This is a genomic window from Anaerolineae bacterium (genome assembly GCA_013178015.1).
Lineage (GTDB): Bacteria > Chloroflexota > Anaerolineae > DRVO01 > DRVO01 > Ch71.
Genome location: JABLXR010000036.1, coordinates 1 through 43,001 on the forward strand (window position 1 = coordinate 1; position 43,001 = coordinate 43,001).

34 protein-coding genes are annotated in these 43,001 nt (G+C 66.1%); 23 read left to right on the forward strand and 11 right to left on the reverse strand.

Annotated elements, in window-relative coordinates; translation table 11 throughout:
* Nucleotides 1-255: 255 nt before the first annotated feature.
* From HPY83_13930 to HPY83_13945, 4 genes are all read right to left on the reverse strand, one after another.
* Entirely contained in the window at nucleotides 256-1,611 is a 1,356-nt protein-coding gene (locus tag HPY83_13930) for an NADP-dependent malic enzyme (protein NPV09049.1), read from the reverse strand.
* Between the two features lie 38 nt (nucleotides 1,612-1,649).
* Nucleotides 1,650-3,521 carry a phosphoenolpyruvate carboxykinase (GTP) gene (locus HPY83_13935; GenBank protein NPV09050.1) on the reverse strand — a complete coding sequence of 624 codons (1,872 nt, stop codon included), beginning with the start codon at nucleotides 3,519-3,521 and terminating at the stop codon, nucleotides 1,650-1,652.
* Between the two features lie 46 nt (nucleotides 3,522-3,567).
* Complete coding sequence (gene larA, locus HPY83_13940; protein ID NPV09051.1) at nucleotides 3,568-4,863, reverse strand: nickel-dependent lactate racemase; 1,296 nt, start codon at nucleotides 4,861-4,863, stop codon at nucleotides 3,568-3,570.
* A 174-nt stretch (nucleotides 4,864-5,037) separates the two neighbouring features.
* Nucleotides 5,038-5,886 (reverse strand): DegV family protein, encoded by an 849-nt coding sequence (locus tag HPY83_13945; GenBank protein NPV09052.1) that lies wholly within the window; start codon nucleotides 5,884-5,886, stop codon nucleotides 5,038-5,040.
* 243 nt (nucleotides 5,887-6,129) lie between these two features.
* Between HPY83_13945 and fabF the strand changes: the two genes are divergently transcribed.
* From fabF to HPY83_14015, 14 genes are all read left to right on the forward strand, one after another.
* Complete coding sequence (gene fabF, locus HPY83_13950) at nucleotides 6,130-7,386, forward strand: beta-ketoacyl-ACP synthase II (protein ID NPV09053.1); 1,257 nt, start codon at nucleotides 6,130-6,132, stop codon at nucleotides 7,384-7,386.
* A gap of 42 nt (nucleotides 7,387-7,428) precedes the next feature.
* Nucleotides 7,429-8,244, forward strand: coding sequence for a hypothetical protein (locus HPY83_13955; protein NPV09054.1), 816 nt, complete (start codon nucleotides 7,429-7,431; stop codon nucleotides 8,242-8,244).
* 734 nt (nucleotides 8,245-8,978) lie between these two features.
* Nucleotides 8,979-9,563 carry an aminoacyl-tRNA hydrolase gene (locus HPY83_13960; GenBank protein ID NPV09055.1) on the forward strand — a complete coding sequence of 195 codons (585 nt, stop codon included), beginning with the start codon at nucleotides 8,979-8,981 and terminating at the stop codon, nucleotides 9,561-9,563.
* Complete coding sequence (mfd, locus tag HPY83_13965) at nucleotides 9,544-13,128, forward strand: transcription-repair coupling factor (GenBank protein ID NPV09056.1); 3,585 nt, start codon at nucleotides 9,544-9,546, stop codon at nucleotides 13,126-13,128. The genes HPY83_13960 and mfd overlap by 20 nt, the downstream gene beginning before the upstream one ends.
* A 2-nt stretch (nucleotides 13,129-13,130) precedes the next feature.
* Complete coding sequence (locus HPY83_13970) at nucleotides 13,131-13,883, forward strand: ABC transporter ATP-binding protein (protein NPV09057.1); 753 nt, start codon at nucleotides 13,131-13,133, stop codon at nucleotides 13,881-13,883.
* Nucleotides 13,870-14,847 carry a SufBD protein gene (locus tag HPY83_13975; protein ID NPV09058.1) on the forward strand — a complete coding sequence of 326 codons (978 nt, stop codon included), beginning with the start codon at nucleotides 13,870-13,872 and terminating at the stop codon, nucleotides 14,845-14,847. Before HPY83_13970 ends, HPY83_13975 begins: the two co-directional genes overlap by 14 nt.
* 82 nt (nucleotides 14,848-14,929) lie before the next feature.
* Entirely contained in the window at nucleotides 14,930-16,129 is a 1,200-nt protein-coding gene (locus tag HPY83_13980; protein NPV09059.1) for a PDZ domain-containing protein, read from the forward strand.
* Nucleotides 16,126-17,313, forward strand: coding sequence for a S41 family peptidase (locus HPY83_13985; GenBank protein ID NPV09060.1), 1,188 nt, complete (start codon nucleotides 16,126-16,128; stop codon nucleotides 17,311-17,313). Before HPY83_13980 ends, HPY83_13985 begins: the two co-directional genes overlap by 4 nt.
* Complete coding sequence (smpB, locus tag HPY83_13990) at nucleotides 17,310-17,768, forward strand: SsrA-binding protein SmpB (protein ID NPV09061.1); 459 nt, start codon at nucleotides 17,310-17,312, stop codon at nucleotides 17,766-17,768. Before HPY83_13985 ends, smpB begins: the two co-directional genes overlap by 4 nt.
* Nucleotides 17,769-17,915: 147 nt before the next feature.
* A complete protein-coding gene (gene alr / locus HPY83_13995; protein ID NPV09062.1) occupies nucleotides 17,916-20,411 on the forward strand; it encodes an alanine racemase in 2,496 nt (831 codons plus the stop codon).
* Nucleotides 20,412-20,425: 14 nt separating this feature from the next.
* Nucleotides 20,426-21,451 (forward strand): hypothetical protein, encoded by a 1,026-nt coding sequence (locus HPY83_14000; GenBank protein ID NPV09063.1) that lies wholly within the window; start codon nucleotides 20,426-20,428, stop codon nucleotides 21,449-21,451.
* Nucleotides 21,452-21,523: 72 nt separating this feature from the next.
* A complete protein-coding gene (locus HPY83_14005; protein ID NPV09064.1) occupies nucleotides 21,524-22,624 on the forward strand; it encodes a SpoIID/LytB domain-containing protein in 1,101 nt (366 codons plus the stop codon).
* 57 nt (nucleotides 22,625-22,681) lie between these two features.
* Entirely contained in the window at nucleotides 22,682-23,812 is a 1,131-nt protein-coding gene (locus HPY83_14010) for a hypothetical protein (protein ID NPV09065.1), read from the forward strand.
* A complete protein-coding gene (locus tag HPY83_14015) occupies nucleotides 23,809-24,348 on the forward strand; it encodes a flavin reductase family protein (protein NPV09066.1) in 540 nt (179 codons plus the stop codon). The genes HPY83_14010 and HPY83_14015 overlap by 4 nt, the downstream gene beginning before the upstream one ends.
* Here HPY83_14015 and HPY83_14020 read toward each other — a convergent pair.
* Entirely contained in the window at nucleotides 24,345-25,034 is a 690-nt protein-coding gene (locus tag HPY83_14020) for a hypothetical protein (GenBank protein ID NPV09067.1), read from the reverse strand. The genes HPY83_14015 and HPY83_14020 overlap by 4 nt on opposite strands.
* A 117-nt stretch (nucleotides 25,035-25,151) precedes the next feature.
* Between HPY83_14020 and HPY83_14025 the strand changes: the two genes are divergently transcribed.
* Nucleotides 25,152-26,060, forward strand: a complete 909-nt coding sequence (locus HPY83_14025) for a nucleoside hydrolase (GenBank protein ID NPV09068.1) — start codon at nucleotides 25,152-25,154, stop codon at nucleotides 26,058-26,060.
* Here HPY83_14025 and HPY83_14030 read toward each other — a convergent pair.
* Genes HPY83_14030 through HPY83_14040 form a run of 3 tightly spaced genes read right to left on the reverse strand, consistent with a single transcriptional unit; the run spans nucleotide 26,050 to nucleotide 29,250 of the window.
* Nucleotides 26,050-27,081 carry a Gfo/Idh/MocA family oxidoreductase gene (locus HPY83_14030; protein NPV09069.1) on the reverse strand — a complete coding sequence of 344 codons (1,032 nt, stop codon included), beginning with the start codon at nucleotides 27,079-27,081 and terminating at the stop codon, nucleotides 26,050-26,052. The two genes, HPY83_14025 and HPY83_14030, sit on opposite strands and share 11 nt — an antisense overlap.
* Complete coding sequence (locus HPY83_14035) at nucleotides 27,078-27,923, reverse strand: sugar phosphate isomerase/epimerase (GenBank protein NPV09070.1); 846 nt, start codon at nucleotides 27,921-27,923, stop codon at nucleotides 27,078-27,080. Before HPY83_14035 ends, HPY83_14030 begins: the two co-directional genes overlap by 4 nt.
* Nucleotides 27,916-29,250 (reverse strand): MFS transporter, encoded by a 1,335-nt coding sequence (locus HPY83_14040; protein ID NPV09071.1) that lies wholly within the window; start codon nucleotides 29,248-29,250, stop codon nucleotides 27,916-27,918. Before HPY83_14040 ends, HPY83_14035 begins: the two co-directional genes overlap by 8 nt.
* Before the next feature lie 313 nt (nucleotides 29,251-29,563).
* On the opposite strand from HPY83_14040, the gene HPY83_14045 reads away from it, so the two are divergent.
* From HPY83_14045 to HPY83_14070, 6 genes are all read left to right on the forward strand, one after another.
* Nucleotides 29,564-31,069, forward strand: a complete 1,506-nt coding sequence (locus HPY83_14045; GenBank protein ID NPV09072.1) for a hypothetical protein — start codon at nucleotides 29,564-29,566, stop codon at nucleotides 31,067-31,069.
* Complete coding sequence (locus HPY83_14050) at nucleotides 31,041-31,634, forward strand: response regulator (GenBank protein NPV09073.1); 594 nt, start codon at nucleotides 31,041-31,043, stop codon at nucleotides 31,632-31,634. Before HPY83_14045 ends, HPY83_14050 begins: the two co-directional genes overlap by 29 nt.
* A gap of 50 nt (nucleotides 31,635-31,684) precedes the next feature.
* On the forward strand, nucleotides 31,685-32,377 hold the full coding sequence (locus HPY83_14055) for a glycosyltransferase family 2 protein (protein NPV09074.1): 693 nt from the start codon (nucleotides 31,685-31,687) through the stop codon (nucleotides 32,375-32,377).
* Nucleotides 32,378-32,480: 103 nt separating this feature from the next.
* On the forward strand, nucleotides 32,481-33,872 hold the full coding sequence (locus HPY83_14060) for a hypothetical protein (protein NPV09075.1): 1,392 nt from the start codon (nucleotides 32,481-32,483) through the stop codon (nucleotides 33,870-33,872).
* Nucleotides 33,862-36,684 carry a YfhO family protein gene (locus HPY83_14065; protein NPV09076.1) on the forward strand — a complete coding sequence of 941 codons (2,823 nt, stop codon included), beginning with the start codon at nucleotides 33,862-33,864 and terminating at the stop codon, nucleotides 36,682-36,684. The genes HPY83_14060 and HPY83_14065 overlap by 11 nt, the downstream gene beginning before the upstream one ends.
* A gap of 98 nt (nucleotides 36,685-36,782) precedes the next feature.
* Nucleotides 36,783-37,670 (forward strand): hypothetical protein, encoded by an 888-nt coding sequence (locus HPY83_14070; GenBank protein ID NPV09077.1) that lies wholly within the window; start codon nucleotides 36,783-36,785, stop codon nucleotides 37,668-37,670.
* A gap of 13 nt (nucleotides 37,671-37,683) precedes the next feature.
* Here HPY83_14070 and HPY83_14075 read toward each other — a convergent pair whose 3' ends face one another.
* Nucleotides 37,684-38,250: a hypothetical protein gene (locus HPY83_14075; GenBank protein ID NPV09078.1), complete on the reverse strand. Its 567-nt coding sequence runs from the start codon at nucleotides 38,248-38,250 to the stop codon at nucleotides 37,684-37,686.
* Between HPY83_14075 and scpB the strand changes: the two genes are divergently transcribed.
* Nucleotides 38,224-38,745: an SMC-Scp complex subunit ScpB gene (gene scpB / locus HPY83_14080; GenBank protein NPV09079.1), complete on the forward strand. Its 522-nt coding sequence runs from the start codon at nucleotides 38,224-38,226 to the stop codon at nucleotides 38,743-38,745. The genes HPY83_14075 and scpB overlap by 27 nt on opposite strands.
* 7 nt (nucleotides 38,746-38,752) lie before the next feature.
* Here the strand turns inward: scpB and HPY83_14085 are convergent, their stop codons facing one another.
* Together HPY83_14085 and HPY83_14090 are read right to left on the reverse strand one after the other, a co-directional pair.
* On the reverse strand, nucleotides 38,753-39,790 hold the full coding sequence (locus HPY83_14085; GenBank protein ID NPV09080.1) for a GHMP kinase: 1,038 nt from the start codon (nucleotides 39,788-39,790) through the stop codon (nucleotides 38,753-38,755).
* Between the two features lie 84 nt (nucleotides 39,791-39,874).
* Nucleotides 39,875-41,047 carry a phosphoglycerate kinase gene (locus tag HPY83_14090; protein NPV09081.1) on the reverse strand — a complete coding sequence of 391 codons (1,173 nt, stop codon included), beginning with the start codon at nucleotides 41,045-41,047 and terminating at the stop codon, nucleotides 39,875-39,877.
* 250 nt (nucleotides 41,048-41,297) lie between these two features.
* Here HPY83_14090 and HPY83_14095 point away from each other — a divergent pair.
* Nucleotides 41,298-43,001 (forward strand): hypothetical protein (locus tag HPY83_14095; GenBank protein NPV09082.1); only part of this gene is annotated, 1,704 nt, incomplete at its 3' end.

The following is a 43,001-nucleotide window of genomic DNA, read 5'->3' on the forward strand; positions in this document are numbered from 1 at the left end:
GGGACAGCGCGCGTGGGCGCGCGCACTCCTCCAAGGAAGGTGTACCTGCGGTGCAGTCGGGGCTGGCTCGCCTAATCCGAGCGCAGCGACGGCGCTGGTCGGCATGTGTCCCCCCGATCCTGAGCTGTTACAGCCCGACCTGCGTCGGTCGGGGCGGGGAAATCGAGGGCTCACTGGGCAGGCGAGGCGGTGTCCTGGCAGGCGGGACCGAGGGCGGGGTGCCGGGACCCCGGCCCCCGGTATGGCATGCCGGCCCTAGAGCTCCTGGGGAGGAGTGGGTATCACGCCCGAGTCCATGAGCACCTGCGTCATTCGCTGGGCGTCGCCGATGGCCCGGTTTGCCGCTTGCCAGAGGTCATCGCGGGAGAGGGAGAGCCGGGCTATGCCCTCCTCTTGGGCTCGCATTCCGACGGCCACCGCTTCGTGGAGGAACACTTCGCCTTCGGTCATGGAGGGGACGATGCGATCGTCGGCGAGACCGGCTTCGGTGGCGTAGTCGGCGATGGCCTGGGCGGCAGCCAGGCACATGCCGTCGCTGATAGTCCTGGCCCGCACGTCCAAGGCGCCCCGGAATATGGCGGGAAAGCCGAGGGAGTTGTTGAGCTGGTTGGGGAAGTCCGACCTGCCCGTGCCCACCACGCGGGCGCCCGCGTCCTTGGCCTCCCAGGGCCAGATCTCTGGGACGGGGTTGGCGCAGGGGAAGACGATGGGATCAGGCGCCATTCGGCGGATCCATTCCGGCTTGATCACCCCGGGGCCGGGACGGGAGAAGCCAATGCAGACATCCGCGCCTTCGAGCGCCTCCGCGGCCCCCCCTCGGACACCGGCGCGATTGCTCTCCAGCGCCACCCGCCACTTGTCCCGAAATTCATGCTTCTGGGCCTCGAGATCGGATCGCCCGGAGTGGATGACGCCGCGGCTGTCCACCGCCACCAGGTTGCCGATGTCGAAGCCGCTGGCCTCCATGAGTCGAAGGGTGGCCACGTTGGCGGCGCCGAATCCGATCATAGTCACTCGAATGTCGCCCATCGTCTTGCCCACCAGCCGCAGGGCATTGATGAGCCCGGCGAGGAGGACCGTTGCCGTCCCCTGCTGATCATCGTGCCAGACGGGGATAGTCACCTCGGGGTCGGCGCGGAGCTCATCCAGAATGCGGAAACACTTGGGCTGGGCGAAGTCCTCCAGGTTGACGCCGCCGAAGGCAGGTTGCAGTAGCTTGACAGTACGGATGATCTCATCCGGATCCTTGGTCTGGAGACAGATGGGCACGGCGTCCACGCCGCCCAGGTACTTGAACAAGAGGGCCTTGCCCTCCATCACCGGTAGGCCGGCCTCGGGCCCTATGTCGCCCAGGCCGAGCACGCGAGTGCCGTCGCTGATCACGGCGACGCGGTTGGCCTTGTTGGTGAACTCGAATACCAGTTCCGGGTCCTTCTCGATGGCACGGCAGGGCGCAGCCACGCCGGGCGTGTACCATATACTGAAGTCGTCCAGATCCCGTACCACACACTTGGGTGCCGTCTGAGTCTTGCCCCGGTAGAAGGGGTGAAGGCGCATGGCGTCTTCGCTGGGCTTCTGAGCCTTGCTCAGGAGTTCTTGTACGTCATTCATGTTGTGTCACCTCCGGCGGCTAGCTCTCGGCCACGGGGTTAGCTGCACGCCATCTCATAGGGCCGGATCTGGTCACCCAATGCGGCGCACGCCTCCTCAAGCCGGCGCCTCTGCTCCTCAAGGACTTCCAGAAGCACGGGCGGGGTCTCGCGCACCTGCTGGCGGTAGATGGCCGAGATGCGCTCTATCTTGGCCAGGTTCTGGGGCACCCGCAAGGTGAACTGCCTGTCGTATTCCTCGCGGGCATAGTCCCGACCCAGCACCTCCTGGAACAGGCGAACCAGGTCCTCATAGAGCGGGATGAAGCCGGTGGGAGTGCGGATGGCTTCGACTTCGTCGTGGACCCTCAGTTCCATCCACTTCAGCCACACTCGCTTGTCCAGCTTGCTGTTGAGCCAGCGGCCTTCCTCGTCCTGAAGGAAGTAGTTGACCGAGAAGATGCGCGGAGGCCGGGCCAGGCTCTGCCCCAGGCGCAGGTTGTCGGCGACGTAGCGGCCGATCGGGATAGAGAGGAAGTCCAGGTTCGACATGGGGTTGAACTCCCTCACGCCCTCGGCCCCCAGCGTGGCGGCCGTGGTCTGGGACTCGAGCGCTGCTCCCTTGGTCACGATGCCGTGGACCCAGTCGAAGGCTTCCTCGACTGGGACCCAGGTGTCATAGTCGCGGCCGCCGTAGATGATGCCTGCCACCTCGACCCCCTGCGGGTCGTCGAGCGCCGGGTCGGTGTTCTCGAGCAGCTGCAGGGAGAGGGTAAAGCGGGCGTTCGGGTGCGAAGGAGGAATCTCCTTGCCGCCTTTGTCCAGCTTGCCCGGGAACCAGGGCCCCGTGTGGTTGATCCCTCGATCGGGCACAGGCGTCCCCTTGTCCAGCCAGTAGGGGTAACCATCCTCGGTGACGAGGACGTTGGAGAAGATCACCTCTCCGGGGGAGTGAAGCGCCTTCCAGAGGATGGGGTCGTCTTGCTCGTTGACTCCCTGAATGATGCCGAAGATGCCCTTCTCCACGTTGACGGCCCGGAGCACGCCATCCACGTTGCGTAGGTAGGCGATGTCGTCTCCCACTATGGTCTCGCCGGCCAGCATAGAGGTCGAGGTCTTGCCGCACAGAGAGGGGTAGGCGCCGGTAAAGTAGCTTACTCGCCCCCCCGGGCCGCGCACACCCATCACGAACATGTGCTCGCAGAGCCAGCCCTCTGCGGAGGCCTTCTTAATGGCCAGGCGCATGGCCAGTTTCTTCAGGCCGATAGTGTTGCCGCCATACTGGGTGTTGGCGCTGTAGACGGTATTGTCCTCGATGTCGATGAACACCCGCCGCTGTTCTATGTTCCTGCTGACGTTGTTCTCCAGCTCGCCGGCCGAATGCACGAAGCGGAAGAAGGTCGCATCCTTGCCCAGGCGGACGAACTCGTTGTAGGCCTGGCGGTACAGAAGGTCTTCGTTGTGTGCTACGTAGGCGGAGTCGGTCAGTTGCACGGCCAGGATGCTGAAAGGCGACCGCACCGGTCCCAAGGAAAAGAAGCGAACGTAGAGCGTGTGTCCACGCATGATCCCGGCCAAGCGTTCCATGATGTCGGCCAGGCCTTCGTCCCGATCCAGTGTCTCGAACTGAGGTCCCAGTTCTAGGCCTCGGGGCAGCAGAAGCCGGGTGTTCTTGCGATCGCGGGCCTGGTCCAGAGGGCTGTCGAAGTGGTAGGTATGGCCGGGGGTGGCCAGGGGGGCCTCCTCACCGTCGCGCAGCGCAGCTTGACGAATGTACTCGATATCCGCCGGGTCGTCGGTGGCGACGAAGACGGTGTCGGGGCGGCACAGCTCGACGAAGCGAGCCACGAAGTGGTTGACTTCGTCGTTGCCGATGCGCTGCAGCTTGGCGAACTGCTCTGGATCCAGGTTGGATCGGAGGAACTCGGTCATATCACCGGCCATCTGAACTCGACTCCTGCAGGTCTTGCTCCCGCGCTCAAGGGCCGTCGGGGCCTCGCAGCACGGTCAGAAGAGAGTGCGGAGCTACCAGCACGTCAGCGTCCGGTCGCGTCCACTGCCGGGCGAGGTGGAAGGCCTCTTCCATCGAGGGTGCCGCCGTCATGTGGCACGCCTCAACCTCCTCACCCGCCTCGGTACCCACGAATATCACTCTGCACCCCTGTAAGGCTCTAGCCAGCAGGTAGGAGCGCTGCTCCCCTGCCAGGGTGACTCGGTGGCGGAGCGCGCTCACGACCTGGTCGGGGCCGGGGTGTGCGCGCATGGCGGCAGCGAACCGCTGTTCGCCGACGCCCTGACCGACCCCCTCGGCACAGGGGGCGGGAATGATGATGACGCCCCCGGGGGCCAGGACCGGGCTAGGGGCGAAGTAGGTGTAGGTGACGGCGCGCGACGCCTGGTAGATGTTGGCATCCTTGGGGTGACCCACGCCGGCCACAACGATGTCGTAACGCCGGTCGAGCTGGACCTCGTATAGCTGGCGCGCCCGGGCCGCCAGGTGCTCCAAGGTCGCCTGAGGCTCACCGGCGGCTACCTCAACTACATTGCCGGCGCCATCCCTGACTACGTTGATCACGAACCGAAGCCCAGCTCTTCGAGCGGATTCGACGAGCGCTAGGTGGAAGGGGTTGTCCGCCAGGTTCCCTAACCTGACACCGTCGCGCTCGATCATCGAGGGCGAGTGGGTGGCGGCTATGGTGGGCTCGCCCCCAGCGCCGATGGCCACCGTCTTACGCCCGCCCGAGAAGCCGGCGTACTGATGCGGCTCCACGATGCCCGTGGCTAGAAGCAAGTCAGCCTCAGCGGCAGGCCGGCTAACCCACAGGGGGATGCCGTCGTGGTCGCCCAGATGGACCAGGTCGCTCACCGACCGAGGCTCCGAGTCGAGGATACGGTAAGACGACGCGACGTCGGCGCCGAGCTTAGCAGCCTTCTCCTCCGGTGTGCTCGGGCGATGCATGCCGACGCCGCAGAGGAGAACCACGTCCTGGCGCCGTATGCCGGCTTCATGAAGCTGCGCCAGCAGCGCCGAGACCAGAATCTGGTCGGGAACGTCCCGGGTGGCGTCAGTGAAGACGATGCAGACCCGCTGCCCGGGACGGGCGAGCTCCGCCAGCGAGGGGCCTGACACCGGCTGCATAAGGGCAGCCTGGGCCGCACTGGGCAAGTCCACCGCGTTCCCCAGCCTGGGCCGAACCACGTCGGCTCTCATCCCGGGGGGGAGAGTGAACTCCATCTTGCCGGTGCCACAAGCCACCGCGAATCGTTCCTGCATCAGGGGACCTCGCGCGCTGAGTACAGGTGCCTGCTGCCCATTAAGAAGTGAGGGGAGCGGGCTCAAGCCGCTCCCCTCGTCGGGAACTCTGCCGTAACAGGGCCCATTATAGATAGACTCGAGACTCTGAGCAAAGGCGCCCGCCACACCGGCGGCGCCTCTGCCTGCCGCTGCCTATAGCCAGTCCCGGTGGTAGTAGCCCAGGCCGATAGCTCCTGGCCCCACATGAGTACCGATCACCGGGCTAATCTGCATCAGCTCCGGCCGGGGGCACTGGAGCTGCCGAGTGACATCGTCAGCCATCTCTGCTGCCACGTCCGGCGCCGAGGCGTGAACGACGGCGACTCTGAGCCCCTCGCCCGTACCTCCGCGTTCGCGTGCTGTTTCCATCATGACCTGAAGCGCTCTGCGCTTACCGCGGACTTTGCCCCAGACATCCACCACCCCTTGGTTGAGGGTGAGGATGGGCTGGATGCGGAGAACGGAGGCCGCCAGGGCGCTGGCGTTCCCGATCCGGCCTCCCTTCTGCAAGTACCTGAACGTTTCTATGGTGAAGAGTATCTGCGAACGAGCTTTCAGGACCTCGAGGTCCTGGACCACCTCCTGCATGGTCGCTCCCTGCGCGGCCTTCTCGGCGGCGTGCTCTACCATGAAAGCCTGTAGGGCCGAGGTAGTCCAGGAGTCGAAGACGGTAACGGGCAAGTCAGGCAGGGCTCGCTGGGCAGCCGTCGCCGAGGCCACTGTGCCGCTAAGCTTGCTGGAGATGAGGATGGCGATCACCTGGCTACCATCCTGGCTCAGGCGGCGAAAGGCATCCTCGAACTCGCTGGCGGGTGGCTGAGAGGTGGTGGGGAGGGTCTCGCAGTGTGGAAGCAGCCGGTAGAACTCCTCCGCGGTGATGTCCACCTGATCCCGGTAGGTGATGTCGGGGAAGATGACGCGAAGCGGCACGACCTCGATGCCGTAGCGCTCCACTACGGCGGTAGGGACGTTCGCGGTGCTGTCTGTCACTATCCGAATCACTGTATCCCCCCAATGTGCTCCGAGCAGCGCTCTGGCACCGTCTGCGGCCCCTCCCGGCGGAAAGCCGCGGCCCGGACCGGCGTATAGTGCCCGGCGGACTGACCCAAGCATCGCGCCAAGGAGAATACACCATCCTAGCCCGGCAGGCGCACCTTTGTCAACGGAGTTGAGCCCATGATAGACTAGCGGCGCTCCGAGGCGGCTCGACTGGCCGGCTCAATTCTGTTGGAGTACGCCTTGCATATGCCTTCCCCTCGCAACGAGAGGCACCGGGTCGTGGTCACGGGCATGGGCGTAGTGTCGCCCCTGGGCAATGCCGTGGGGGAGCTGTGGCGCCGCCTACTGGCCGGCGAGTGTGGCATACAGCCTATCCGCGACTGGGATACGGACGGTTACCCCGCCCGGGTAGCCGGGATAGTGGAGGGGTTCGACGCAACGCGCTACATGGACCGCCAGCAGTCGCGGCGGATGGAGCGCTTCGCTCAGTTTGCGCTGGCCGCCTCAACTGACGCGGTGAGCGATGCTGGCCTGGACCTGGAGGACGTGGACCGGGACCGCATGGGGATCATCATCGGATCCGCCATCGCCGGCGTGCCTGTGATTGAGCGCGAGTCCCAGACGCTGGCAGCGTCGGGCCCGCGCAAGGTCAGCCCTATGCTGATCCCTTCGGTGATCGGCAACATGGCAGGGTGCCTGGTCTCGATAGCCCTGGGGGTGCAGGGACCGGTTCTCTGTCCCGTGGGTGCGTGCGCCACTGGGTGTATCGCGGTGGGGGATGCCTTTGACAGGATCTCGGCCGGGGCTCTCGATCTGGCGCTAGCGGGTGGCTCCGAGTCGGTCACCACTCCTCTCGCGGTGGCGTCGTTCGGGCGGCTTGGTGCTCTCTCTCGGCGCTACGATGACATGAGCCTGACCTGTCGGCCGTTCGATGTGGACCGGGATGGGACGGTGCTGGCGGAGGGGGCGGCAGTATTGCTGCTGGAGAGCGAGGAGCATGCTCGGGCCCGAGGGGCCCGCATCCTGGCGGAGCTGCTGGGCTATGGTGTCACTGCGGATGCCTACCACGTGGCAGCGCCAGACCCGGACGGGACAGGGGCGGCCAAAGCCATGCGAGCGGCGCTAGCACGTGGTGAGGTCTCGCCGGAGGCCGTCTCTTACGTGTGCGCTCACGGAACCGGCACGCCGCTCAATGACATCTCGGAGAGCCGAGCCATCGCCGCTGTATTCGGGGAGGCGGCCCCGAACGTGCCTGTGTCTTCGAACAAGCACGCGCTTGGTCACACGCTGGGGGCGGCAGGCGCCATCTCCTCTGTGGTGGCCGTGCAGGCTCTTCGGGAGGGGATCATCCCCGGTACGTTGAATCTGCGCCAGAAGGACCCTGAGTGTATCGTCAACGCGGTGCACGAGAACGTGAAGACTGAGGTCAAGACGGTGCTGGTGAACGCGTTTGGCTTTGGAGGGCAGAACGCCTCGCTCGTCTACCGCCGCTGGCGCGACTGAAGTGGGGCCAGTCGGAGTCTCGCTGGGGGTAGTCCGGTGCGGATGAAGGCCAGTTGGGGCCGGGTGGTCTTCTGCCTGGCCTGGATGATAGTGTGCCTACTTCTCTGGCCCTTGGGGGCGCTGGCGCAGGAGTCGGTAGCCGACATCAGCTCACCGCAGCCGGGCGCCACCGTGCGGGAGATCGTGGTGGTCACGGGCACGGCACTGCATCCCCGCTTCAGCTTCTATAAGGTGGAATACGCTGTAGAGCCCGGGTCCAACTGGGTGGTCATCGGCGATACCCGACCCACCCAGGTGCGGGACGGGGTGCTGGTGGAATGGAACACCCGCGCGGTTCCGGATGGAAGCTACAGCTTGCGGCTCGTGGTGGTGGACGAGACCGGCAACTACATCGAGGACGTGGTGCGCCAGGTGGTGGTAGCCAACACCGCACCGGCCGAGACTGAGACCCCGACGGTTACCGGGACGCCGCCGGAGGTGCTGACGGCTACGGCGGAGGCAGGGCCCACGCTCACCCCCACGCCAGTGCCGCCCACGCCGACGGTGGTCATCGAGCTGCCTTCAGTGGGCAGTCCTACCGTCGCCGCCACCAGCACCAGCTCTCTCACTGCTGGGCCCACCGCATTGCCAACAACGGCTGACCCGCGGCAGGGCACTGGCGACGCGGTGGTGGAACTGGTGACGGGCGCGATCTCAGAGGTGGTGGAAGCCACGGGGATCTCCAGTGCCTTCCGCGGAGTGGGATCGGCAGTGGTCAACGGGGCGCTCGTGGCGGTAGGTGCCTTCGCGGTGGTCGGGGTGCTGGCCCTGGTTCGGCAATTGGCGTTGACTCTGTACCACATGATGGTGCGCCGTTGACGGGAGGCGGCTCACAATCGAGAGGGGCTTAGCCCCCACGGCCGCCCGCTCTGCCGTGACTAGCCAGTCTGCAGCAGGCCAATTCCGCCTAGGCTCGCCGCAAAGGTCTCCCGGCGAGGACCCAGCCCTCTAGGCGCCAAGCGAGCTGCCACAGCCAGCTCCTACGTCCTACTGCCCGTGGGTTCGGCAAGCCCAGAGCAGTCTGGACGGCCAGCCGCCACAGAGCCATGGCGGGAGACACTCCGTGCCGTTGCTGCTCTGCCTGAAGCTCCGCCCGAGGCCGCGTTCCTGCGACGCTCAGCTGCGGCGCCGTCATGGGTACGAGCTCGGGATTGGGAGGACGAGCGGATTCGGGCAACGCTCGCACGGGGCCGACCCACATGCTGAGGATGCCCGATCCCCCTTGAGGAGCGAGCGCCACCAGGCGTGGTGGGCACTTGAGGACAGGGAGCGCGTGGGCGCACGCACTGCTCGAAGGAAGGCGGGCGTAGGATGCAGTCGGGCCTTGCTTTCGTGATCTGAGGGCACGAAGGGCCTGAGCGGCAGTGCCGGGGGAATTCCGTGCTCCCGACTCTGACCTGCTACACTGTCAGGCTGACGGGCCAATAATCCTGGGCGATGGTATACTTGCTAGAGGGGCCGGATCGAGACGACCGGCCCCTCTAGGTGTTTGAGGGCGTGCAAGGACCGAGCCGATGCGCGAAGTGCTGCAGCGAGTGAGGCGAGTGCAGGGGATGGCAGGCTCACCCGAGCCCGTTACTGCGCTGGTGGTGGGGCTGGGGAACCCGGGCCCGGAGTATCGCTGCACTCGACATAACGTGGGATTCATGGTGGTAGAGAGGCTAGCGGCGCGGTGGCGGCTCCAGTGGAATCGCCCGCGCGATCAGTCGCGCCGCGCCGTTGGTCGGGTGGCCGAGCGGCGAATTGAGCTGATGGAGCCGCTGACCTACATGAACCTCAGCGGCAGGCCGGTGGCTCGGGCTCTGGCACGGCATGGGCTCAGTCCAAGCGATCTGCTTCTGGTGCATGACGATGTTGACCTGCCCTTCGGGCGGCTGCGACTACGGCCATCGGGGAGCGCCGCCGGCCACCGGGGGGTGCAATCGGTGATAGATGCTCTGGGCACCAATGAGTTCCCCCGCCTGAGGGTGGGCATCGGGCGGCCGAATGACGAAGGCGTGCGCGACTTTGTGCTCAGCACCTTCGGCCCCGACGAGCGAGCGCAGTTGGAGGCGCTGCTGGACCGGGCGGTGGCGGCCGTGGAGACGGCGCTGGGGCGAGGTCTGGAAGCAGCCATGAATGAGTTCAACAGGTTCTAGGGTAATGCACAACTTCGGAGCGTTGGCGCGGCTGCTGCGGCAAGTGCCGGAGTACCGTGAGTTGGTGGCCGAGTTGGCTAGGGGCCAGAGCGGCGGATCAACGGGCACGATACAGCCCGCCAGGGCGTTGGTGGTCTCGGCTCTGGCGGAAGACCTGGACCGTCCGCTGCTGGTGCTCACGGACTCGGTAGAGAGAGCTCGTCAGTTAGCGGAGGAGATCGGCTGCTGGCTGCCCGAGAGGACGGCGCTATTCCCCGCCCCGGAGGCCCTGCCCTTTGAGAAGGTCCCTTGGAGCCCGGCCACCGTAGGAGGGCGCCTGCGAGTGCTGGTCTCCCTGCTTGGGGCCACCCGCGAGCGTGTGGTGGTGGTATCATCGGTGCAGGCTCTGCTCACGCCGCTTCCTCACCCTTCGGCTCTGCGGGACCGAATGCGGACGCTGCGCCCGGGCTCTCCGCAGTCCCTGACCGACCTAGCTGCCTATTTGGGTTCGGGCGGATATCGCCAGGAGGCGGTGGCCGAAGTGCCCGGCACCTTCAGCCGCCGAGGCGGCATCCTTGACGTGTACCCCGTCACCGAGCCGAGGCCGCTCAGGCTGGACTTCTTTGGTGACATGGTGGACACCATCCGCTGGTTCGACCCCGAGACCCAGCGCACCGTGGAAGCCTGCGAGCGAGTGGTGCTGACCCCAGCCGGCGAAGCTCAAGCGGAACTAGACATGGCAGGGGTGGCTGCGCTGGAGGCGATTCGGTGCGACGGTTGTCACGCGGCGGCGGTGGCCGATTGGGAGCGTGACCTGGAGCATCTGCGGATGGGCCAGCTGCCGCGGGCCTTCGGCCTCTACCTGGGCTATCTGTACCGCGAGAGGCATTCGCTGCTGGACTACCTGCCCGACGAGACGCTAGTAGTGGTGGAGGAGCTCGCCTTCGCCGACGACGCGGCAGAGGAGTTCCTGGCTGAGGCGGAGCAGGCCCGAGAGAGAGGCGAGAGCGTGGGCGACATCCCTCGGGGGCTGGTGCCGCCGGTCCTCAGCTGGACGGACCTGAAGGAGCGACTGGAGGCGCGTCTGCAATTGGAGCTGGGTGCCGGAGGCGGCCCTGAGGGCGTCAGCCTGCGCGACGTGTTCTCTCCGGTGCCTCGGATGGCGGGGCAAGTGCGGTTGGCGGTGGACACGCTGACGCAAACCGCCGCCCGTGGGGCCGCGATAGTGGTGACCCGACAGGCGAGCCGGCTGGCCGAGCTGGCCGGCGAGCGGGGCCATGCTGTCGTGGCCACAGATCAGATCGTGGAGCCCGTCCGTGGCCTGCAATTGGTCCAGGGCTCATACCCCGAAGGATGGGCCATGCGAGTGCCGGGTGCCGGGCAGATCTCGCTCTTCACCGATACGGAGGTCTTCGGCTGGAGCCGGCCTGCTCGTAGCCGGCCACGGCGTCGGGCGGCGGACAAGTTCACCATTGATGTGGAGCCGGGTGACTACGTGGTCCACGTGGAGCACGGCGTGGGGCGGTACACTGGCCTTCGCCGGCTCAGCCTGGACGGGGTGGAGCGGGAGTACCTGGAGATCGAGTATGCCGGGGGCGACCGCCTGTACGTGCCCACGTACCAGGTTGACCGTGTCAGCCGCTATGTGGGTGCATCCGACGCCGAGCCTCCGCTCAGCGGGCTGGGCGGGGCGGATTGGCAGGAGGCCAAGGCACGCGCGCGCCGGGCGGTCGAGCAGATCGCCGACGAGCTACTGGAGCTGTACGCGGCCAGGAGCGTGGCGGAGGGGTACGCCTTTGGGCCCGATGATGCATGGCAGAGGGAACTGGAGGCGGCTTTTCCTTACGAGGAGACTGAGGACCAGCTTCGAGCTCTGGCACAGGTGAAGGCCGACATGCAGGCGAAGCAGCCTATGGACCGGCTCATCTTCGGGGACGTCGGCTATGGCAAGACCGAGGTGGCCCTCCGGGCCACTTTCAAGGCGGTCACCAACGGCAAGCAGGTCGCGGTACTGGTGCCTACCACGGTCCTGGCTCAGCAGCACTACGAGACGTTTCGGCGGCGCCTGGCTACCTTCCCGGTGACGGTGGAGGTGCTATCACGGCTCCGTTCCGACCGAGAGCAGGCGCGAGTGCTCGAGGGCCTGAAGCGCGGAGACGTGGACGTGGTGATCGGCACCCATCGCCTGATTCAAAGGGATGTGCAGTTCAGAGACTTGGGCCTGGTCGTCATAGACGAGGAGCAGCGGTTCGGCGTACGGCACAAGGAGCACCTCAAGCGACTGAGGAAGGAGGTGGACGTTCTGACTATGACGGCTACCCCCATCCCGAGGACACTGAACATGGCCCTCAGCAGTCTCCGGGATATGAGCACCATTGACACCCCGCCGGAGGACCGGCTGGCGGTGTGGACTCAGGCCTCTCCCTGGGACGATGGGCTGGTAGAGCGGGCCATCCGGCGAGAGCTGGCCAGGGGCGGGCAGGTCTTCGTGGTGCACGATCGCGTGATGGGAATCGCAGGTGTCGCCGCCCGAGTGCGTCGGCTGGTGCCGGAGGCGAGGGTGGCGGTGGCGCATGGGCAGCTTCCCGAGAATGAGTTGGCCAGGGTGATGGAGAGCTTCCTCGCCGGCGATGTAGACGTTCTGGTATGCACCACCATCATCGAGAGCGGTCTAGACATACCGAACGCCAACACCATCATCATCAACCATGCCGACCGGTTTGGCCTGGCTCAGCTGTATCAGTTGCGGGGCCGGGTGGGCCGAGGGGCGGTGCGCGCCTATGCCTATCTGCTATTCTCGCCCGGCCAGGGCCTGACCGATGTGGCCCGGCAGCGCCTGCGGGCTATCACCGAGGCATCGGAACTGGGGTCGGGGCTGCAGATCGCCATGAGGGACCTCGAGATCCGAGGCGCAGGGGATATCCTGGGACGTCGGCAGTCGGGGCACATCTCGGCCATCGGGTTTGACCTGTACACCCGGCTGCTGGCCCAGGCAGTGGCCGAGCGGCGGGTGGCTATGGGCGACACGGGGGTACTAGGCGACCGCACCCTGGAGGCGTTCCTGCGGCCGCTGCAGCCGAGCCTGCAGCTCAGCCTGCCGCTGAAGGCCGAGCTACCGGAGAGCTACGTGGCGGATGCCGGGCTTCGCCTGGCTCTCTATCGCCAGCTGGGTTCACTGGCCACCGAGGAAGAAGTAGATGCCTTCGAGGCCGAGCTCCATGATCGGTTCGGGCCGGTGCCACCCGACGCGGAGCGATTGCTCTACCAGGCGCGGGTCAAAGTGCTGGCCCAGGAGCTAGGGGCGACGGCCATTGGCCGGGAGGACGATCAGTTCTACATCCGGATGGACGTGTCGCCCCTGCAGGCGAGGGACCTGCAGCAGGCGTTGCCGGGAGTGGCGCGACTGGGCCGAGGGCAGCTGTGGCTGGACGCGTCTCGCACTCACGACTGGCAGGGCCTGCTGCTTTGGGCGCTGCGATCGGTTGCGGCTATCATGCGGGATAGGGATGCTACTCGCACTCGGCTGCCGCGGCTGGCAGCGCTGAGGCTGGCGGAGAAGGGTCTGGTGGCAGAGGCGGAGGGGTAGACATGGAAGTGGGAGCGCTGCTTCGGGTGGAGGACGTACACCTGGAGCGGGAGGGAGTGGAGATTCTCCATGGAGTCAACCTGGAGGTTGCCGAGGCCGAGATCCACTGCCTGCTCGGGCGCAACGGCTCCGGGAAGTCTACCATGGCCTACATGCTCATGGGCAGCGCCGGGTACCATCCGAGTACGGGACGGGTTCTGTTCGGTGGTCAGGAGATAACGGGCCTTTCCATGACGGAGCGGGCTCGGCTGGGTATGACCCTGGCTTGGCAGGAGCCGGCGCGGTTCGAAGGGCTCTCCGTGCGGGACTACCTGCGGCTGGGGATGCGTGATCCCTCCGAGCAACTCTTGCGAGAAGCCCTGGAGTACGTTGCCCTGGATCCCTCGTCTTACCTGAGCCGGAGTGTGGACGCCAGCCTCTCAGGAGGAGAACGAAAGCGTATCGAGCTGGCGGCGGTCTACGCCATGCAACCCAGGCTGGCCATTCTGGACGAACCCGACTCGGGAGTGGACGTGCTCTCCATAAGCGACATTCGCCGTCTGTTCACCGTGATGAGGGACCGAGGCATAGCTCTCCTGCTCATTACCCATCGGGAGGAGATGGTGGAGATCGCCGACCGGGCCTCTCTCATCTGCGCCGGAGAGATAGTCATCACGGGCGAGCCTGAGCACGTGCAGAGACACTACCGCGATCGCTGTGGGATCTGCGACGTCGCTCAGGAAGTCGAGGAGCCTGCCGACTATGAACGCGTCTAGAGCGGGGCGGCGACCATTCACGGTAGCCGATGAGTTCGAGGCCATCGTCCGGAGTTACGAGCGGGCCGGTGGGAGTGGGGAGCACCTTCTGTCGCCGAGATTCGCCAGCATGGTGGTCTCGGGGAATACGGTGTTGAGCACTCATGAGCTGCCAGGTGTGGAGATGCGGGCCGACCAGCTGGAAGACGGGGTGTCGGCACGGGTGAGGGTGGCGCCGGGCACGAGAGTCGAGTTGCCGGTCCATCTGTGCTTTGGCGTTCTGCCGGAGCGAGGAGTGCAGCGCATCCTGCCCGTCTTCGAGATTGGGGAGGGGGCCAGCGTGGAGTTCCTGGCACACTGCACCTTCCCGAACTCGGTGGAAGTGCTCCATCTGATGGAGGCCGAGGTTCTAGTGGGCAGCGGGGCTCGCATGCGCTACAGCGAGACGCACTTCCATGGGGAGCGGAGCGGTGCCCGGGTGGTTCCGCACGGGAAGATTGTGGTGCAGGAGGCAGGCGCGTACCTCTCGGAGTTCACCCTCACCGAGGGGCGCATCGGTTCTCTGGAGTTTGACTACACGGTCGAGGTGGGTGCAAAGGGCCGAGCGGAACTGATGGTGCGGGCGCACGGATACGGCGATGACCGGTTACGGATTGTGGAGACCATCAAACTCAACGGCCGCGGGGCCCGCGGTCTGGCCAAGTCTCGCATCGCGGTGCGAGAGGATGCCACCAGCGAGGTACTGGCTACCACCGAAGGCAATGCGCCTGAATCGCGGGGACACGTGGATTGCGTCGAGATAGTGCGAGATCGGGCGATGGCCGGGGCAACGCCGGTAGTGAGAGTGCGGAATGACTCGGCGTATGTCACGCACGAGGCTGCCATAGGCACGGTCAATAAGAAGGAACTGGAGACGCTCATGGCCCGGGGCTTGGACGAAGAGGCCGCGGTAGATGTGATCGTGGGAGCCATGCTACGGGGGTGAAGTTGGAACGTCGGAAGAGCCGGGCCAGGGACGGCGGGAAGGGTCCGTTTTGGTGTCGCTCACGGGACGAGGAGGCAGGTGGATGAGGCGCAGATGGGCGATGGCCTGCATGGCGATGGTTGTCGTCGCCACTGGCTTCCTTGCTGGCTTCAGCGTCTCGTGGCTGCGGCAGCCGGAGGTCAGGGCCGACACTGGCATACCTTTGGTGTGGGAGGTCTGGGGCTACGTAGAGCGGTACTTCTACGGGCAAGTCCCGGACGACAGAGAGCTGGTCTACGGAGCCATTGACGGAGCTCTGGAGACCTTGAAGGACCCCTACACCCGGCTGGTGCGCCCAGTGGCACACACCATCGAGCGCGACCGCCTGCGCGGGGCTTTCGGCGGCGTGGGCGCCTGGGTCTACGAGATGGAGGGGCTGCTCTACCTGCGGCCACTGCCTGACACACCGGCCGACCGCGCCGGCGTCAAGGACGGGGATCGGCTGCTGGCGGTGGATGGGGTGGAGCTCCCGGAGGGAGCGACCGTGGACCTGGCGGTCTCCTGGATACGGGGCCCTGTAGGGACCAGCGTGACCCTGAGCGTGTACCGGCCCGAGACGGGCACTACCCTGGAGTTCACGGTGGAGCGCGCCGAGATTCCGCAACCCAGCGTGGAGTACATGCTACTGGAGGACACCGAGCCTCCCGTCGGCTACGTGAAGATTGTGCTTTTCAGCGAGCGCACACCGGCCGAGGTCCAGCGCGCCTTGGCCAGCGTCCGGCATGACGGTGCCGCTATGCTGGTGTTGGACCTGCGGGGAAACCCGGGAGGACTGCTGGAATCGGCCGTGGAGGTGTCCAGTCGGTTTCTCAGGAGCGGAGCGGTCGTGTACGAAGTGGATGCTGCCGGCAACGAGCGCCGCTTTAGTGTCCGCCCGCGGGTGACGGTAAGCGAACCGCTGGTGGTCTTGGTGGACGAGGGCACGGCCAGCGCTGCCGAGATCCTGGCGGGTGCTCTTCAGGACCAAGGCCGGGCCTTGCTGGTGGGCCGGACTACCAGAGGGAAGGGCTCGGTCCAGCTGGCCTACGAGTTGAGCGACGGCAGCAGCTTGCACGTGACGGCATCGGTGTGGCTGACGCCGGATCGGAGGAAGATAGACGGAGTAGGGCTAGAGCCGGACGTGGTGGTGGAGGGGATGGCCAGCGATGAGGATGCCATTCTGAACGAGGGGCTCGAGCTCCTGGGGGCAAAGAGGGTGCCTGATGCTCAGGAACGGCCCATGGCCCGTAGGGGGGCTCCGTGAGCGGACTGCTGCGGCGCGTGGGCGTGTTCCTCGCTGGAGCCGGGGCTGCCTTCGTCCTCTCGTGCACCGGGTTCGCGGCCGGCGGGATCGCGGCAGGCAGCATCGCCCGCACCCCCACGCCCTCCCGGCCTATTGAGGGTTTCGGCCTATTCTGGGAAGCTTGGACCATCGTAGAACGGGACTTCGTGGGTGACGTGCCACCGGAGGAGGAAGTGCACCGAGGGGCCGCGCGCGGGCTGCTACGGGCGCTGGGAGACCCGGCTACTGGCCTGATCGCGCCCGAATTCGCCCGGCTGGACAGGGAAGACTCATCCGGCTACTACCGTGGGATTGGCGCTTCGGTCCGCTACGGCGCCCACGGATACGTGGAGATCGCGGTCGTCTTCGCGGGCAGTCCCGCGGATGAGGCTGGCCTCCGGCCTGGCGACGTGATCCTCAGCGTGGATGGCGAGGACATGGCGGGGGTGGGGCTATACGAGGTGGTGTCGCGCATCAGGGGGCCAGAGGGCACTCACGTCGAGATCGAGTTCCGCCGTCCGGGCGTGGAAAGCACCTTCACCCGGCTCCTGGAACGCCGGGAGATTGAGATACCTACGGTCACGCTCGAGGTGCTCGAGGGCGGGATCGGGCACTTGGCCCTTTCGGACTTTAACGGCCGGGCGACGGCACAGCTGCGGGATCAGCTTCGGCAGGCTAGGCGGGCTGGCGTCACGGCACTGATCCTTGATCTACGGGGGAACCCGGGCGGATACCTTGACCAGGCCGTGTCGGTGGCCGACGAGTTCCTGGACCGAGGCACGGTGGTGGTGGAGAGAGGCCGCGAGGTGCCGGAGAAAGCCTATGGCAGCCACGAAGGCGGGCTGGCGACTGACATGGAGCTAGTAGTGTTAGTGAACGAAGGCAGTGCCTCTGCTTCCGAGATCGTGGCCGGAGCAGTCCAGGCTCTGGGCCGGGGCACGGTGATCGGCACGAGGACCTTCGGCAAGGGATCGGTCCAGTACGCTTTCGACCTCAGCGACGGCTCCCAGATTCGGGTGACGACCGCCCTGTGGTATACACCGGATGACCGCCTGATCCAAGGGGAAGGGCTGGAGCCGGACATCACGGTAGCGGATGACCCGGAGACCGAGGTGGACGAGCCGCTGGAGGCGGCAGTGCTCTATCTGAAGGAGAGGGCAGACTGAACGAGGGCATCAAGGTGGTGGCCGAGAACAGGCGGGCCCGGCACGACTACGCCCTGGAGGATACGTACGAGGCCGGCCTTTCCCTGAAGGGAAGCGAGATCAAGTCCATTCGGGAGGGGAAGGTGAACCTGCGTCAGGCGTACGTCCAGATCAAGGAGGGAGAAGCCTGGGTGTACGACATGCACATCGCTCCCTACACCCGGGGGGGATACGCCAACCATGACCCCACGCGGCCACGGCGGCTCCTGCTGCACCGCGATGAGATCGGCCGCCTGGGGGGACAGGTGGCGCAGCGAGGCTACACCATCGTGCCCACCCGTCTGTATCTTAAGCGGGGCAGGGCCAAGCTGGAGATAGCGCTGGCCAAGGGCCGCCGGGCCTACGACAAGCGGCAGGCGATCGCCGAACGTGAGGCCCAGCGGGAGATCGAGCGAGGACTGCGGGAGAAGTGGTAGCAGTGCTGTCGCGTAACACCCCCAGGTGCCCAATCGGCGCCGTCTGCCAATGGGGCTGGCCATGGCCATCGGGAGGATGGCAACCACGGAGGCGTGGAACGGCCCCATGCGAAAGGTGACTGAGGCGCCCACCGAGGGTCGGGACCGATGATCAGCCTCGGGGAGCTGCTGGAGGCCACCGGAGTGCGGCCTTCGCCTCACTGGCCAACGGAGGCGAGCTACACCGGCTTCGCATACGACTCGCGCGGCCCCTGCCAGGGCCGCGTTTTCGTGGCGGTGCGCACGGCAACCGGCGACGGCCACGAACACATCGCCCATGCTCTGAGCCGAGGTGCTGCTGCCGTTCTCTGCGAAGCAGTGCCAGTGGGCGTTGCTCCGGGTGTCCCCGTTCTGGAAGTCGGCGACGTATTGGCGGCCCTGGCTGACTGGGCACGGCTGGTGACGGGGCGATGGCGACCGAAGACGATAGCTGTTGGGGGCAGCCTAGGCAAGACGACCACCAAGGAGCTCCTGGCTGCTGCTCTGTCGCGCAGATTTCGCGTAACGCGCTCTCCGGGCAGCTACAGCGGCCGACTGGGGCTGCCGGTGGCCCTGGGAGAGATGAGGCGCGACGCCGACGTGGCGGTGATGGAGTTCGGGACGGATGGGTTCGGGGAGATGCAGGCCCTGTGCAGCATGGCTCCGCCGGAGATGGCCGTAATCACCAACGTGTGCGAACGCCACCTGGACGTCTTCGGTTCTCTCGACAACGCGGCGGCGGAGATGGGAGCCGTGCTGGACTGTTCTTCGATGGCGGTCGTCAACTGCGATGATGAGCGCTCATGGCGCTTGCGTGAGCGAGCGCGCGGCGCGCTCGGGTTCGGCCTGCACCGCGGCGAGTTGCGTGCTCACCAGGTGCGAGTGGAGGAGGACGGCCTCTGCCTGCGAGTGGCGTACGGCAGCGATGAGGCGGAGTGTCGGGTGACGTTGTTCGCACCTGCCCTGGTCTATGACTGCCTGGCGGCGCTTGGTGCAGCGTTGCTTCTGGGGTTGTCTCTGGAGGAGGCGGTAGCGGGCCTGGGGGAGTACCGGCCGCTGCCGGGCCGGATGAACCCTTTGGCGGGCCAGGGTGGAGTGACGGTGCTGGATGACACGTTTGGCGGCTCCCCCACTTCGGCCCTGGCGGCCCTCGGAGGGTTGGGCCAGCCGTGGGTCCGAGGCGAGCGCCACGCTGTAGTGGGTGGCCTGGAGGACTGGGAGGACAGCTGGGCCGGCCCGTTGGCTACCGAGGTGGACCGGGTTGCAGACGTGTTCTGGGGCCTGGGCGACCAGGGAGCCGCCATCGCCCGCGAGTTGGCACGAGCTAAGGGGCACGTCCTCTATTCCTACACGGACGTAATCGAGGGGCTTAAGGAATCGCTGCAGGCGGGGGACGTGGTGCTGGTCAAGGGCGGGCGGGCAGCTCGCCTGGAGAGGATAGTCGCCTCGCTGGTCGGCCCGAGCGCCCGGGATCGGCTGGTGCGTCAGGAGCCAATGTGGGACTCGGTGCGGATGGTCCGTCCCGAGCGCCCCACCTGGGTGGAGCTGGACGTGGAAGCGCTGGGCTCGAACACGCGGCTGTTACGCCAGGCGTGCGGAGTGCCGCTGATGGCGGTGCTCAAGGCGGATGCGTACGGGCATGGGGCCGCCCGCACGGCGCGGGTGGTCTTGAGGCATGGGGCCGAGTCTTTGGGTGTGGCCTGTCTGGGGGAGGCGAGCGCTCTCCGCCGGGCCGGCATCGAGGCCGAGATTCTGGTGCTGGGCTACACACCCGCCTGGCAGGCACGACAGGCTGTGCGCGAAGGCGTGTCCTGCGCCGTGTTTGGCTGGGAGGAGGCGGAGGCGCTGGCTCGCGCAGGGGCGGACCTGGGGACCCGGGCGGTGGTGCAGGTGAAGGTGGACACGGGTATGGCGCGGCTGGGCCTGACACCTGAGGCAGTACCTGCCTTCCTGGCTCGGTTGGCCAGGCTGAGCACTCTCGAGGTCAGGGGTATCTTCACCCATTTTGGCAGCGCCGATTCCGCTGATCTGTCCTACACCCGAAGGCAGCTGGACCGCTTCCAGGACCTGCTTGATCGGCTGGAGGTGGAAGGGCTGCGACCGCCGGTGGCACACGCCGCCAACACCGCTGCTGCCCTCAGGCTGCCCGAGTCCAGGCTGGACCTGGTGCGCGTCGGAATCGGCCTATACGGGCTGGACCCATCGAGCGAGGCGCCGCTGCCGGAAGGCTTTCGGCCGGTGCTTTCGTTGAAGACCACGGTAGCGCAGGTGAAGGTAGTGCCACCGGGGACTTACGTCGGCTACGGGAGGGCCCATCTGACCGATCGGGAGACCACGGTGGCAGTGATTCCAGTGGGCTACGCCGATGGTTTCCGTCGGGGGCCCCGCAACTGGGGCTCGGTGCTGGTGCGAGGGCGACACTGTCCCATTCTGGGCAACGTGTGCATGGATCAGGCTATGGTGGACGTGAGCGGGGTCCCAGGAGTGCGGAAGGGGGACGAGGTGGTGTTGATCGGCCGGCAGGGCGACGCTACCATAGGGGCAGCCGACGTGGCGGCCAGGCTGGGCACCATCGCCTACGAGGTGGTTTCTGAGATTCTCGCTCGTGTGCCCAGGATGACGTAGCTGGGGGAAGCAGGATGACTCGCAGAGAAAGGGTAGTACGGGCGGTGGCCCACCAGCCAGCCGACAGGGTGCCTTGGCACATCGGCCTCACCATACCGACGGCGGAGAAGCTGGCCGCGACGGTAGGTGTGTCCACGGGAGAGCTGGATGAGTGGATGCAGAATCACCTGCACTACGTGGAGCCTCTGGCGGATGATGCCTGGACCGAGGTGCGACGAGGGCACTGGCGCGATGAATTCGGCGTGGTGTGGAATCGCACCATAGACCCGGACATCGGTGTCATCGAGGAGTATCAGCTCAAGGACCGGTCGCTGACAGAGTGCCGCCTTCCCGACCCGCGCGACCCCCGTCGCTGGGAGGCATTTGAGCAGCACCTGGAGGAGCGCCAGGATCGCTACGCAGTGTGTGCCATCGGCTTCTCCCTCTTCGAGCGAGCCTGGACCTTGCGGGGGATGACCAATCTGTTCATGGACATGGTGGAGGCGCCCCAGTTCGTAGATGCTCTGCTGGACATGATCTGCGACTACAACCTGGCGCTGGTGGAACAGGCGGTCCGTTTCGATATTGACGGGGTATACTTCGGCGACGACTGGGGGCAGCAGCGGGGACTGCTCATGGGGCCAGCCTACTGGCACAGGTACATAGGGCCGCGGATCGCCCGCATGTACGGGGCGGTCAAAGCTGCCGGCAGGAGCGTCTTCATCCATTCGTGCGGTGACGTGGACGAGCTCTTCCCGGACCTGATCGAAGCTGGCCTCGACGTGTTCAATCCCTTTCAGCCGGAGGTCATGGACATATACGCCATCAAGCGGGAGTATGGGGACCGGCTGGCTTTCCTGGGTGGCATGAGCATCCAGCGAGTCATGCCATTCAGCAGCGCGGACGAGGTCAGGGAGGAAGCTCATCGCCTCATGGACCGCATAGGAGTCGGGGGCGGCTACATCCTGGCCCCCTCCCATGCCATACCGCGGGACGTGCCAGTGGAGAACGTGATCGCTCTGGTGGAGGCGGCGCGCGATGAGCAGAACTCCTCTTGCTGACCGGCTTCGGTCGAGGTTGCTGCACCCGGGCGCCTGCATCGGGCTCGCAGGCCAGCCGAGGAGGTCGAGGCGGTGTTCCGCTTCCGGCTGAGGTCAAAGGCCGGGCCGGTAGTGCCCACGACCATTCGAGTGCTGATGCCGGACGCGTCGGTCGAGGTGATGCTGCTGGAAGAGTACCTGAAGGGAGTGGTGCCGGTGGAGATCGGGCGTAGCCGCCACATGGAGGCGCTCAAGGCCCAGGCAGTAGCGGCACGCTCCTACGCTGCCACCTCGAGGGCTCACGCCAGCCAGGGTGCCGACATCTGCACTACCCAGCACTGTCAGGTATGGCGGAACGTGCACTATGCTACCACAGACCTGGCGGTGGACGAGACCAGGGGCCAAGTGGCGGTCTACGGTGGCGAGATCGCCCGCACCTACTACTTTGCTCACTGCGACGGGCACACGCGGAGCATCTCAGACGTCTGGGGCGGCAGCCTTCCCTATTGCCGAGCCGTGCCCTGCATATGCGGTTTCACGTCCATGTACGGTCACGGCGTGGGCATGTGCCAGGAGGGCGCCAGCGCCATGGCCAACCAGGGATTCAGCTACAGGGAGATTATCAAGCACTACTATACTGGCGTGGAGATCCTGGGTGAGCAGCGGCGGGACGACTCCGCCTGGAGACAGGCGGCGGTGGCCAAGTACTTGGTGTCGCACCCGGACGTGGCACGGTTCCTGGGGGCGTCGGTGCCCGGGGCATTCCTGGCTGCAGACGGAAACTGGATCGAGTTCTTCGAGGCTGGAGCGCTAGCGGTCCACCAGGATGAGACGGTCAGTATGGAGCCGGTGGGAGCTTGGACGGCAGCTGAGTACCAGGAGAGAGGTTCGCGCCCCTTCGTGGACGCGCTGCCCCGGCCGGGAGTGGACGGACGCTACGTGGACCGGACCCGGCACAACATCTGTCGCTTCTTCCTGCGGCACTGGCAGCCGCGGTGGGGAGACCCCGTGTCGGAGGAGTTCTACATCGTGGTGCAGGGGGAGCCCGTCACGCATCAGATGTTCGAGTATGCCCTGATCAGCCACGACGTCTACAGCAACGAGCCGCTGCGGAGCATGCGGCTGAGCGAAGTCTTCCTCAGCATCTTCGACGGAGGGCCGGGACTCAACCTACTAGGTGAGTTCGTGGCCTGACTGACCGCGCCGGCGCCGACGCCGGGCGCCGTGCATCAAGCCCATGGGAGCCTGCCGATGACCGGACGCGAGCGAATCCTTGCTGCCCTGCGCTTCCAAGAAGTGGACCACGTGCCCTGGGCTCCCCGGTGGGACCTCTGGTACAACGCCGCTCGCCTGGACGGGCGCCTGCCGGAGCGCTATCGGGGCTGGTCCATGTATGACGTGGCGCGCGACCTGGGCATGAGTATCAAGGGCTACGGCCTGAGGCCTTTCTGGGAAGAGGTTCGCGGGATGGACCTGCACACCTCCACCCGGGGAGACGAGGTGCTCCGAGAGTACCGGACTCCACATGGGGAACTGACCCAGGTGGAGCGGCGGACCCCAGAGCTGGCAGCGGCAGGGGTGCGCGGCCGGGTGGTCAAGGAATGGATCACCGGGCGCGAGGACTATGATGCCGCCCTGTATCTCGTGGAGCACACCCACATCGTGCCGCAGCACGAGGAGGTGGCGGCAGAGCTGCGGGCTATCGGGGAGGACGGCGTATTGCTGGCGTTCGTGCGGCACGCCCCCGCCCACCTGGTCATGCGCGAGTTCACCGGCTATGAGGGCTTCTACTACCAGATGCAGGACAACCCCGATCGGCTCGAACTGCTGATCGCCGCGCTCGACGAGCAGCAGAAGCAGGTGGAGAAGGTGGCGATTGACTCGCCTGCCCAAGTGATCGAGTATGACGGCAACTACGACGGCGGCCTTACCCCGCCACCCATCTACCGCCGTTACTTCCTGCCAGCTCACTGCAGGCTGACCGAAGCGGCTCATCAGGCCGGGAAGCTGGTGGCCACTCACGTCGATGGCCGCAACGATGGCCTGCTAGAGCTGATTCTGCAGTCGGGCTTCGACATCGGCGAAGCCTTCACCCCGCCGCCCATGACCAACCTGGGCATCGCCGATTCCCGACGGGTGTGGGGGAATCGGGTGGCCATCTGGGGTGGCCTGGCGGCAATCGCGTTCTCCCCTCAGTTCAGCGAAGAGGAGTTCGAGCACCACGTGCGACGGGCACTGGACGAGGGCGGCCGAGGACTGGTTCTGGGTACGGGAGACAACGTACCCACCGACGGTCTGCTGGAGCGGGTGCGGCGGGTGCCCCACATCATCGCCGAGTGGGAGGCAGAGCACGCCTCCGGCGGCAGAGGAGCGACTGCATGAGTCAGGAAGAGCGACGCCAGGTGGATTACCGGCAGTACCTGGATGCTACACTGGCCAGGCTGGCCCGTCCCGGGCTGCTGCTGGCGGCCCGGGGCCCGGACGGCCGGCCCCCCAATGCCATGACCATTGGCTGGGCCGCCTTCGGCATCATCTGGGGACGGCCCATGTGTGTGGTGCTGGTGCGTCCTTCGCGCTACACGTACGGGCTGATCGAGGAGTGCCGCGACTATACGGTCAACGTGCCGGCCGACGCAATGGATGACGCAGTGGCGTTCCTGGGCAGTGCCTCTGGACGGGACGTGGACAAGTTGGCTCGGGTGGGCCTTACCGCGATCCCCAGCCGGAGCGTGTCATCGCCGACGCTAGCAGAGTGCCCCGTCGCCTATGAGTGCCGCGTAGTGCACTACAACGACGTGATCCCACCCAACCTGGCCTCTGAGGTCCAGCGAGGCTCGTACCCCCGGGGAGACTACCACCGGGTGTACTTCGGCGAGATCGTGGCTGTCACCGTCTCGGCGGGCGCCGAGCGGATCTAGGGTCGCCAGTCGCTCTCATCGAAGGGTGGCTCCTCCCGATCTTCGCGGTCTACGTCGCGGTCATCGAGGGGTGGCATGGTGCAGGGCTCCTGTGCCTCCGGCTCGGCCTCGCCGAGGGGAAGGGACAGCGGGCCTTCCTCTTCCTCCGCGAGCTGCTCGGCGGTCTGTTCCTCGGGCGCAGGAGGAGGCTCTTCGGCGGCGGCCTCGCCGGCCTCCACCAGAATGGCGTCATCGCCCACGGCGAAGAGGGCAGAGACGGGGATGAACGTCTTGCCTCGGAAAGCGTCGCGAATGAGGTTATGCGAAAGCCGGTAGCCGAGGATCTTCCCGCTGGCATCGAGAGCGATGTCGCTGATCTCGCCCAGCTTTCGACCTTCGGTGGTGATCACCTGGGTACGGATCACGTCGGTGCCGGCCTTGACTGAGGATCGGGTGGCGGGGTCCTCCGACAGTGTGCTGATGGCCTCGTCCGAGTCAATGAGGGTGACGTGTACCCCGAACAGGCGGATGTGGTCCGCCGTCACCGCTTTGGCCGAGCCGGCCACTGGTGGCTTGCTCAAGATGATGGCGGTGACCCGGTTCTCGTCGGCATCGTAGAGGATCTCTTGGATGCTGCCCACCCGTCGCCCGGAGCTAAGGGTGATGACCGGCTGGCCGAGCAGGCTCTTGATAGTGTGGTTTGGCATGGCAAGTCCTCTCAGAGTGCTCTGGGAGAAATGATAGAGCGCCCGGGCCAGCCGTGTAAAGACGATACCGCAGAACTCCCTCGCGAACCGCCGACCCACGTAACCTGAGGAGGAAGCATGCCAATCCCGGTCTGGCTTGACACTGACATCGGCACCGATGTAGACGACGCCGTAGCTCTGGCGCTGGCCCTACGTTCGCCCGAGATCGAACTGGTGGGCGTCAGCACTGTCTACGGCGACGTGGACCTCCGCAGCCGCATGGTTCTTAAGCTGCTGCAGCTCGCCGGCAGGGGAGACATACCGGTGTACTCAGGTGCTTCGCAACCCCTGATGCGAGAGCGGGCGGTCTACTGGGGCGGCTGGGAAGGGGAGGGCCTGCTGGGGGAGGAGGATCGGTCGTTGGCGCCTCGGCAGGAGCACGCCGTCCTGGCGCTGACGCGGGCGGCCAATGACCGTCCTGGCGAGATCAGCCTGGCCACCATCGGCCCCATGACCAACGTCAGCCTGGCCTTCGCTCTAGATCCCGAACTGGCGGGTAAGCTACGGCGCCTGGTGGTGATGGGTGGGGTAGCACGAACCGGCCCGCAAGGGCTAGGCCTGCCAATTGCCGAGCACAACCTGGCCTGTGACCCGGAGGCCGCTTCTCTGTGCTTCCGCTCCGGAGCGGAGATGGCGATGGTGGGGCTGGACGTGACCACCCAGGTCTGGGTGGACCGGACCGGGATGGAGCGAATCCGGAGGTCGGGCGGTCCCCTAGGTCAGGCCGTGGCGGGACAGCTGGAGCGGTACCTCGCCATCCGGAAACGCGAGCGCACGATGATGCATGATCCTCTGGCCCTGTCCTACCTGATCCGACCGGAGTTCCTGGAGCTGGTGCCGGCCGAGGTGCAGATCGAGACGCGAAGCGAGTTGGCGTCAGGGGCCACCTGGGTGCGCCGGACCGACGAGTCGCGCACCCGGGTGGCAGTGGGCGTAGACGCCCGAGGGTTTGAGGCGTTCCTGCTGGAGCGCCTGTCTAGGGAGTGACGGCCTCGCCGCTCTCCGCGGATCGTCTTTCGGCTTCGATAAGCTCGATGGACTGCTGGGCGCTCTCGGGCGCGACCATCGTGGCCGGGCTGCGCCCTTCGGCCAGGCAGTTGACGAAGAACTCCAGCTCCAGGTAGTAGGCGTCCCCTTCGAGGGCCAGGCTCTCAGGGTCCTGGCCTGCCCGGTGTACCTGTAGCGATGGACTCCGGGTGCTGTCGAAGTGGAGCAGACCATCCTCGAAGACCGCCAGGTAAGCAGCCCGGAAGTCGAAGGTGACCGTCTGGTACCAGGCCGCGTCTACCAGCACCTCGGGCCCGCCCTCGTAGGTGTACAGAGCACTGACCAGGTCGTAGCCGCCGGTGGCGGGCGTCTTGATGGCGCGAGCGTACAGCCGGTTGGGCTTTCCCAGGAGGTAGTTGACAAAGTCCACATCGTGGACGTGCAGGTCGAGCATGGCGCCCCCGCTGCGGGCGGCGTCTGTCATCCAGCCCTCCCAAGTCCAGACCGGCTTGGCCGAGCGGCGGATGAACTCGGCTTTGATCAGCCGGCCGAGCCGACCGGAATCGAGCGTCTCCTTGAGATAGACGTACTCGGGCCAGAAGCGGAGGCACTGAGCCACCATGAGCTCCACCCCGTTCCGGTGGGCGGCCTCGATCATACGGGTGGTCTCCTCAGAGGTGAGGGCCATCGGCTTCTCCACCACCACGTGCCTGCCGGCCTCCGCTGCCAGCTGAGCGAACTCGGCATGGAGGTAGGTGGGAAGGCAGATGTCCACGAGATCCACGTCGGCGTCGCGAATGAGATCGCGTCCGTCGGCGTAGACCTGGTAGCTGGCAACGTCGAGGCGGGGCAGAGGCACCTCGATGTTGCCCACGACGTTGGCGCGTCCCTGCCGACGGTCGGGGTCGGCGTCGGCGACGGCCACGATGCGGGCGTTGGGCAGCTTCTCGTAGTTGGCGGTGTGAGCCCGGCCCATGAACCCCAGGCCTATCACCCCAACGCGGATCTCTTGCTTGCTCATCTGGTTTCGCCTCCGAATATGACGTCCACGGCGCGTGAGGCACGGTAGATCATATCGTCAGGGAACTGGTTGGGGGGAAACTGCTCCACGACCGCCCAACCGTTGTAGCCCACGGCTTGCAGGGCGCGCACGACCGCCGGGTAATCCACATCGCCCTGCAGGAGCTCCACGAAGCCCTCCAAGGTGCCCACATTGCAGCGGAAATCCTTGAAGTGGACGGCCCGCACCCGCGAGCCCAGGATCTTGATCCAGTGCTCCGGGTATCCCGTGCGCATCACGTTGCCCACGTCGAAGTACACGCCCACGAAGGGGCTGCCAACTGCGTCCACGAAGTCGCGCATCTCGAAGGGAGCGGTGAGGAAGCGGTTCCAGACGTTCTCGATCCCTATGTTCACCTGCCACCGCTCGGCGTCGGACGCCAGCTCGCGGAAGTCTGCCAACGCGCGGTCGTGGGCCTCCTGGTAATCGGCTACCACGGGGGCGCCCGAGAGGAAGGGGCCCACGAAGCCGGGCACCACCAAGATGGTGCTGGCACCGATGGTGGCAGCGATGCGGAGCATGTGCCGCACATGTTCCTTGGCTTCTTCGCGCTCGGCAGCCTCGGGCGAAAGGATGTTCTTGCTCCAGAAGATGCCGCTGGCCAGGGTGGGAAGTGCCAGGCCCATGGATTCGGCCAGAGAGCGGATGCCTTGCAGGTCGGGGTCGGAAGTGGCGGGTGATACGGGCCCCTGGGCGTCATAAGCCAGCTCGACGCCCTCGAAGCCGGCATCGCGAGCCAGCCTGAAGCAGTCGGCCAGGCTCTTGTCGGGGGTGAAGGCCCACATGTTGATGGCTTTACGCACGGCGCATACCTCCCGGTTCGTCGTGTGATCCCTCGCCGGTGACGAGGGCTGGGCGGACGGACAGACGTGGTTCCTCCATCGGCTGGGAGCGCGGGTCACGCACGAAGCGATCCCAAGCCAGGGCGGAGGCCAGGCCGAGTATAGCAGAAGCCCAGAACACCGACACGTACCCCGCTGCTCCGGCCAGGGCTCCTCCGAGCACGGGCGCGACGACCAGGGGCGGGGCAGTGAGGGTGTTGGCGAGGCCGATGTAGGTGGGCCGATCTTCGTCGCGGCAGAACTGGAAGACTATCGGCATTCCCGAAGTCATGAAGGCTGCATCCACCGCCGCTCTGAAGGCGAAGGCCAGGAGGAACAGACTGACGTTCGGGGCCAGGGCCGCCGCTACCATGCCCAGGGCCTGCATCCAATACGAGGCTCCCACCACCAGTCTGTGTCCCTTGCGGTCTCCCAGTCGCCCCAGGACGGGGTTGAGGATAGCCTGGGAGACGAGCATGGTGGCAGTGAAGAGGGCGGCGGCTTCGTCGCCCAAGTTGAAGCGACTGGCGGCGTGTACGGCGAGGAAGGCGTTACCCATCCCGGAGAAAGTGCCGAAGGAGCGGACGAGGATGAAGTTGCGGAAGTTGCGATCGCTCTGCACCAGGGCCGGAAGCCGAGAGAGATAGGTGGAAAGGGGGATGGCAGGCTTGGACGGTTGTCTGGCGGGCTCCACCGTGAAAGTAAGGGCCAGCCACGACACCATGAAGAAGGCGCTTCCGGCCAGATAGCTGTACGCGAAGCTGTACGGGTAGTGGAAGGCAGTGAGCAGATAGCGGGAGAGGGCGGCGCCCCCGATTCCCAGCACGGCGCCGATGGCGTTGCCTACCCCAAAGAAGAGCCCCCAGTGGCTGGGCAGGATGATCTTGGCCACCATGTCCTGCCACGCGTTGGCGACGAAGCCGCCGCCGAGGGCCTGCCAACAGAGCAGAACGAACACCACCGTCAGAGTCAGAGTGCTGTCTGCCGAGCGCCACAGCAGGATGAACAGGCCCAGCAGGATGAAAGGAATGCGCTCGTTGAGACTGACCAGTAGAACGAAGGGAAGCTTGCGGGGTAGGCGTTCCACCAGGTTACCGGTGAATAGCTGGGGAAGACGCCAGCCCAGGAACTGCACCGACGGGATCAGACCGATGAGGACCGGGTTGTCGGTTAGGTGAGCGATGTAGAGCGGAAGCACGGTGGCGGTCGAGACGCACGCGCTGCCCAGAGACCACAGTGCCAGGTCGGCCACGTTGACGGTGAAGTTGCGGCGGAAATGCCGCCGGATGGTGTGTTCGTAAGCGGACAACGGGCTCGGCTCCAACAGAAGTAGGCCCACGGGCAGATCGCTTCGCCGGCTGCCGTGGGCTGAGGGCAACATACATCAGCGCAGGCAGGGAGGTCAACACTGGCCTGGGCGCACGGCTAACCGCCATCACGCTGCTGACCGCGGGCGGCGCCCGGTTTGTGCCACTTAGCCCCAAGCCGTGCTGGGCCGCGCACGAGTTGAGCTAGACTAAGAACCGGGACGGGCCCCATCTTGAGCTCTGCGGGTCGGGGCCATTTCGTTGGCAGCCCGTGGGTGCGGTATAATGGCCGGGTTAGGGAAGAGACTGGCGACCATGAACAAGGCGATCCATGCAACTGGGCTGCAGGCGAGCGACAAGGAGTTCCTGGCGCGCATCGAGCGCAATCTGGGCATCATTGCGGACCTGAGCCGGGCAGACATTCTGATGTACGTCGCCTCGGGCAGGGACTTCGCCATCATCTCCCAGGCTCGGCCGCACTCGATGGCTCCCATCCATCGCCAGAACCTGGCTGGCAGCAGCGTTCAGCTGGCCGAGGCTGGGCTGATCGGTCGCGTCTTCTCCTCGGGGAGGCAGGCCACCGAGGAGGTGGAGCGGTGGGGCGACACTGCGCCGATGGTGCGACAATTGCATCCGGTACGAGGACCGGGGGGAAACGTGGTCGCTGTCGTCACGGTGGAGACCAATCTCATCGAGCACGAGCGACACCGACGTCGGCACGTACACTTCAGGCGAGCCCTGACCGCCCTCCAGCGAGCCGGGCTGCGGGCGGAAATCCCGGGGGTGGACCAGTTGATCCCCTTTGGGGAGCAGGATGGCATAGTGTTCGTGGATGAGCAGCGGCGCATCCGGTATCTCTCCGGCATCGCGACCAACTTCTACCGCCGCCTGGGCTACATGGAACCGTTGGTGGGCCAGCACCTGGACTTCCTGGAGACCGGGGATGACGAGTTGGTGGGGCGGACGCTGGCCCAAGGGCGCTGCTTCCGAGGAGAGGCCGCCGCCCAGGAGCGCGAGTGGGTGAGACAGGCGATCCCGGTGTACGCGCCGCCGCGTCCTCTGGACCGAGTCGTGCGAGGAATGGGGCGCGGCGCCGAGGCTGACCGGGTTATCGGTGCCTTCCTGCTGGTGCACGACGAGACGGAGAAGCGGCGGCGCCAGCGCGAGCTGCAGGTGAAGTCGGCCATAATCCAGGAGACACACCACCGGGTGAAGAACAACCTGCAGACCATCGCTGCCCTGCTACGGATGGAGGCGCGGAGGAGCACCTCGGCTGAAGCACAGCGGGTGCTCGAGGAGAGCATGAACCGCATTCTCTCCATCTCGGTAGTGCACGAGTTCATGGCCAACCAGGGCGACAGCCCCATCAACCTCCGTGAGGTGGGTCAGAGGTTGGTGGCTCACCTGCGTCAGATGCTAGCGTATCCGGACCGGCACATCGCGGTGAGCATGAGTGGGCCGGACATATACCTGCCGGCCCAGCAGGCCACTGTCTGCTCGCTGGTGATCAACGAGCTTCTCCAGAACGCGGCCGAGCACGGGTTCGCGGGGCAGGCCAGGGGCTCCGTGCACTTACGGCTGGCCGAGACGGCAGACCGGGTGTTGATCGAGGTCGAGGATGATGGGGTGGGGCTGCTGCCGGATTTCGATCTCAACCGGAACGGAAGCGTAGGCCTGAACATCGTACAGGTGCTGGTGCGGGACGACCTGAAGGGGGACGTCAGGCTGACCAGCAACGGCGGAGTGACGGCGACGGTGACTTTCCCCAAGACCACGCAAGAGGTGAAGCCAATTGGAGCGTACGAGAGTTATCATAGCTGACGACGAAGCGATCATCCGGATGGACCTGCGCGAGATGCTCACCAACCTGGGATACCTGGTGGTGGGCGAGGTGGCCGACGGGACCAGCGCTGTCAACCTGGCCCGGGAGCTGAGACCCGACATCGTGATCATGGACATCAAGATGCCCGACCTGGACGGCATAGATGCTGCGCGCCTGCTGACGCAGGAGCGTATCGCTCCGGTGGTGCTCCTCACCGCCTACAGCCAGAGCGAGTTGATAGAGCGAGCCAAGGAAGCAGGGGTGGTGGGCTACATCGTCAAGCCCATCCGCGAGTCGGACCTGGCACCGGCGATCGAGGTAGCGCTGGCCCGATTCGGTGAACTGCGGGCACTCGAGCGAGAGGTGGGGGACCTCAAAGATGCCCTCGAGACGCGCAAGCTGGTGGACCGGGCCAAGGGCATCCTGATGGATAGCCAGGGCCTGAGCGAGGCCCAGGCATTCCGTCGCATCCAGACGATGAGCATGAATACACGCAAGTCCATGAAGCAAGTGGCCGAAGCCATTGTGCTGGCCCACGAGGCCGCAAGAGGCGGGGGGGACTAGGGGATTCCGGGGTCCCCGGCATGGCCTCGGCCTCCCACACGGAGAAGCGAATGAAGCTCTCGGTGCTGGTCCCAGTCTACAACGAGTGTGCCACCATCGAGCAGGTGGTTGCGCAGGTGTTGTCGGTAGATCTGGGCGATCTGGAGCGCGAGGTGATCCTGGTGGACGACGGTTCCACCGACGGGTCGCGGGAAGTACTGACACGTCTGGAAGACCGACCCTATGTCCGCGTGTACTACCACGACGTCAACCAGGGCAAGGGCGCTGCGGTGCGGACGGGCATGTTCCGGGCCACGGGCGACATCATGCTGGTGCAGGACGCGGACCTCGAGTATGACCCGCGCGACTATAGCATAGTGCTGCGCCCCATCCTAGAGGGCCGGGCCGAAGTGGTGTACGGATCGCGCTTCCTGGGGGGGCCGAGGAAGGCCATGCTCTTCTGGCACATGGTAGGGAACCGGAGCCTCACCCTCCTGACCAACATCCTCTACGATAGCATCCTGACGGACATGGAGACATGCTACAAGGCCTTTCGGGCGGACGTGATCCGCGGCCTCGTCCTCCGAGCCAGGAAGTTCGAGCTAGAGCCGGAGCTCACGGCCAAGATCCTCAAACAGGGCTATCGCATCTACGAGGTTCCGATCTCCTACAACGGCCGCGAGTATGCGGAGGGCAAGAAGATCACCTGGCGGGACGGACCCCAGGCCGCCTGGACTTTGCTGCGCTGTCGGTTCAGAGACTGAGGACCCTCTGAGGCGAGGCCTGTCGCTGCCCACCTGGGGCCGGCGCTGGGCGGCTATCGGGCAGAGGGGGCAGCTGCTGGCCGGGCCCGAAGTCTTGGCTTGGGTGACCATTGCCATTGGGCTGGCGCTGCGCTTGGCGCCCATCGCCGAGGATCCTCTCCATCCCGACGAGTGTCTCTACGCCTCCTGGGCCCTGGCCGTGCGCGAAGGCGACCTCTGGCTGCGCGGGCCGGTCATAGACAAGCCCCCCGGCTTCCCCTACCTCCTGGCTCTCTGGTCCACTGTCATCGGGCCCGGTCCGACGGCGCTCCGCCTGCTCGGGGCACTGGCCTCGCTGGTCGCGATGGTGCTTTTCTTTCGCGTAGCGCGCCGCAGCTGGGGTGAATGGCCTGCTTGGGCCGGACTGACGCTAGTGGCCTTGTCGCCTGCAGCGGTGGCGCTGGATGGCGCGGCGCTAACTGATCCCCCGGCCGTGGCTCTGGCGATGGGAGGGATAGCCGCAGCCCTAAGCGGAGCGCCCATCCAGGCTGGGCTGTGGCTCGGCCTGGCGGGCGCGACCAAGCCCCAGCTCCTGGCCTATGCGCCCGCTGTGCTTGGCGTGTTGCCAGGGCGCAGTGGCAGGGCCGTGGCCAAGGCATGTGTGGGGTTGGCGGCGGTCGTCGCGGTCGTGGTGCTATGGGAGTGGGTGCGGGCGCCGCGGATGGGGTGGGCGTCAGCGGCGTACCTCAACTACGGGTTAAGTGGTGCCACAGGGCGGGCCGACGCAGGCGAATGGGCGGCGCTGCTGGGGTGGATCTGGGGCACGCGCCCGGCCCAGGCGGTGTGGATCCTGGCCGTGGTAGGCGCGCTGGTGGCCACCGTGGGTGGGCTGTCGAAGGCCACCCGACCGGGGCCGGCGCTCGGGATCGCTGCGTCGGCTTTCGCGTATCTCGCCGTGCATCTGGCGGTGGGCGCGCCCCCCTGGGACCGGTACTTGCTGGCTCTCATCCCGCTCGCGGGCCTGGCCTTCGCCTGGGCGGTCTCGCGGCTGGGCGCTGGCCTCACCGGCCCCGCCCGGGCCTTAGTGGGGCCTCTCTTCGGGGCAGCGCTGGCGGCCGCGCTAGTGACGCCGGCGCTCGAAGCGAGTAGGAGCATGTTGCCTTTGGGCGACACGTCGCGCTGGCAGGGCATCGAGGGTCTGGCCGACTACGTGAGAGGGCAGGTTCCAGGGCGGGCCACCATCCTGCACCGGGATCTCGGCTGGCAGGTGAGTTACTATCTGGCCGGATATCCTCAGGACTTCCGTTGGTATCGCGACAGAGAGCAGCTGGTGGACGAGTGTGCGCGCGCCAACCCAGCATATGTGTTGGTGGTGGCGGACGAGCCGGGGCTGGGAGACCTGGAACACCTGGCGTCGGAGGGGTTCCGCCTGGGCCTGCGGCACGCCACTTACCGTCGGGACGGCCATCCGGCCCTGCTACTTTACCTGGTGGAGGGGAAGAGCGATGGCCGGTAACGGCGGCCGCCTGGGCAGGGCAGATGTCGCGGCTTTGGGGCTGATCGGGCTGCTGCCCATTGGATTCCTGTATCGGCTGTGCCTCGCTGGGCAGATCCTTTATGGTCCGGACGCCCTAGCGTACTTCTACCCCATGTACGAGTACGCCACGGGCCGGCTGCTGTCCGGCGAGCTTCCTCTGTGGAACCCTCACCTGTTCCTGGGAGCGCCCTTTCTGGCCAATCCCCAGGCAGGCGTCCTGTACCCGGTGCACCTGGCGTTGGCCTGGCTATCCGCTCCATCGCTGGCTACTGCCTCCCTGGCCATCCACTACGGGCTAGCAGGCGCGTCCACTTACCTCTTGGCGCGAGCGGGCCTCGGATATGGGAGGTGGCCTGCCCTGGGGGCCGCGGCAACGTTCGCCCTCAGCGGGCTACTGGGGGCCCAGGCAGAGCACTTCAACCAGGTGGAGGCGCTGGCCTGGTTGCCCCTGCAGGTGCTGGCCGTAGAGTTGGGAGCCATCCGGCGCCTCACCTCTGCCGCCGGACGGCGTCTCTGGCTGCTGGTCGCGATGACGCTTAGTGCGGTCCAGCTCCTCACCGGGCATTCCCAGGCAGGCTACATTGCGCATATCACCCTGGTGGCATACGCAGCAGTTCGCCTGATGGCGGAGACGACTGGCTGGCCGAAGATAGCAGGTCGGTGGGGCAGAGCGCTTCTCTTCATCGGTGCCGGTGCTGCGGGGGGCATGGCGCTGTCGGCGGTGCAGGTATTGCCCACACTGGAGCTGGCAGAGCTGTCGGTACGTGCCGGGGGGCTGTCCTACCGGCAGGCAGTCTCCTTCTCCTTCGGTCCTCGGTCGTGGTTGCTGGGCCTCTTGCCCCACTACGGGGCGGAGGCCCCCTACAGCGAATACGTCGCCTACGCGGGCGTGGTGGGGACCGGGCTGGCCGTTCTTGGAGTCTGCCGGGGGACGTCGAGCCGCCCCAGGTGGGCGGTGGCCTTGGTGGCTCTGGGTGCCTTCCTGGCCTTGGGTGGCTACAACCCCTTCTACTACCTGCTCTATCGGCTGGTGCCGGGGATAGGGCTGTTCCGCGCCCCGGCGCGCTGGCTGGTGATGTCGCTTCTGGGGGCAAGCGTTCTGGTAGCAGAGGGGATAGCGGCCGCCGAGAGCGGAAGGCAATGGGCTCTCCCTCGGCGATGGTGGGGGCTGGGCTTTGCCTTGACAGCGGCGGTCACTGCCCTCCTGTGGCTGCTGGCCGACCCAAGGCCACAGCCGGTTACAGTGGCAGGCTGGCTGGCGGCGGGCGTGGCGCTCCTCCTGACGGTGCGGCTGGCTCCGCGCAGAAGGATGGGCACGGCCTTGATGGTTCTCGTGCTGGTCGAGCTCTTCGCTGCTTCTCAGCGCCTGCCGTACAACCAGACCACTGCGTCCTACGTGTACGAGGCCCAGCGTCGGTCGGTTCAGGTGCTGCTCCAGGAGGCGGGCCTGAGCCGCTTCCTCAGCCTGTCGGATCCGCAGTTCGACTCCGGCGACATGGGCGATCTGCTAGCGTCCCTGGGTGAAGGGCTGAATGCCGAGGGGCGCTACGGCCTGCTGGTGGGGGCCAAGTCTCAGGAGGTGCTGTCGAGGAACCTGGCTCTCAAGTGGGGGCTCTACGCCGTAGATGGGTACGACGGCGGAGTGCTGCCCACGGCAGACCACCTGGCTTTCCAGTCTCTGTACTTGCCGGCGGAAGAGGTGGCGGCTGACGGCAGGATGAGCGAGGCCCTGAGGAGCGTGCCTCCGGAGAGGCTGCTGGCCCTGGCTAGCGTCGGGTATCTGCTGCGGGACCGCCTAGATGATCTGTGGCTGGAGGGAGTCTACTACGACCTGGGGTTCTCCCTGCCGGGAGGCCTGGACGCTCCGGAGGCAACGCTAAGCCTGCCGCGCTTCCCGGCAACCGATCTGGGGCTGGTCTTGGGCCGGCCCACCAACGCAGACGCCGCCGAGGGCCTGGCGGCACGGATTAGCCTCGATGGGATGGTGGTGGGCGAAATACGGTGGGACGGCGATGCATTCATTGCCTGGGGAAGCGATGGTGCCTCGGTGGAGGTGGCGCCGGTGCCTGGCCGACCTGACCTCAGACACGTGTCCCTGCGACTACTTTCGGCCCCAACATACGGCGACAGGCTGGAGGTTCAGTGGGTGAGCGATGCGCTTTCTGGCGCGTCCTGGGCTGAAGGGGAGCCCGTCCGCAATGGCGGTGCCTTCACTGTGGCGGCAGCATCGCTGATCAACCGCGCGGCCGGCGTGGGCGTGCCGGTGGCTCTCTCGCAGATCGATGGGATCGTGCCCATCCACCTGGGAGACGTGAAGGTGTCGTCCGTGGAGCGTTCGCTGCCTCGGGCCTACTTCAGTTCGTGTGTAGTCCGGGTGCCTGGCGAGGCAGAAGCCATGGAAATCCTGCGGGATTCGGGCTTCGATCCTCGGCGGCGCACAGTCTTGGTGGGCGGCGAGGGGATGGCCTGCGATGCGGAGGGATGGCTGGCAGCGGAGGTGGTATCCTACGCCCCGGAGCGGGTGGTGGTGGAGGTGCTGGCATCGCGACCTGGGCACCTAGTCCTTACCGACTCGTTCTACCCCGGCTGGAGAGCGGAGGTGGACGGAGTTGAGGTGGAGGTGGAGCGCGCCAACTGGTTCTTCCGCTCGGTGGCGGTGGAGGGCGGCCACCACCGGGTGGAGTTCGTCTATCGCCCGGACAGCGTGCGCTGGGGAGCGGTGGCCAGCTGCCTGGCGGTGGTCCTGCTGCTGATTACGGGGGCGCTGTGGGCGCGACTGGGAGCGTCCTAAGGCGGCGGGGAGACAATGGGAGGAATGCGGTCGACCGAAGGGCGCGCGACGTGTATAATCGGGTGAGGCTTGCAGTTAGGCATCGAAGGAGGTGGCCCGTGAGGACGTTCAACCAGGTAGTGACAGTCGTGGCCTTGCTCATTATGCTAGTACTCTTGCCCATCATCGCCACCATCCCGGACGCAGTGGTACAGGCGGTGCAGAACGCCACCTTCTCGGTCGAGCCCTGGGTGGCTACCTCGGCCGGCAGAGTAGTGGTCGGAGTGGTGGCGGCGGCGCTGTGGCTCCTCACCATCTGGCTTCTGTGGCGCGAGTTTCGGCGGGCGGGCGATGACGAGATACGGGTGACGGCGGTGGAGGGCGGCAGAGCTCGTGTTGCCTCTGCGTCAGTGGCCAAGTTGCTGGAAAGGCGCGTTTCATCAATTTCCTCGGTGCGGCAGGTGACGGCCCGAGTTCGGCAGACGCGCGAGGGAGTGGTGGCCGATCTGCAGATCGTCACGGCCGATGGGGTCATGATCCCCGAGGTCACGCGGTCTGCCATCGCGGAGGCGCGACAGGCGTTGGAGCAGGAGATCGGGGCCAAGGTGGCCGATGTGGACGTGCGCGTGCGCGAAGTGGGTCTGGCGGAGGCGCGCCCCGCGGTAGCGCCGCCGCCCACGGCAGTGCGGCCGGAGGAAGAAGCTCCCCCCGCGCCCATCGCTGCACCTGGATTGGAGGCCGAGCCCCACGTGGAGCCTGAGACGGCGCCGGTGGCGGAGGTCGCCGAGGAGCCGGTGGCAGCAGCCGAGGAGGTACTGGCGGAGGAGTTCCATCCTGAGGAGCCAATTCAGGAGCGGGAAAGCTGGGAGACGCCAGCGCCGGAGCCCGAGGAGACGGAGGTGCTCTACCCCGACCTGAGGGAGCCGTACGAGGAGCCCCCTAGCGAAGAGGCCCCAGCCGCGGAGGAAGGACTGGAGGCGTGGCATCCGGAGGACGAAGACGAGTAGGCTCCCCAGTATCCTACTCGCGGGACAGCGTCACTAGGGCGCCGCTAGGTTCGATGACCAGCGCTCGGAGGCGGAAACCCAGGTCGCCCGCAGCAAGGGTCTCGTTGAGCACCCTGGACCACAGGTGGCGGAGTGGCAGTGGGGACTCCAGCGGGCCCAGCTTGACGTAGCTCAGGGCTAGCTCGGGTGTCTCTTCACCGTGCTGATGCAACTCCAGGACGGCGAAGCAGTACGTCTGCAGGAAGAAGGCTACCTGGGCTCGGTTCGGATGTAGGCGCACTCCGACGCGTACTGCGCCCAGTCCCGCCTGAGGTAACGCCTGGGCATTGAGGAAGGACTCCAGCTGCCGCTCCCCGAAGTGGAAGGCCATGGTTGTGCCAGGCGGGGCGGCGATCACCCGGTTCACGTTGGCGGCCAAGCTCTCGTAGCTGACTAGGGGGCGCGGCTGGCTTTCGCTGCAGCTAGGGGAAGAGGGGTCGGACGAGGCTCTGAAGAGCACGCAGGGGGCGGCCAGTAGCGCCAGGAGAAACAGCGACAAGATCAGGCGACGCGGATGGCTGAGGTGCAGAGCCACGTTCAATGCTCACTCGAAGCCAGGATCGAGGCTATCCTTTTCGTGGCCGGAGAGCCAGTGGAACTGAGAACCCTGGCCGAGACTCTGGACGCCGGACGGACCGACATAGAGTCGGCGCTGGACAGGCTGCGGCAGTCGCTCTCCGGCCGTGGGTTGGCGCTGCTGCGGGATGGCGAAGCAGTACAACTGACCACTTCTCCGGCAGCGTCTGACGACGTCCGGCGTTACCTCCGATCGGAAGAAGCAAGCACCCTGTCGGCGGCGGCACTGGAGACGCTGGCCATCATCGCCTATCGTCAACCGGTAACCCGGGCTGGCATCGAGGCAATACGCGGGGTAGGCAGCGAGAGCCCGCTGCGTACCCTTCTGCGGCTGGGCCTTGTCACAGAGATCGAGCGTCTGGATCAGCCCGGACGTCCCATCACCTATGGCACTACCTCGGGTTTCCTCCGCTTGCTGGGCCTGTCCTCGCTGGAGGAGCTGCCGCCCCTGCCTGACTGACGGGCGGTTAGGCCACCACGCGGGCGCCGTTCAAGCTGCTCCAAGTACGCAGCCCGCCGAACTCGAAGTTGAACTCGATGATTTGCACCCCTGCCTGTTCCAGGGCGGTGCGGACGTCGCGTTCTCGGTCCGGATTGCTCAGGAACAGGACGCAGCCACCTCCGCCCGCGCCCAGGGCCTTGCCTCCCACTGCTCCGGCATCGAGGGCGGCATCGAACAGCGAGTCTATCTGAGCCGTGCTGATGGAGGGGTCGAGAAGCTTCTGGTTCTCCCAGTTCTCCTGCAGCAGGCGGCCGAAGTGGCCGATCTGGCCCTTGAGTAGGGCGCTCTTCATCTCCACCGCTACGTCGCGGATGCGTAGCAGGGCGTTCACCGTCTGGCTGCGGCCGGCGCGATAGGCTTCCTGCACCGTGGTGATCAGGTTGCCAGAGAGCCGCGACTTGCCCGTATAGCAGAGCACCAAGTGCTTCTCCAGCTCCGTCACGACGCTGGGGTCCAGGTGGAGAGGGCTAACGTTGACCGCCGTCTCCTCGAACTCCATGAAGTTGAAACCCCCAATGGCGGCCGCATACTGGTCCTGCTTGCCTCCTGCGATGTGGAGCTCCTCGGTCTCCAGGAGGTTGGCCAGCCGTGCCACCTCATAGCAGGAGAGGCGGTTGTCCTGGAGGAGGTTGAGCAGTCCTATGAGGGCGACGCCGATAGAGGCCGAGGAGCCGGTCCCCGAGCCGGGCGGTGCGTCGCAGCGCACGAACAGGTTCATGCCCCGCTGGATGCCGAGGCGGGAGATGGCTGCCTTGATCAGGTCAAGGTTGCCGTCGTATTCCAGCTCCCGGAAGTTGCGGACGCTCAGGAACTGGTGGAAATCGGCCGAGGTAATCTCGATCTTCTCGTCGGGGCGAGGCGTGAGGGTGGCGTAGGTGTACCGATTGATAGTAGCGTTCACCACCGCTCCCCCGCGCTCGGCGGCGAAGAAGGGCACGTCGGTCCACCCGCCCGCCAGATCTACGCGGATGGGCGCCCGGCTACGATAGAGTGGCTCCTGCATGCTGCTTTCCCCCTCCGAAAGATTAGGTGAAATGAGGCATAGCTGCGGTGGCCGACCTCGCCAGCGGCTGCGCGCGGAACCGCCTCACTTGTCTTCCAGGGCGGCTACCCCGGGGAGTTCTTTCCCCTCCAAGAACTCAAGGGAGGCGCCGCCTCCGGTCGAGATGTGGGTGATGCGGTCGGCCACGCCAGCCTGCTCCACAGCGGAGACGGAGTCGCCTCCGCCGATGATGGTGGTGGCATCCAGGTCGGCCACGACTCGGGCGATGGCGATGGTTCCCTCGGCGAAGCGGGGGAACTCGAATACGCCCATGGGGCCATTCCAGAAGACTGTCCGGGCAGGACGAAGCTCGGCCGTGAAGCGCTCGACGGTGCGTGGGCCGATGTCCAGGATGCGCCATCCCTCCGGCACCGCGTTCGGGAGGACAACCTGGGAATCGGCCTTCGCGTCGAAGGCGGAGGCCACCACCACATCGGTGGGGAGTACCAGTGTGTCGCCCGCTCGCTCCATCAAGGAGCGCGCTGTGTCCAGCACCTCGTCTTCTACCAGGGAGTCGGCCACGAAGAAGCCGCGGGCTTTGAGGAAAGTGTTGGCCATTCCCCCACCGATCAGGAGCCTGTCCACCCGGTGGAGGAGGCTGTTGATGACCCCGATCTTGTCTGAGATCTTGGCGCCACCGAGGATCGCGACGAACGGTCGCTCCGGGTCTGCCAGGGCGCGACCGAGGAATTCGAGCTCCTTCTCCATCAGGAAGCCAGCCACGGCCGGCAGGTGGTGAGCGACGCCCTCGGTGCTGGCGTGAGCGCGGTGCGCGGCGCCGAAAGCGTCGTTGACGTACGCGTCGGCCAAGCGAGCCAGTGAGGCAGCGTACTGGGGGTCGTTCTTCTCCTCGCCCGGGTGAAACCGCGTGTTTTCCAGTAGTAGCAGCTCCCCCGGCTGGAGAGAGGCCACCAGTTCCTCGACCTCGGGGCCCACCGAGTCGGGGGCCATGCGGACCGGCATCCCCATTCGGTCCGACATATAGCGAGCGATGGGTGCGAGCGAGTACCGCGGGTCTGCCTTGCCCTTGGGACGGCCCAGATGAGAAGCGAGGATCACGCGCGCACCGCGGTCGCGCAGGTAGGCAATGGTGGGGAGGGCGGCGCGGATGCGAGTGTCATCCGCTACTGCTCCATCGTCCAGGGGCACGTTGAAGTCCACCCGGACGAGCACCTTCTTTCCCGATACATCTATGTCGCGCAGGGTTTTCTTCTGCATGGCATCCTCCAGCAATGAGACGGGTGTGGGAGTTGTCCGGAGGCATTATAGCGGCTCACTACCAACCGATCGAGCCCGCCGCTGAGCCGGAGTGCCAGGGACAGTGCACCTCGCCCTGCTCGCTTCCAGACCCCCGTCACACCACTGGCTGCGGCAGTTGACACCGCGCATCAATGGTCTTAGTATCGCCGAGTCGTGGCGGCGACGCCAGGCGTCGTCGTCGCGGACCGGACTGCGGAGGCGGTTGCCTGTGAGACGCGTATTCGTTGGCCTGGTGGCCCTGGTGGTCCTGTTCGCCCTCTTCGTCGGTGGTGTGGCCCTTCTGGACTACACCGAGTCCACTGAGTTCTGCACTCTCTGCCACAGGACGATGGAACCCGAGGCCGTAACCCATCAGGTTACGGCTCACGCCGAGGTCGACTGCGGCACCTGTCATATCGGGGAAGGGGTTCTGTGGAGCATTTACTATCATGTGGCTAACGCCCGATATGCGGTGACGTATCCCTTTGGGCTCTACGAGCGGCCTCTAGAGACACCTCGCAGCACCCTGCGGCCGGCGGAGGCCGTGTGCGGCCAGTGCCACTGGGAGGAGGCGAACTACGGACCCAGGCTGGTTACGCTGAATAAGTACTCTGCCGACGAAGCCAACACTCTGGCTCAGGTCCAGTTGCTGGTCAAGACGGGCAGCGGTCAGGCCGACATGCCTGGCGTCGGCGCGGGAGCTCACTGGCACGTTGCCAACCCGGTGTCCTACGTGGCCGCCGATGAGGAGGCGCAGGAGATACCTTGGGTGCGGGCCGTCGTAGATGGGGAGGTCAGGGAGTACTGGGCCAGTGGTGCCGGCCCTACGCCCGAGGCCGTTGCGGCCAGCGACATAGATGAACTGGACTGCATGGACTGCCACAGCCGGGCTCAGCACAGGATCCCTCCCACCGAGGAGGCGGTTGACCGGGCCATGGCGGAGGGCCTGCTACCGACCGACTTGCCCTACATCAAGAGCGTGGCCGTGGACGTGCTGGAACAGCGCTACGAGACCCGTGAAGCCGGGTACGCTGCCATGGACGCGGTCTCCGATCGGTATCAGAGCCAGTACCCAGACGTGTTCAGCAGCCGGCAAGAGGACGTCGAGCGCGCAGTCGAGGGTCTGCGGTTGCTCTTCAGCCGCACTCATTTCCCCTACATGAATCAGTACTGGGATACCTATCCCGACAACGTGGGGCACACGTACTTCCCTGGCTGCTTCCGCTGCCACGACGGCGATCATATCGGTGAGGACGGCCAGGCGATCCGAGCCGAATGCAATCTGTGCCACAGCATCCCCCAGGTGGCGTCAGGGGGCGCTCTGCTTCCTGCCGTCAGCCTGGCGTTCGGTGATAGGCCAGAGTCTCACCTGAGCACCCTCTGGATTGCCGAGCATCGCTATCGCTTTGACACTAGCTGTGCCGAGTGCCATTCGGTCGGGAACGCAGGCGGGGCCGACGACAGCAGCTTCTGCAGCAACAGCGCCTGTCACGGGCGCGAGTGGAAGTACCTGGCCTTGAACACTGAGCGAGTGCTGGCGCTGTCGGTACCCGAGAGAGAGCCAGCTGAAGTGGCTCGCCCGGTTCCGCACCTGGTCGCCGAGGACATGGTCTGTGAGCTCTGTCACGGGCTAGGGCAGGTCCTGGCGTATCCGGAGGATCACGCTTCCTACACTCGGGACCTTTGTGTAGCCTGTCATCCCGTGGCCGAGGCCAAGGAGGAGGTCACACCTGAGCCGACGCCGGTCGAGACTCCGGTTGAGGTGGCCACACCCACGCCGGAGCCCACAGCTACTGCGCCGGTGGAGGTTACCCCAGAGGCCACCATTACCGCCACGCCCGGGATCGCGGTCACCGAGACCCCTAGCGCGACCGAGACCGCTGCCCCCGAGGAGACGGAGACGCCCGAGGTCGGCGAGACTCCGACGGTGGAA

Excerpts from the sequence above, each read along its gene's own strand:
- HPY83_13930 (NPV09049.1), bottom strand. The coding sequence starts at position 1,611 with ATGAATGACGTACAAGAACTCCTGAGCAAGGCTCAGAAGCCCAGCGAA.
- HPY83_13935 (NPV09050.1), bottom strand. The coding sequence starts at position 3,521 with ATGACCGAGTTCCTCCGATCCAACCTGGATCCAGAGCAGTTCGCCAAG.
- larA (NPV09051.1), bottom strand. The coding sequence starts at position 4,863 with ATGCAGGAACGATTCGCGGTGGCTTGTGGCACCGGCAAGATGGAGTTC.
- fabF (NPV09053.1), top strand. The coding sequence starts at position 6,130 with ATGCCTTCCCCTCGCAACGAGAGGCACCGGGTCGTGGTCACGGGCATG.
- HPY83_13955 (NPV09054.1), top strand. The coding sequence starts at position 7,429 with ATGAAGGCCAGTTGGGGCCGGGTGGTCTTCTGCCTGGCCTGGATGATA.
- HPY83_13960 (NPV09055.1), top strand. The coding sequence starts at position 8,979 with ATGGCAGGCTCACCCGAGCCCGTTACTGCGCTGGTGGTGGGGCTGGGG.
- mfd (NPV09056.1), top strand. The coding sequence starts at position 9,544 with ATGAGTTCAACAGGTTCTAGGGTAATGCACAACTTCGGAGCGTTGGCG.
- HPY83_13970 (NPV09057.1), top strand. The coding sequence starts at position 13,131 with ATGGAAGTGGGAGCGCTGCTTCGGGTGGAGGACGTACACCTGGAGCGG.
- HPY83_13975 (NPV09058.1), top strand. The coding sequence starts at position 13,870 with ATGAACGCGTCTAGAGCGGGGCGGCGACCATTCACGGTAGCCGATGAG.
- HPY83_13980 (NPV09059.1), top strand. The coding sequence starts at position 14,930 with ATGAGGCGCAGATGGGCGATGGCCTGCATGGCGATGGTTGTCGTCGCC.
- alr (NPV09062.1), top strand. The coding sequence starts at position 17,916 with ATGATCAGCCTCGGGGAGCTGCTGGAGGCCACCGGAGTGCGGCCTTCG.
- HPY83_14000 (NPV09063.1), top strand. The coding sequence starts at position 20,426 with ATGACTCGCAGAGAAAGGGTAGTACGGGCGGTGGCCCACCAGCCAGCC.
- HPY83_14010 (NPV09065.1), top strand. The coding sequence starts at position 22,682 with ATGACCGGACGCGAGCGAATCCTTGCTGCCCTGCGCTTCCAAGAAGTG.
- HPY83_14015 (NPV09066.1), top strand. The coding sequence starts at position 23,809 with ATGAGTCAGGAAGAGCGACGCCAGGTGGATTACCGGCAGTACCTGGAT.
- HPY83_14020 (NPV09067.1), bottom strand. The coding sequence starts at position 25,034 with ATGCCAAACCACACTATCAAGAGCCTGCTCGGCCAGCCGGTCATCACC.
- HPY83_14025 (NPV09068.1), top strand. The coding sequence starts at position 25,152 with ATGCCAATCCCGGTCTGGCTTGACACTGACATCGGCACCGATGTAGAC.
- HPY83_14030 (NPV09069.1), bottom strand. The coding sequence starts at position 27,081 with ATGAGCAAGCAAGAGATCCGCGTTGGGGTGATAGGCCTGGGGTTCATG.
- HPY83_14045 (NPV09072.1), top strand. The coding sequence starts at position 29,564 with ATGAACAAGGCGATCCATGCAACTGGGCTGCAGGCGAGCGACAAGGAG.
- HPY83_14055 (NPV09074.1), top strand. The coding sequence starts at position 31,685 with ATGAAGCTCTCGGTGCTGGTCCCAGTCTACAACGAGTGTGCCACCATC.
- HPY83_14065 (NPV09076.1), top strand. The coding sequence starts at position 33,862 with ATGGCCGGTAACGGCGGCCGCCTGGGCAGGGCAGATGTCGCGGCTTTG.
- scpB (NPV09079.1), top strand. The coding sequence starts at position 38,224 with ATGGCTGAGGTGCAGAGCCACGTTCAATGCTCACTCGAAGCCAGGATC.
- HPY83_14085 (NPV09080.1), bottom strand. The coding sequence starts at position 39,790 with ATGCAGGAGCCACTCTATCGTAGCCGGGCGCCCATCCGCGTAGATCTG.
- HPY83_14090 (NPV09081.1), bottom strand. The coding sequence starts at position 41,047 with ATGCAGAAGAAAACCCTGCGCGACATAGATGTATCGGGAAAGAAGGTG.